The organism is Actinosynnema sp. NPDC059335, from assembly GCF_042752395.1.
Taxonomy (GTDB): Bacteria; Actinomycetota; Actinomycetes; order Mycobacteriales; family Pseudonocardiaceae; genus Actinosynnema.
In genome coordinates, this window is record NZ_JBHYXZ010000019.1 from 929 (window position 1) to 58,599 (window position 57,671).

Here is a 57,671-nt window from a genome sequence, read left to right on the forward strand (position 1 = left end):
CCCCGGGGGCCCGTACTCGGGTTGGGCCCCCCCCACCTTTATCCCCGCGGCGGGCCCCCCCCCGGTGCCGGCGCGGGGGGGGGGGGGCCCCCGCTGCGAGGGCTGGGCTACGGCGTCAGCCGCACGCCGCACCGTTCAGAGTGGGAGAAGTGAACGGTGGGGTACCGCCGCTGAAGCTCGCGTTGTAACCGATGGTCGCGGTACCACCGGTCGCGAGCGCGCCGTTCCAGGAAGCGTTGCCGACGCGGACGATGTCGCCGCTGTCGGTCCACGTCCCGTTCCAGCCCTGGGAAACGGTCACACCGGGCGCGGAGAACGTCAGGGTCCAGCCGTTGATCGCAGCGCCCCGGTTCTCGATGACGATCTCACCGGTGTAACCGCCCGACCACTGGCTCACCACGCGGTGCGTCACCCGGCATGCGCCCCCTGGAGGCGATGTGGTGGTCGTGGTGGTCGTGGTCGTGGAGGTAGTGGTGGTGGTGCTCGTGGTCGTGGTCGTGGAGGTAGTGGTGGACGTCGGGCCGGCGGCGATGGCCAGGTCGTAGGCGCGCTGCGGCACGAACTGGCCCGCCGGTGCGATGCAGCCGTCGGCCTCGCCGGGCAGCTTCACCCAGAGGAACCCGGCGATGCGGGAGTCGCCCGTGTTGGTCGTGCTGGGCGTGCCGATGGCGCGCCCGGCCGGGTCGCACCACTCGGTGCCCAGCGGGCCGTTGCCGTTGCGGCTGGTGTCGATCACGGCGGTGAGCCTGCCGTCGCCCACGGCGTTGAGGATGTTCTTGGTGTAGGCCACCTCGTCGGACGTGCGGCGGTAGTTCGACACGTTCGAGGCGATGCCGTCGGCGCTGTTGGAGATGTCGGCGGCGCGCAGCCGGTTGGCGGCCTCCGACGGGGTCAGCCACGCCGAGTTGCCGATGTCGTAGTAGACCTTGGCCTGCCCGGAACCGGCCTTGAGCTTCTTGCCCGCGTAGGCCATCGACGCCCTGGTCTGGCTCTGCTGGTCGGCGCTCTGGCAGTTGCTCATGATCGGCAGCACGTCCGGTTCGAGCACGATCCACGCGGGCCGGCCCGCCAGCCCCGCCGCGACCTCGTCAACCCAGGCGCGGTAGGCCTCGTGGGACGGCGCGCCGCCGCCACTGGCGCCACCGCAGTCGCGGTTCGGGATGTTGTAGACCACCATGATCGGGATCTTCCCGGCCGCCGCCGCAGCGCCGACGTAGGAGCTGACCTCCGAACGCACCGTCGAGGTGTTGGTGGTGGTGAACCACCGCGCCGCCGGCACGGAGGCGATCCGGTCGCGGATCACCGCCGCACGGGAGTCGCCGGGGTTGGCGGCGACCCACCTGGCGCTGGAGGTGTTCGGATCGACGTAGAACGCGGAGTCGGCTGCCTGCGCCGTGGTGGCGCCGCCGCCGAGCACCAGGGCCACCGCACTGGCGACCAACGCGCTGGACAGGGCACCGGCCGTGGCCAGCCTGGCCCTGTGCCGCGGTTGCCGGGCGTCGTGGCCGGTAACGTGCGTGATGTGTGCTCGCATCGGAAGGTCCTCGCAGCGTCGGTGCTGAACGGGGGCTGACTCCACCTGGGAGCGCTCCCAGGTGGCAGGACTGTAGCCAGTCGGAAACGGTGAAGAAAAGAGGCCGTGATCGACCGGTGCCCCGCACCGGTTTATACGGTCCGTGAAGAAAACGCCGAATGAACCGCACCTGAGACCGGTCGCCTGCCGATGAACGCGGCGTTCGCCACTCACAGTCATATTTTCACCGCGCCATTGCGCCGTTCGAGTGAGTGAGACCCGGATCACGGCCCGTTCGAAGTTGATGTCGAAAAAGTTGTCGAATTAGGCCGTGTGATGGCGCTGGTGCTGCGCCGAAAAGCCCAAGTCTGGTGCTTTAAACCGGACATTCCTAGTCTGGGAACGCTCCCAGCCCTTCTCCCCGGACCCTGTCCCGACCCGGAGGCACCGCAATGACGCGCAGCCCCTCCCGACCCCTCGCGGTGGCGGTGACGACGGCCCTCCTGGCCTCCGTCGCCCTCGCCGCCACCGTGCTCGTGCCGCACCTGCGACCCGTGGCCGCCGCCCAGGTGGCGACCCAGGCCGACCCGCGGGTCGAGCAGTTGCTCGCCCGCATGTCGCTCGACGACAAGGTCGGCCAGATGACGCAGGTCGACCGCGGCGCCCTCGCCGCCACCTCCGACCTCGCCACCTACCGGATCGGCTCGGTGCTGTCCGGCGGCGGTTCCGCGCCGAGCCCGAACACGCCCCAGGCGTGGGCGGACATGTACGACGGCTTCCAGCGCGCGGCGATGTCCGCGCCGCTGGGGATCCCGCTGATCTACGGCGTGGACGCCGTGCACGGGCACAACAACGTGCGCGGCGCGACGATCTTCCCGCACAACATCGGCCTGGGCGCCACGCGCGACCCCGACCTGGTCAAGCGCATCGGCGAGGTCACCGCGACGGAGGTCGCGGGCACCGGCATCGACTGGAACTTCGCGCCGTGCCTGTGCGTGGCGCGCGACGACCGGTGGGGCCGCACCTACGAGTCGTTCGGCGAGGTCCCGGAGATCCCGACCGCGATGACGACCTACATCGACGGCCTCCAGGGCGCGACGCTCGGCGGCACGCCCGGCTCCGTGCTCGCCACCGCCAAGCACTTCATCGGCGACGGCGGCACCGAGGGCGGCGACGACCAGGGCGACGCCCGGATCAGCGAACAGGAGCTGCGCGCGGTGCACCTGCCGCCGTTCCGGGCCGCCGTCGACCGGGGCGTCGGTTCGGTGATGATCTCCTACAGCAGCTGGAACGGCGTCAAGGCGCACGGCCACCGCTACCTGATCACCGACCTGCTCAAGGGCGAACTGGGCTTCACCGGGTTCGTGGTCTCCGACTGGGCGGGCATCGACCAGCTCGACGGCGCGACCGGGTTCACCGGCGCGGAGGTCGCCGCGGCCGTCAACGCGGGCATCGACATGGTGATGGTCCCGACCGACTACCGGCGGTTCACGAGCCTGCTCAAGGCCGAGGTGCAGGCCGGCCGGGTCAGCACGGCCCGGATCGACGACGCCAACCGCCGCATCCTGACCAAGAAGTTCGAGCTGGGCCTGTTCGAGCGCCCGCTCACCGACCGCTCGCTCACCTCGACCGTCGGCTCGGCGGCGCACCGCGACCTGGCCCGCCAGGCGGTGCGGCAGTCGCAGGTGCTGCTGCGCAACGACGGCGTGCTGCCGCTGGCCAAGTCCGGCAAGTACTTCGTGGCGGGCAAGTCGGCCGACAACATCGGCTACCAGAGCGGCGGCTGGACGATCACCTGGCAGGGCGGCAGCGGCAACACCACCCCCGGCACCACGATCCTGCAGGGCATCCGCGACCTGGTCGGCTCGCGCGCCACGATCACCCACGACCGCTACGGCGCGGGGGTCGACGGCTCGTACACCGCGGCCATCGCGGTGGTGGGGGAGACCCCGTACGCGGAGGGCCAGGGCGACCGGCCGAACGGCCTCGGCCTGGACCGCGAGGACCTGGAGACGATCAACCGGCTGCGCTCGGCGGGCATCCCGGTGGTCGTCGTGCTGGTCTCCGGGCGCCCGCTGGACCTCGTCGGCCAGCAGGGGAGCTGGAACGCGCTGCTCGCCTCCTGGCTGCCCGGCACCGAGGGGCGCGGCGTCGCGGACGTGCTGTTCGGGGACTACAACCCGACCGGCAAGCTGCCCGTGACCTGGATGAGCAGCAGCTCGCAGCAGCCGATCAACGCCGGTGACGGCAAGCCCGCGCTCTACCCGCTGGGCCACGGGCTGAGCTACGCCCCGACCACGACCACCACGAGCACCACCACGACGACCGCCACCACGACCACGACGACGACCACCACCACGGCACCACCGCCCGGCGGCTGCACGGCCACCGCCCGCATCACCTCCTCCTGGCAGGGCGGGTTCCAGGCCGACGTCACCGTCACCAACACCGGCGCCGCGCGGTCGAACGGCTGGACGGTCACCTGGACGAGGGGCGTCGACCACACGATCAACTCGCTGTGGAACGGCAGGTTGACCCAGAGCGGCACCTCGGTGTCCGTGGACGACGTGGGCTGGAACGGCGCGCTCGCCCCCGGCGCTTCGGGGTCCTTCGGGTTCACCGCGTCCGGGACGGCGACCCTGCCCGAGCTGACCTGCCGGGTTCGGTAGCGGCGGCCCGCGGTGACCTTCTGGGAGCGCTCCCCCACGCTGCGTCATTCGGCGCAGCGCGGGCCGACATTCGGCCCACGACCTGAGGGCTGCCGAGCCGAATTTGTCAAGCCTTTGTGGCTGAACCCTCTTTTCACGGTGTTTCGATGCCGTTACAGTCCCCGACTGGGAGCGCTCCCAGAAACCTCCACCGCCCTGCCCCTCGGAGGCACCGCATGCGACGACGCATGTCCGGGGCACTGGCCGGCACGCTAGCCGTGCTGGTCAGCGCCGCGACGCTGACCCCGTTCCAACCGTCCGCGACGGCCGCGCCCGCGTTCAACTACGGCGAGGCCCTGCAGAAGTCGATCTGGTTCTACGACGCCCAGCGGTCCGGCGACCTCCCCGCGGACAACCGGGTCAACTGGCGCGGCGACTCGGCGCTGCGCGACGGCAGCGACGTCGGCCTCGACCTCTCGGGCGGTTTCTACGACGCGGGCGACCACGTCAAGTTCGGCCTGCCGTTCGCGGCCACGATGTCGATGCTCGCGTGGGGCGCGGTCGAGAACCGGGACGCCTACGAGGACTCGGGTCAGCTGCGGCACCTCATGGCGAACCTCAAGTGGGGCACGGACTGGATCATCAAGGCGCACCCGTCGCCGAACGTGGTCTACGGCCAGGTCGGCAAGGGCGACGACGACCACAAGTGGTGGGGCGCGGCCGAGGTCATGCAGATGGCCCGCCCGGCGTACAAAGTGGACGCCTCCTGCCCCGGCTCGGACCTCGCCGGCGAGTACGCCGCGGCGATGGCCGCGTCGTCCATGGTGTTCAAGCAGACCGACCCGACGTACGCGGCGACCCTGCTGACGCACGCCAAGCAGCTCTACAGCTTCGCCGACACCTACCGCGGCAAGTACAGCTCCTGCATCACCGACGCGGCCAACTTCTACAACTCCTGGAGCGGCTACCAGGACGAGCTGGTGTGGGGCGCGGCCTGGCTGTACCGGGCCACCGGCGACGCGAGCTACCTGACCAAGGCCAAGGCGGAGTACTCGAAGCTGTCCACCGAGCCGCAGACGACCACCCGGTCCTACCGGTGGACGATCGCCTGGGACGACAAGTCCTACGGCGCGTACGTGCTGCTGGCCAAGCTGACCGGCGAGGCCGAGTACATCGCCGACGCCAACCGCTGGCTCGACTACTGGACCACCGGCTACAACGGCAACCGGGTGCGGTACTCGCCGGGCGGTCAGGCGCACCTCGACACCTGGGGCTCGCTGCGGTACGCCGCCAACACCGCGTTCGTCGCCCTGGTCTACGGCGACTGGCTGCGCGAGCGCGACGCCGCGAGGGCCGCCACCTACCACGACTTCGGCGTGCGGCAGATCAACTACGCGCTCGGCGACAACCCGCGCAACTCAAGCTACGTCGTCGGCTTCGGCGCGAACCCGCCGCGCAACCCGCACCACCGCACCGCGCACGGCGCGTGGGCCGACACCATGCAGGAGCCCGCGACCAGCCGGCACGTCCTGTACGGCGCGCTGGTCGGCGGTCCCGGCACCAACAACGACGCGTACAAGGACGACCGCACCGACTTCGTCGCCAACGAGGTCGCGCTGGACTACAACGCGGCCTTCACCGGCGCGCTCGCCCGGCTCTACAAGGAGTACGGCGGCACGCCGCTGGCCAACTTCCCGGTCGCCGAGGCCACCGACGGCCCCGAGCTGACCGTGCAGGCGTCGGTCAACCAGAGCGCGCCCGGCTTCACCGAGATCAAGGCGTTCGTCATCAACAAGACCGCGTGGCCCGCCCGGATGTTCAACGGCTCGCTGCGCTACTACTTCACCCTCGACGGCGCCACCACGCCCGACCAGATCACCGTCACCACGAACTACAACCAGTGCGGCACGCCGACCGCGCCCAAGCAGCACAGCGGCTCGGTGTACTACGTGGACGTGCCGTGCCCCGGCGTCTACCCCGGCGGCCAGTCGGCGCACAAGCACGAGGTGCAGTTCCGCATCACCAGCGCGGGCAGCTGGGACCCGTCCAACGACTGGTCCTACGCGGGCCTGGGCACGGGCAACACGGTGGCGCTGACCGACCGCGTGGTGCTCGCCCAGGACGGCAAGGTCCTGTGGGGCAACGAGCCCGGCCCGGCGGTCGTGGACCGCGAGGCGCCGACCGTCCCGCAGGCGCTGCGGGTGGTCACCGGCTCGAACAACACCTACACCCTGAGCTGGACCGCCTCCACCGACAACGTCGGGGTGACCGGCTACGACGTGCTGCGGGCGGACGGCACGGTCGTAGGTGCCACGGCCACCCCGACGTTCCCCCTCTCCGGCCTCGCGCCCGGCGTGCACTCGTTCTCGGTGCGGGCCAGGGACGCGGCGGGCAACGTGTCCGCGGCGAGCACGCCGGTCACCATCACGGTCGCCGACAACGGCGACCGCCAGGCGCCGACCGTCCCGGGTGGACTGACCGCCTCCGCGATCTCCAGCACGGGCGCGACGCTCACCTGGACCGCCGCCACCGACAACGTGGGCGTGACGGGCTACGACGTGCTACGGGCGGACGGCACGGTCGCGGCGACCACGACCGGCGTGAGCCACCAGCTGACCGGCCTCGCCGCCGACACCTCCTACACGTTCGCCGTGCGGGCCAGGGACGCCGCCGGCAACACCTCCGCGGCGAGCACCGCGGTGACGTTCCGGACCAGGACCGGCGGGGTGACCGGCACGCTGGCCGTGCAGCAGCGCGGCAACGGCGGCGCGACCGCCAACCAGATCGGCGCCACGCTCGCCGTGGTCAACCGCGGCACGGCGGCGGTCGACCGGTCCACCGTGACCCTGCGGTACTGGTTCACCGGCGAGTCCGCGAACGCCAACTACCAGGTGTTCTGCGACTGGGCGGTGGTCGGCTGCGCCAACGTCCGCGCCACCGTGGTGAAGCTGCCCAGCGCGCGCACCGGCGCGGACGCCTACCTCGAGGTGTCCTTCGCCTCGGGCACGCTCGCCGCGGGCGCGAGCACCGGCGACATCCAGCTCCGGGTGGCCAAGTCCGACTGGTCGTCCTTCAACCAGGCCGACGACCACAGCTACCGGGTCAGCTCGACCCTCACCGACTTCGACCGGGTGACCGCCTACACCGGCGGCGCCCTCGCCTGGGGCGTGGAGCCCTAGCACCCCGAGACTCGGCACGGGGCGTTCTGCGCGCCCAGGCGTCCCGTGCCGACCCCACTCCCCGCCACGCCCTTTCAAGCTCGCGGGTCAATGGCTGATCCGTGCAGGAGGAGGACGCATGAGGTACCGCACCAGAGCGGGACGGTTGCGCACCGGTCCGCTCGCGCTGATAGCCGCGGCGGCGACCGCCGCGGGTGTTATGCCGTTCGTCGCGCCGGTGGCGAACGCGGCCGTGGCGTGCACGGTCAACTACCAGGTCACGAGCCAGTGGCAGGGTGGCTTCGGCGCCAACGTGTCGATCCGCAACGAGGGTGACGCGGTCAACAACTGGCGCCTCACGTGGACCTTCCCGGACGGCCAGCGCGTGCAGCAGGGCTGGAACGGCACGTTCAGCCAGAGCGGCAGCGCGGTGACCGTGGCGGCCCCGAGCTGGTCGCCCAACCTGGGCACCGGCGCGACCGTCACGCCCGGCTTCAACGGCTCGTGGAGCGGCCAGAACCGGCCGCCGACGGACTTCGCGCTCAACGGCACCCGCTGCACGGGCCCGAACGTCAACGTCAACCCGACGGTGTCGCTGACCTCGCCGACGCCCGCGCAGACGTTCCAGTCCGGCCAGGCGATCCCGCTGGCGGCCACCGCGACCGACAGCGACGGCACCGTCGCCAAGGTCGAGTTCCTGGCCGACGGCGTCGTCGTCGCGACCGACACCTCGGCCCCGTACACGGGTTCGTGGACCGGCGCGACCGTGGGTGAGCACGCGATCGTGGCCCGCGCCACGGACGACAAGGGCGGCATCGGCAACTCCAGCATCGCGAGCATCAGGGTCATCGCGGGCCAGGCGATCCAGGCCAGCCCGGCGTCGCTGACCGTGCGGCAGGGCGCCACCGCCACCTTCGGCGTCTCGCTGGCCACCGCGCCGACCTCGAACGTGACGGTCAGCGTGGCCCGCTCGGCCGGCAGCACCGACCTCACGGCCGCTCCGACGACGCTGACGTTCACCCCGACCAACTGGTCGACCAAGCAGAACGTCACGGTCACCTCGGCGGCCAACGGCGGCACGCTCGCCACGGCCACCTTCACCGCGAGCGCCACCGGCGCGGCGTCGGCGTCGGTCGAGGTCCGCGAGACCAGCGCCGACACCTCGCCGTTCGAGCAGGAGTTCCTGGACCTCTACGCCAAGATCAACGACCCGGCGAGCGGCTACTTCCGCACCTTCTCCGACGGGCTGAAGGTGCCGTACCACTCGATCGAGACGCTGATGGTCGAGGCGCCGGACCACGGTCACCAGACCACGTCCGAGGCGTTCAGCTACTACCTGTGGCTCGAGGCCAGCTACGGCAAGATCGTGGGCGACTGGGCGCCGTTCAAGAAGGCCTGGGCGTCGATGGAGAAGTACATCATCCCGGCCCGGGCGGACCAGCCGACCAACGACAAGTACGACGCGTCCAAGCCCGCGACGTACGCCCCCGAGCACCCGCGGATGGACCAGTACCCGTCGCAGCTCGACTCGAACGTGCCGGTCGGCCGTGACCCGATCGCGGCCGAGCTGAAGTCCGCGTACGGCACCAGCGACATCTACGGCATGCACTGGCTGCTCGACGTCGACAACACCTACGGCTTCGGCCGGTGCGGCGACGAGTCCGACGCGGCGCCCGCGTACATCAACACCTACCAGCGCGGTTCGTCCGAGTCGGTGTGGGAGACCATCCCGCAGCCGTCCTGCGACACGTTCGCGCACGGTGGCCCCAACGGCTTCCTCGACCTGTTCACCAAGGACGCCAGCTACGCCAAGCAGTGGAAGTACACCAACGCCCCGGACGCCGACGCGCGTGCGGTGCAGGTGGCCATGCTGGCGAACGAGTGGGCGACCGAGCAGGGCAAGGCGAGCGAGATCTCGTCGGAGCTGGAGAAGGCCGCCAAGATGGGCGACTACCTCCGCTACGCCATGTTCGACAAGTACTTCAAGAAGATCGGCAACTGCACCAGCCCCAACTGCGCGGCCGGTACCGGCAAGGACAGCGCGCACTACCTGATGTCCTGGTACTACGCGTGGGGTGGCGCGACCGACACGTCGGCCGGCTGGGCGTGGCGCATCGGTGACGGCGCGTCGCACCAGGGCTACCAGAACCCGCTGGCGGCCTACGCGCTGGCGAACGTGCCGGCCCTGAAGCCGAAGTCCGCGACCGGCCAGCAGGACTGGGCCACGTCGATGACCCGGCAGCTCGAGCTGCTCCAGTGGCTGCAGTCCGCCGACGGCGCCATCGCCGGTGGCGTGACGAACAGCTGGGAGGGCCAGTACGCCGCGCCGCCGTCGGGCACGCCGACCTTCTACGGCATGTTCTACGACGCCCACCCGGTGTGGCGCGACCCGCCGTCGAACCGCTGGTTCGGCTTCCAGGCGTGGCAGATGGAGCGCACCGCCGCCCTGTACGAGAAGACGGGCAACGCGGCGGCCAAGAAGATCCTCGACAAGTGGGTCCCCTGGGCCATCGCGAACACCACGGTCGGCGCCAACGGCCAGTTCCAGATCCCCTCGGACCTGGAGTGGACCGGCGCGCCGGACACCTGGAACGCCTCGAACCCGGGTTCCAACGCGAACCTGCGCGTCCGCGTGCTCAACTTCAGCCAGGACGTCGGCATCGCCGCGTCCTACGCCAAGACCCTCCTCAACTACGCGGCCAAGTCGGGCAACGCCCAGGCGAAGACCGTCGGCGAGGGCCTCTTGACGGCGCTGCTGGCGCACAAGGACGACAAGGGCATCGCGGTGCCGGAGGAGCGCAAGGACTACAACCGCTTCGACGACGTCTACAACACGTCGACGCGTGAGGGTCCGTACGTGCCTTCGGGCTGGTCGGGCACCATGCCCAACGGCGACCAGATCAAGCCCGGCGTGTCCTTCGTGGACATCCGCTCGATGTTCAAGCAGGACAAGGACTGGCCGAAGGTCCAGGCGTACCTGGACGGCGGCCCCGCGCCGACCTTCACCTACCACCGGTTCTGGGCGCAGGCTGAGATCGCCACGGCGTTCCAGCTGCACGTGGAGCTGTTCGGGTAGACCCGCGAAGGTCGCCGGCACCCCCCTCACGACGTGGTGAGGGGGGTGTTCGGCGTGTCGTGCAACGTCTCAAATGTCGAATGCGTTCGACGCCCCAACGCCGATGAAACAACCGTGAAACTTCGGTGTTGACTCGGGTGAGAGAGCTGTGCCACATTTCTGGCACCCCACCTGCTGGCCCCCCGGTCGGCGACGATTTCGCAGCGATCGAAACGATTCGATTCAGTGAGCTGCAGGTTCGAACAATTCGACGACCGCGAGAGGTGTGCCGTGGCCCCGTTGCCGTTCCGCGACCCGGGTCTGCCGGTCGAGGACAGGGTGACCGACCTGCTCGGCAGGTTGACCGACGAGGAGAAGGTCGCGCTGCTGCACCAGCACCAGCCGGCCGTGCCGAGACTGGGCCTGGCCGGGTTCCACACCGGCATGGAGGCGTTGCACGGCGTCGCGTGGCTCGGGCCCGCCACGGTGTTCCCGCAGGCGATCGGCCTGGCGTCCTCGTGGGACACCGGCCTGGTGCGGCGGGTCGGCGAGGCGACGGGCGTGGAGGCGCGCGGTTTCCACCACCGCGACCCGGTGAAGCACGGCCTCAACGTGTGGGCGCCGGTGGTGAACCCGTTGCGGGACCCGCGTTGGGGCCGCAACGAGGAGGGCTACTCGGAGGACCCGACGCTCACCGCGGCGATGGGCACGGCGTACGCGAGCGGCCTGCGCGGCGACCACCCCCGCTTCCTGCGGACCGCGCCGACGCTGAAGCACTTCCTGGGCTACAACAACGAGGACGACCGCTGCGTCACGTCGTCGGACCTGCGGCCGCGGGTGCTGCACGAGTACGAGCTGCCGTGCTTCCGCGGTCCGGTCGAGGCGGGCGCGGCGGTGGCCGTGATGCCGTCGTACAACCTGGTGAACGGCCGGCCGGCGCACCTGAGCCCGTTGCTGGAGCAGGAGGTGCAGACGTGGTCGCCGGACGGGGTCGCGGTGGTCAGCGACGCCTACGCGCCGTCCAACGTGGCCGGGTTGCAGGCGTACCTGCCCACCCAGGCCGAGGCCCACGCCGCGCTGCTCCACGCGGGCCTGCACAGCTTCACCGACCAGGACGACGACCCGACGCTGCTGATCGAGAGCGTGACCACGGCGATCAAGGACGGCCTGCTGGACCAGGAGGTGGTGGACCGGGCCGTCGGCCGGGTGCTGGCGCTGCGGTTCCGGCTCGGCGAGTTCGACCCGCCGGAGGACAACCCGTACGCGGCCATCACCTCCGACGTGATCGGCACGCACGGCGAGCTGGCGCTGGAAGCCGCACGGCAGGCCGTCGTGCTGCTGCGCAACGAGTCGGCGCTGCCGCTGACCGCGGGCGCCGCGCTGGCCGTGATCGGCACGCACGCCGACACCCTGTTCGAGGACTGGTACAGCGGCACGCTGCCGTACCAGGTGACCGTCCGCCGTGGACTGGAGGAGTTCGCCCCCGTCACCTTCGTGGAGGGCGTCGACCGGATCGCGCTGCGCGCGGCGGACGGCCGCTACCTCGGGGTGCGCGGCGGCGTCGTGGGGCTGGGCGAGCGGGCGTTGTTCGACCGCTTCGACTGGGGCGACGGCGTGTGGACGCTGCGCGACGTGGGCTCGCGGCGCTTCCTGGGCGTGGCCGAGGACGGCTCGCTGGTCGCCACGGCCGCCATGCCGGGCGGCTGGGACGTGCGCGAGCTGTTCGAGCCCCGGCTGACCGACGCGGGCGTGGTGCTGCGCAACAAGGTGCAGGAGACCGACACCGGGCCGTTCGAGGTGGAGCGGGTCGTGGACGGCCTCGCGGCCGCGGCCGAGGCGGCGGCCCGGGCGGACGTCGCCGTGCTGGTGCTGGGCAACGACCCGCACGTCAACGGCCGGGAGACGCAGGACCGCACCACGCTGCGCCTGCCCTCGCTGGACCTGGTGCGGGCGGTCCGCGAGGCCAACCCGAACACGGTGCTGGTGCTGGTGAGCAGCTACCCGTACGCGCTGGACGGCGAGGAGGAGCACCTGCCCGCGATCGTGTGGACCGCGCACGGCGGGCAGGAGCAGGGCCGCGCGGTGGCGGAGGCGTTGTTCGGCGCGTACTCCCCGTCGGGCAAGCTGACCCAGACCTGGTACCGCGGCGACGACGACCTGCCGGACATCTTCGACTACGACATCATCCGCGCGGGCAGCACGTACCTGTACTTCACCGGCGAACCGCTGTTCCCGTTCGGCCACGGCCTGTCCTACACCACGTTCGAGTACTCGGCGCTGGAGTGGGCCGACGGGGTGGCGCGGCTGTCGGTCACCAACACCGGCGCGGTGGCGGGCGCGGAGGTGGTGCAGCTCTACTCGTCCGCGCTCGACTCGCGGGTGCGCCAGCCGGTGCGCAGGCTCCAATCGTTCGACCGGGTCCACCTCGCGCCCGGCGAGACCACGGTGGTGGAGCTGCGCGCGGACCGGCTGTGGCACTGGGACGTGATCACCCGGCGCCGCGTGGTGGAGGCGGGGCGGTACGAGCTGTGCGCCGGCTCGTCGTCGCGCGACATCCGGGCGCGGCTGGTGGTGGACGTGCCGGGGGAGCGCATCGGACCGCGCACCGGCGCGCTGCCCGCCCTGGACTTCGACGACTGCGACGGCGTGCGGCTGGTGGACGACGAGGTCGTGTTCACCCGGGCCGGCGCCTGGATCGCGTTCCACGACGTGACGCCGGGGTCGCGGTCCGCGCCGCCGGGCACCCGGCTCTCGGTCGACGGCACGTCCGTCGTGCTCACCGCCGAGACCGCCGGCGTCCGGGTGCGGGAGGTGGGCTGAGGTGGTCACCATCGCCGACGTCGCCCGGCACGCCGGGGTCGCCCCCAGCACCGTGTCGTACGTGCTCACCGGCCGCCGCTCGATCTCCTCGGCCACCAAGGCCCGGGTCGAGGCGAGCGTGCGGGCCCTGGGCTACCACCCGCACGCGGGAGCCCGCTCGCTGGCCAGCAACCGCGCCAACGTGCTGGCGCTGGTGCTGCCGATGCGCGAGGGCATGCACATGCCCGTGCTGATGCAGTTCGTCGTCGCGGTCGCCAACGCGGCCCGCCGGCACGACCACGACGTGCTGCTGGTGACCGCCGACCAGGGCGCGGCGGGCCTGCGCCGGGTCGCGGGCAGCGCGCAGGTCGACGGGCTGCTCGTGATGGACGTGGAGATGCACGACGAGCGCGTGCCCGTGCTGCGCGAGCTGGACCGCCCGTCGGTGCTGATCGGCTTCCCCGCCGACGCGGCCGGGCTGACGTGCGTGGACCTGGACTTCGCCGAGGCGGGCTCGCGGTGCGTGGACCACCTGGCCGACCTCGGGCACACCTACGTGGCGCTGGTCGGCGCGCCCCGCGCGGTCTACCAGCGCGACACCGGTTTCGCGCACCGCACGATGGCCGGGTTCAGCGCGGCGGCCATGCGGCGCGGCGTGTCGTCCACGACCCTGCCCACCGAGACCGACCACGAGTCGGTCCGGGTGGCGATCACCGGCCTGCTGGAGCGCCACCCCGCGGTGACCGGCCTGGTGGTGCACAACGAGGCCGCGCTGCCGTCCGTGGTCGAGGTGCTGCGGTCGCTGGGCCGCAAGGTGCCCGACGACGTCGCGGTGGTCGCGATCTGCCCCGACGACCAGGCCGAGCGGCTCATGCCGCCGCTGACCTCGGTCGCCGTGCCGGCCGAGCAGTTGGGCCACCACGCGGTCGCGCTGCTGATGGCGAAGCTCGACCGGTCCCCGACACCTCCGCTGACGCTGCTGCCGCCCCGGCTGACCGAACGGGCCAGCACCACCCGCTGAGCACCGCGCCCGTCCGCGCCGGCGCGGACCCACGCGTCGTTTCGAAGCGCTTCGACGTACCCGAGGAGGAACACCGATGGGTTCGCGGGAGATGACCGGTGGCCTCGACCGGCGGGACGTCCGCGCCGGGGCGGGCGCGGCGCCGCTCGACCACATCCCCCTCTTCGTGCGCGAGGGCGCACAACTTCCCTGATCCGACACAAAGGGGCGTTTCTCCGATGATTCTCAACCGCAGGGGCTTCCTGACCTTCACGGCGGCAGCCGGCGGCACACTGCTGGTGGGGTGCGGCGGTCCGGCCACGCAGCACACCGGCTCCGCGCTCGGCGAGGACGCGCTGGCCAAGGTGCTGCCGTCCTACCACCCGGTGGAGTACGCGAAGCCGGACCTGCCCGGCGTGAACGGCTCGCTGGCGGGCTACCTGAAGTTCCCGACCAACCTGGTGGACGCGGTCAAGGACAAGGTGCTCAACGGCGGCGAGGTCACCGCGATGACGCCGGCGTTCTGGCCGCTGCCGCCCGGCCTGGGGGAGAACTCCTACTGGGACGCGGTCAACCAGCGCATCGGCGGCACGGTCAAGTTCGAGCAGGTGCAGGGCCAGGACTACCAGGCCAAGCTCGGCGCGATGGTGGCGGCCAAGCAGGTGCCCGAGATCACCGTGATGCCGACGTTCACCATCCCGCCGCGGTTCAGCGAGGGCGTCGGCCAGGTGTTCGCCGACCTCACCGACATCCTCAGCGGCGACAAGATCAAGGACTACCCGCTGCTCGCGAACATCCCCTCCGAGTCGTGGCACGCCTGCGTCTACGGCGGCCGGCTCTACGGCGTGCCGTTCCAGGGCGAGATGTTCCCCGAGACCATCATGTACCGGCGCGACATCATCGAGTCGCTCGGCGGGCAGGCGCCCAAGAACATCGACGAGTTCTTCCAGCTCTGCAAGAAGATCAACGACCCGGGCGCGAACCGGTGGGCCGTCGGCGACGTCTTCCGGTCCATGGTCCGGGTCTTCGGCGACCCCGGCGACTGGCACCGCGACCCGTCCGGCAAGGTGGTCAACAAGCTGGAGACGGACGCGTACAAGGAAGCCGTCAAGTTCACCCGCTCGCTGTTCGAGGCGGGGTTCGTGCACCCGAACATCGTGGCCGGCAGCAACACCGGCGTCAACGAGCTGTTCGAGGGCGGCCAGATGCTGATCCACCTGGCGGGCATGGGCTTCTGGGGCGAGGCGGTCCGGCGCCAGCGGCCGGCCAACCCGCAGTTCGGCCTGGAGGCCATGCCGCTGTTCGCGCACGACGGCGGCAAGCCCCGCTACGTCGTGACCGCGCCGACCGCGATGGTCACGCTGTTCCGCAAGGACCTCTCGCCCGACCGGATCAAGGAGTTGCTGCGGCTCGCGAACTTCGTCGCCGCGCCGGTCGGCACCACCGAGCACTTCCTGATCAACTACGGCGTCGAGGGCAAGCACAGCACCCGCGACGCCAACGGCGCGCCCGGCCTGAACGAGCTGGGCCGCAAGGAGGTCACGCTCACCTACGGCTTCATGTCGCGGGCGCCGGAGGCCATCATCGACGCCCAGTACCCCGACTTCGTCAAGGCCAAGCACGCCTGGTTCGTGGACGCCTACGAGCACCAGGTGCGGCCGCCCACGTTCGGCCTGCGCATCGAGGAGCCCGCGGAGTTCTCCAAGCTGCCCAAGGAGTTCGAGGACCGGACGGCCGACATCCTGCGCGGTCGCCGGCCGGTGTCCGACGTCGACAAGCTCGCCGAGGACTGGCGCAAGGCGGGCGGCGACGAGCTGCGCGAGTTCTACGACAAGGCCCTCTCCGATGCCGGGCGCTGACCTGCTGGAACGACCGTCCGCCCGGACCCGCACGCCGGCAGCCGCCGGCCGGCGTGCGGGGTGGCGGCGCAGGCTGAAGCGGGACTGGGTGCTGCTGGTCATGGTGGCGCCCGCCATCGGCCTGCTCACCGTGTTCCACTACGTGCCGCTGCTGGGCAACGTGGTGGCGTTCCAGGACTACTCGCCCTACGTCGGCATGCTCTACAGCCCGTACGTGGGCTTCTCGAACTTCGTCCGGATCATGGAGGACCCGGAGTTCTGGTCCGCCACGGTCAACACCCTGATCATCACGGCGTTCCAGCTGGTGTTCTACTTCCCGATCCCGATCGGCCTGGCGCTGCTGGTGCACAGCCTGCTGAGCCCGCGGCTGCGGATGTTCGTGCAGAGCGTGGTCTACCTGCCGCACTTCTTCTCGTGGGTGCTGGTGGTCACGCTGTTCCAGCAGATGCTGGGCGGCGCGGGCGTGCTCAACCAGGTGCTGCGCGCCAACGGCGCGCCGACGTTCGACGTCATGACCAACCCGGACCTGTTCATCGGGCTGGTGACCGCGCAGGCGGTGTGGAAGGACGCGGGCTGGGGCGCGATCGTGTTCCTCGCGGCCCTGGCCACCGTGGACACGAGCCTGTACGAGGCGGCGGCGGTGGACGGCGCGGGCCGCTGGCGGCGGCTGTGGCACGTGACGCTGCCCGCGCTGATCCCGGTGATCGTGCTGCTGCTGATCCTGCGCCTGGGCGAGGCGCTGACCGTCGGCTTCGAGCAGTTCCTGCTGCAACGCGACGCGGTCGGCCAGGAGGCGGCGGAGGTGCTGGACACCTACGTCTACTTCACCGGCGTGGTGAACGCCGACTACTCCTACGCCGCCGCGGCGGGCCTGATCAAGGGCGTGATCGGGCTGCTGCTGGTGCTGGCGGCGAACCGGGTGGCGCACATGGTGGGGGAGCAGGGGGTGTACTCGCGATGACGACGGCTCTCGCGCGCAGGTCGGCCTCGGCGCGGCGGCGGCCCGTCTGGGACGAGCCGCCGACGCGGATCGGCCAGGCGGCCAAGGGCGTGCTGGTGGGCGTGGTCCTGCTGGCCGTGCTGTTCCCGCTGTGGGTGGTGGTGGTCACCAGCCTGTCGCCGGCCAGGGCGATCACCGAGGCGGGCGGCCTGGTGATCGTGCCGGACGGGTTCAGCCTCGGCGCCTACGCCGAACTGCTGTCCGGCGGCGTGGTGACCAGGTCGGTGCTCGTCAGCACCGGCGTCACGGTCGTCGGCACGCTGTTCAGCACGGTGGTGACCCTGCTGGCGGCCTACGGGCTGTCGCGGCCCGGGTCGTTCGCGCACCGGCCGCTGCTGTTCATGGTGCTGCTGACGTTCCTGTTCGGGCCGGGCCTGATCCCGACCTACCTGCTGGTGAACTCGCTCGGGTTGCTGGACACCTACGCCGCGCTGGTGCTGCCCGGCGCGGTGGCGGCGTTCAACCTGGTCGTGCTGCGGTCGTTCTTCATGAACCTGCCGCAGGAGGTCATCGACAGCGCCCGCATCGACGGCGCGAGCGAGTTCGGCGTGCTGACCCGGATCGTGCTGCCGCTGTCGAAGGGCGTCACGGCGGTCATCGCGCTGTTCTACGGGGTGGGGTACTGGAACGCGTTCTTCAACGCCTTCCTGTACCTGAACTCCAACGACAAGTGGCCGTTGCAGCTCGTGCTGCGCACGTACGTGCTGCAGGGCCAGTCGATCCCGGGCGCGAGCGCGGTGGATTCCACGCTGACCGGCACGGGCGGGGTCGTGGCGACGCTCGCGATCAAGATGGCGGTGATCGTGCTCGCCGTGGTGCCGGTGCTGGTGGTCTACCCGTTCGTGCAGAAGCACTTCACCAAGGGAGTGATCGTGGGGGCGATCAAGGGATGACGGGCCTGCGCTACGGCGGCGACTACAACCCGGAGCAGTGGCCGGAGGAGGTGTGGGCCGAGGACGTCGAGCTGATGCGCCGCGCGGGCGTGAACACCGTGACCGTCGGCGTGTTCTCCTGGGCCCGCATCGAGCCGGTCCCGGGGGAGCGGGACTTCGGCTGGCTGGACCGCGTGCTGGACCTGCTGCACGGAGGCGGCATCGAGGTGTTCCTGGCCACGCCGACCGCTTCGCCGCCGCCGTGGCTCGGGCACCGGCACCCGGAGACCCTGCCGGTGGACTTCGACGGCCACCGGCTGGCCTACGGCTCGCGCAACCAGTTCTGCCCGTCCTCGCCGGTGTACCGGGAGCACGCGCTGGCATTGGTCTCCGACCTGGCGCGGCGGTACGCCGACCACCCGGCGCTGGCGATGTGGCACGTGGGCAACGAACTGGGGCCGGTGTGCCACTGCGACGTGACCGCGCGGCACTTCCGGGAGTGGCTGGGCGCGCGGTACGGCTCGCTGGACGCGTTGAACGCGGCCTGGCACACCACGTTCTGGAGCCAGCGCTACGGCGACTGGGCGGAGGTGATCCCGCCGCGCCGCGCGCCGTACCTGATCAACCCCGCGCAGCGGCTCGACTTCGCCCGGTTCTGCTCGGACGTGCTGGTGGAGTCGTTCCGGGCCGAGCGGGACGTGCTGCGGGCGGTCACGCCCGACGTGCCGGTGACGACGAACTTCATCGGCCTGCAGGCCCCCTTGGACTACTGGGAGCTGGCCCGGCACGAGGACGTCGTGTCGCACGACTGGTACGCCGACCCGTTCGACCCGACCGGGCACGTGATGAGCGCGTTGGGCTTCGACCTGATGCGGTCGCTGGCGCGCGGGCCGTGGGTGCTGATGGAGCAGGCGGCGAGCGCGGTGAACTGGCGGCGGCGCAACCCGCCCAAGCCCGCCGGGCAGCTCCGCGCGCAGTCCGTGCAGGCGGTGGCGCGGGGGGCGGACGCGGTGTGCTTCTTCCAGTGGCGGGCCTCGCGGGCCGGCGCGGAGAAGTTCCACTCGGGCATGGTGCCGCACGCGGGACCGGACAGCCGGGTGTTCCGCGAGGTGGTGGCGCTGGGGGCGGACCTGGCGGCGTTGGCGCCGGTGGCGGGCGCCGGGGTGACCGCGTCGGTGGCCGTGGTGCTCGACTGGGAGAGCTGGTGGGCGGCACAGCTCGACGGGCACCCGTCCGCGGACTTCGACGTGCTGCGGCGGGTGCGGGACTTCTACGAGCCGCTGTTCGACCTCGGCGTGACGGTGGACTTCGCGCACCCGGAGGCGGACCTGTCGGCGTACCGGCTGGTCGTGGTGCCGAACCTGTACCTGGTGCGCGACCCGAAGCCGCTGCGGTCGTTCGTGGCGGGCGGCGGCACGCTGGTCATGGGGTTCTTCTCCGGCGTGGTGGACGAGCACGACGAGGTCCGGCTCGGCGGCTACCCCGCGCCGTTCCGGGACGTGCTGGGGCTCCGGGTCGAGGAGGTCGTGCCGCTCGGGCCGGACGAGGTGCTGGCGTGCACGTCGGCGTCGCTGGGGGAGTTCACGGCCGACTTCTGGTACGACGACCTGCGGGCCGAGGGGGCGGAGGTCGTCGCGTCGCTGGTCGACGGGGTGCCGGTGGTGCTGCGCAACGCGTTCGGCGACGGGGTGGCGTGGTATGTGGGCACCCGGCCGTCCGCCGACGCGATGGGGCGGCTGCTGGCCCGCGTGGTCGCGGAGGCCGGTGTCGAACCGGTGCTCGGACCGCCGCGCGGGGTGGAGGCGGTGCGCCGGGGCGACGTGCTGTTCCTGGTCAACCACGGGACGTCGGAGGTGCGGCTGGACGTGCCGGGGTCGCACGTCGACCTGCTGACCGGCGCGACCGTCGCCGGCTCCGTGGCGCTGGGGAAGTTCGGGGTCGCCGCCCTCGCGCCGCTAGCCTCGGGAGGATGAGCGACAACCACGTCGTGGTCATCACCACCACGGACAGCGAGGCCGCCGCCGCCACCCTGGCGAAGGCGATCGTCGAGGCCCGCCTGGCGGCGTGCGTGCAGATCAGCGGCCCGATCCGCAGCGTGTACCGCTGGCAGGGCGAGGTCGCCGACGAGCCCGAGCACCAGCTCTGGATCAAGACCGCCTACGACCGGGTGGACGAGCTGACCGAGTTCGTCAAGGCGCACCACACCTACGACGTGCCCGAGGTGCTGGCCCTCCCCGTCCTGGGCGGCAACCCCGACTACCTGACCTGGCTGACCACCGAAACCCGCCCCTAACCCCCGCCCCTTCGCACCCCCGTGAGTCGTACCTCCAGACCCCGCGTGTCCTACGTCCAGAACGCGTGTGTCCTACGTTCGGGACCCCTGAATTCAACGCTCAGGTCACCGGCCGACCGTCCTGAGTGTTGAACTCAGGGGGCGCGAACGTACGACTCTCGAGACTTGAACGTACGACTCACGCGTTCTGAACGTACGACTCTCGCGTTCTGGAGGTAGGACTCACGCGTTCTGGAGGTAGGACACGCGTGACGCGAACGTAGGACACGCGCGGGGGTCAGAGGGACAGGCGCTGGCGGAGCAGGGTGGCCAGGTGGACGGGGGCGGCGGACGAGCCGTGGCGGATCTGGGTGCGGCAGCTGAACCCGTCGGCCACGACGGCCGTGCCGGGGTCGGCGGACCGCACGGCCGGGAGCAACGCCTGCTCGCCCACCGCCATCGACACGTCGTAGTGCCCCCGCTCGAAGCCGAAGTTGCCCGCCAACCCGCAGCACCCCTCCAGCACCGTCGCGCTCACCCCCGCCTTGGCCAGCACGTCCCGGTCGGCGTCCGTCCCCAGCTCCGCGTACTGGTGGCAGTGCGGCTGCACGACCGCCCGCCCACCGCCCGCCACCGGCTCCAGCAACGGCGACACGTGCTCGGCGAACGTCCGCACCGACGCGGCCAGCCGCACGACGTCCGGGTCGTCGCCCGCCACCTCCACCGCGTCCGAGCGCAGGAACGCCGCACAGCTCGGCTCCAACCCCACCACCGGCACGCCGTCCCGCGTCCACGGCCGCAGCAGCCGCGCGGTCCGCCGCACGACCCGCCGCGCCACGCCGAGCTGCCCGGTCGAGAACCACGTCAACCCGCAGCACACCGCGCCCTTCGGCACCTCCACCGCCTGCCCGACGTGCCCCAGCACGGCCGCCGCGTCGAACCCGATCCCCGGCTCGAAGTGGTTGGTGAACGTGTCCGGGAACAGCAGCACCCGCTCACCACCGCCGCCACCGCCGGCGAACCGGGACTGGAACGACCGCACCGGCGTCGGCAACGGCCGCTCCGGCGCCACCCCGCCGAACCGCGCGAACCGCGCGCTCACCCGGTTCACCAACCGCAGTCGCAACCACAACGGCAGCCACCCCATCGAGTAGTGCGCCGCCGGCCGCACCCGCCCCCGGTAGTGGTGGTGCAGGAACTCCGCCTTGTACGTGGCCATGTCCACGTCCACCGGGCAGTCCCGCTTGCACCCCTTGCAGCCCAGGCACAGGTCCAGCGCCTCCCGCACCTCCTCCGACCGCCACCCGCCGCGCACGACCTGCCCGTTCAGCATCTCGAACAGCAGTCGCGCCCGACCGCGCGTGGAGTGCTTCTCCTCCCGCGTCACCCGGTAGCTCGGGCACATCACCCCACCGGACGTGTTCAGGCACTTGCCCACGCCCACGCACCGCCGCGTCGCCGCCGCCAGGTCGCCGCCGTCGGCGTGCAGCGCGAGCTTCGCCCTGGTCGGGATCACCGGCGGCGCGACCAGCACGCGCAGGTCGGCGTCCAGCTTCGCGGGCGCCACGATCCGGCCCGGGTTCATCAGGTTGCCCGGGTCGAACGCCGCCTTGAACCGCCCGAACGCCTCGATCGCGGCCGGCGGGTACATCCGGGGCAGCAGCTCCGACCGCGCCTGGCCGTCGCCGTGCTCGCCCGACAACGACCCGCCGTGCGCCACCACCAGGTCCGCCGCGTCCTCCAGGAACGACCGGTGCCCCCGCCGGAAGTCGAAGTCGATGCGCACGTGCAGGCAGCCCTCGCCGTAGTGCCCGTAGGTGACGCCGCGCCGGCCGTGCCCCGCCAGCAACGCGTCGAACTCGCGCAGGTACGCGCCGAGCCGCTCCGGCGGCACGGCCGCGTCCTCCCACCCCGACCACGCCTCGCCGCCGTCGGCCATCCGGGTCGCGAGCCCCGCGCCGTCCTCCCTCAGCCGCCACAGCGCGCGCTGCCGCCCCGGGTCCGTCACCACCACCGAGTGCGGCGCGAGCGCGGCGGCCCGGTGCGCGACCGAGTCCTCCACCGCCTCCACGTACAGCCAGCTCCGGCCGGGCGGCAGCAGCCCCCGCGAGTCGCCCGCCGCGCGCACCAGCTCGACGTTCAGCCCTTCGATCGTGAGCACGTCCAGCTCGCGCAGCGCCGGCGCGAGGTCCGCGGCGTCGTACGGGCCGTCGAAGCCGAGCACCGCCAGCACCCGGCGCGGCGGGGCGGGCACCAGCTCCACCGTCGCGCCCAGCACGGTCGCGCACGTGCCCTCCGAGCCGACCAACGCCCGGGTCAGGTCCGGCAACGCGTCCAGCCGGTACCCCGACACCCGCCGGTCCAGCGCCGGGAACCACGACGGGTCCACCTCCGGCAGGTCCAGCGGCGGGGGAGTGCGGGTGTCGAACCGGCGGCCGTCGGCCAGCAGCACGTCGAGCGCCCGCACGTTGTCGCTGGTCTTGCCCCACGCGACCGAGTGCGCGCCGCACGCGTCGTTGCCGATCATGCCGCCGAGCGTGCAGCGGGAGTGCGTGGACGGGTCGGGCCCGAACACCAGCCCGTGCGGCCGGGCGGCGTCGTTGAGCCGGTCCAGCACCACCCCGGGCTGCACCACGGCGACCCGCTCCACCGGGTCCACCGAGATCACCCGGTCGAGGTACCGCGAGAAGTCGATCACCAGGCCGGACCCGGCCGAGTTCCCCGCGATCGAGGTGCCCGCGCCGCGGTGGGTGATCGGCACGCCGTGCTCGACCGCCACCCCGACCGCGGCCACCACCCCGTCCACCGACCTCGGGCGCACCACGACCGCGGGCACGTGGCGGTAGTTGGACGCGTCGACGGAGTACAGCGCGCGGTCGCCGGGGTGGGCGAGCACGTCGCCGTCCACCGCGGTCCGGAGGTGTTCGACGAAACCGGTCACGGCCCGATTGTGATCCACCTCCGGCCGATGATGGCGTACTCCGGGGTACGGGATAGCCTCGCCCGCATCAACCAGCAGCGATGGGAGCAAGCGTGTCGAGGTCCGTTCTGGTCACCGGCGGCAACCGGGGCATCGGTCTGGCGATCGCTCAGGCGTTCGCCGCGCAGGGCGACAAGGTCGCGGTGACGCACCGCGGGTCCGGCGCGCCCGAGGGCCTGCTCGGCGTCAAGTGCGACGTGACCAGTTCCGCCGAGGTGGACGCGGCGTTCGCCGAGGTCGAGGAGGCGCACGGGCCGGTGGAGGTGCTCGTGGCCAACGCCGGCATCACCGACGACACCCTGCTGCTGCGGATGACCGACGAGCAGTTCACCCGCGTCCTGGACGCCAACCTGACCGGCGCGTTCCGGGTCGCCCAGCGCGCGTCCAAGGGCATGCTGCGCAAGCGCTACGGTCGGATCGTGTTCATCTCCTCCGTGGTCGGCCTCACCGGCGGCGCGGGCCAGGTCAACTACGCCGCGAGCAAGGCGGGCCTGGTGGGCGTGGCCCGGTCGATCGCCCGCGAACTCGGCTCGCGCAACATCACCGCCAACGTCGTCGCGCCCGGGTTCATCACCACGGACATGACCGACGCGCTGCCCGAGGAGCGCCGGAAGCAGATCCTGGGCCAGGTGCCGTCGGGCCGCTACGGCACGACCGACGAGATCGCCGCCGCCGTCACCTTCCTGGCCTCCGACGCCGCCGCCTACATCACCGGCGCGGTGCTGCCGGTCGACGGCGGCCTCGGCATGGGCCACTGAGCCACTGCCACTACCAAGCACAACTTCTCGGAGGACGGGTTTCAGTGACGGGACTGCTCGAAGGCAAGCGGCTGCTGGTCACCGGCGTGATCACGGACGCGTCGATCGCCTTCCACGTGGCCAAGGTCGCGCAGGAGCAGGGCGCCCAGGTCGTGCTCACCGGCTTCGGCCGGATGAGCCTCGTGGACCGGATCGCCAAGCGCCTGCCGCAGCCGGCGCCGCTGGTCGAGCTCGACGTGCAGAACCAGGAGCACCTGGACACGCTGGCCGACCGGGTGCGCGAGCACGTGGACGGCCTCGACGGCGTGGTGCACGCGATCGGCTACGCGCCGCCGTCGTGCCTGGGCGCGCCGTTCATGGACGCGCCGTGGGAGGACGTCTCCACGGCCATGCACGTCTCGGCGTACTCCTACAAGGCCCTGGTGCAGGCCACCCTGCCGCTGATGGGCCGCGGCGCGTCGGTCGTCGGCCTGGACTTCGACGCCCGCCAGGCGTGGCCCGCCTACAACTGGATGGGCCCCGCGAAGGCGGCGTTCGAGGCGATCAACCGCTACCTGGCCCGCGACCTCGGCCCGCAGGGCATCCGGGTCAACCTGGTCTCGGCGGGCCCCGTGCGCACCATGGCGGCCAAGTCGATCCCCGGCTTCCCGCAGCTGGAGGCCCTGTGGGCGGAGAAGGCGCCGCTGGGCTGGGACGTGGCCGACCCGGAGCCGGTCGCCAAGTCGGTGTGCGGGCTGCTGTCGGACTGGTTCCCGGCCACGACCGGGTCGATGGTGTTCGTCGACGGCGGCGTGCACTTCCTGGGCCTGTAGCGCGCGACCCGGGTCGGCGTGCGGTCGGTCACGCCGACCCGGTTGTGCGGCCACCGGTCGTCGGCGCGAGGATGTCCGGGTGAGTTACGACGCGCTGCTCTGGCTGTCCTTCGGCGGACCGGAAGGACCGGAGGACGTCCGCCCCTTCCTCGAGAACGTGACCCGCGGCCGCGGGGTGCCGCCCGAGCGGTTGGACGAGGTCGAGCGGCACTACCTGCACTTCGGCGGCGTGTCGCCGATCAACGCGCTCAACCGCGCCGCCATCGAGGCCGTGCGCGGGCTGGTCGACCTGCCGATCTACTTCGGCAACCGCAACTGGCACCCGATGGTCGAGGACACGCTGGCCGAGATGAAGGCCGCCGGCGTCGAGCGCGCGCTCGTCTTCCCGACCAGCGCCTACGGCGGCTACTCCGCGTGCCGCCAGTACGACGAGGACATCCTGCGGGCCCGCGCGGCGGTCGAGGACGCGCCGGAGCTGGTCAAGCTGCGCCAGTTCTTCGACCACCCGCTGTTCGTGGAGTCGTTCGCCGAGGCCGTCCGCGCCGCCGCGGCCGGGCTGCCCGGCGACGACTACCGCCTCGTGTTCACCGCCCACTCGGTGCCGGTGTCGGCCGACCGCGCCGCCGGACCGCCGGAGGACGGCGGCCACCTCTACTCCCGGCAGGTCGCGGAGGCGTCCCGGCTGGTCGCGGAGGCCGTGGGCGTGTCCGACCACGACGTGGTGTGGCAGTCGCGGTCCGGGCCGCCGCAGATCCCGTGGCTCGAACCGGACATCGTGGACCACCTCGACACCCTCTACGACAAGGGTGTGCGCAACGTGGTCGTGTGCCCGATCGGGTTCGTCAGCGATCACCTGGAAGTGGTGTGGGACCTCGACACGGAGGCCCGCGAACGCGCCCAGGAGCTGGGCATGGGGTTCGCCCGCGCGGCCACGCCCAACAACGACCCCCGGTTCGCCCGGCTCGTCGCGGAACTCGTCGCCGAGCACGTGTCCGGCGCGCCCGCGCGCAAGCTGTCGGACTTCCCGGCGCTGGGCTGCACGCGGGACGGCGCGTTCTGCGCCACCCGCTGCTGCGAGCCGGCGAAACGGCCGGGAGCCGCCGGATGAGCGTGGACTTCAGCTGGTCGCCCCGGCCCGCGGACTGGCGTGACGCGCTGCGCATCGCCGTGCCGCTGTACCGGTGGGCGCCGTGGTTCGCCGCGGTGCTCGCCGCGCTGGGGGTGGTCGTGCTGGTGATGGGCATGACCTGGGCGGGTGTGTTCGGGCTCGGGCTCGCTGTGATCATCATCGCACTCGTGCCGGTGGGCACCGCGGTGAACTTCCACAACCACCCGCTGGCCGCCAAGGCCGTGACCGGCACGGCGGACGCGCACTCGCTGCGCATGTCCGTCGGCGAGGCCGCGCGCAGCGAGCTGAGCTGGTCGGAGCTGCCGGGCTGGGTGGAGACGGCGCGCGGTTTCGTGCTCAGGACCGGCACGACCGCGCTGTACGCCGTGCCGCACCGCGCGTTCGCCGACCGCGACGCCGTCGACCGGTTCCGCGCGTTGCTGGTCGAACACGTCGGCCCGGCGACCTGAGTTCCGGGGCGGCCCGCGTACCCTCGGCAGGCGTGTCTGGTGCGAGTGCGACGCTGGTCGTCTGGACGTCTGCCTGGCTGCACGGTGCGGCCGCGGCCGACGACGTCCTGGACGCCCTGGGGTTCTGGGCCGAGCTGCACGAAGTGGTGGCCGACGACGACGGGACCGCGACCGCGCTCGACCTGCCCGGCCCCGACGAGGCCCCGGTGGGACCGGCGCTGCTGCTGGCGTCGCTGCGCCGCGCGAACGCGACCACGGCCCGGATGGTGATCCCGGTCCCCGGTGACGTGCGCGGGCTGGGCGGCAGCGGGCCGCTGGGCAAGTCCGCGCTGCGCGCCGGGCAGGCCGCCGTGCTGCCCGAGGTGGGCGTGGGCCTGGTGCCGAAGCTGGTGGCCGACGGCGTGATGCGGTGGACCGTCTTCGACCTGCCGAACGCCACGCCCGGCGAGCACGTGCCGATCGGCGAGGCCGAGCACGGGCTGGCGTCGGCGATGCGCGAGGCGGCCACCGCGCTCGTGACGCTCGACGTGGCGCGGCACCGCCCGAACGTGCGCGCCGAGATCGCCGAGCTGTCCGCCGAGCAGACGAAGGTGGCCTGGCCCGCCGGCATGCCGCCGCGCGCGCTGCGGGTGCTCCAGCGGGCCGCCGAGGTGGCCGCGATCCTCACCGTGGCGGCGTCCGACGCGCCCGGCGGGGCCGTCTCGGCGACCGCGACGCGGGCTCGGGACGAGGCGCTGCGGCCGCTGTCCGAGGCCGTCCGGCGGGCGCGGCTCGCGGCCGTGGACGAAGCCGTCCGGGTGCTTTCGGATCAGGGGGCCGGCCGCCATTAGGCGGCACCCGCCGTCGAATGTTCGACAGCGATTCGGCGGTGGTCGAAATGCTGTTGCGGGACCACGGATTCGCGGCCAGTCGAACATTCGACGCGGAACTACTCCGGCCACGGTGCCGGCAATCGGCTGAACAGGTGACACGGCTGACAGCCGTTTGCCCTCCGAATCGATTCCGGCCGAAGCGGAAGTAACAATCCCATTGGTGTTCGATGCGCTGAACCCGCAGGTCAGAGACCTTGTGGATGGCTTCGCGCACGGGTATAGACGCCGATTATGTCCAGGTCAACCCCTCGTCAACACGAGGTGTCGTGCGTTACGGTACGTCTGGGAGCGCTCCCAGCCACCCCGTTTCGGTCTCGCGTCGAATCCCGATTCGGCGGCTTCGCTGGGAGCGCTCCCAGATGGCGGGTTGCTCGCAAGGAGGCGATGCATGAGTCTGCGCACGTTCGTACGTTCCCGGAAACTCACCGGGGCGTTGGCGGTGACCTCGGTCTCGGCTTTGGCCGTGGCCGGGGTGGTGGCTTCCGGAGCCACCGCCAACGCTGCCCCGGGGTGCCGGGTGTCGTACCAGATCAGTAGCCAGTGGCAAGGCGGATTCGGCGCCAACGTCACGGTCACCAACCTGGGTGACGCCATCTCCGGCGGTTGGACGCTGGAGTGGGACTTCGCCGCCGGCCAGCAGGTCCAGCAGGGTTGGAACGGCACGTTCTCCCAGTCCGGGGCGCGCGTGACGGTCCGCAACCCCTCCTGGGCCCCGAGCCTCGGCACCGGCGCCTCGGTCACCCCCGGGTTCAACGGCTCGTGGAACGGGTCCAACCCGGCTCCCACGCAGTTCCGCCTGAACGGGACGGTGTGCACGGGGAGCATCAACACGACCACGTCGACGACGACGACCACCACCACGACGTCGACCACGACCAGCACCACGACGACCACCACGACGACGGGCACCAACCCCGGCGGTCCGCGGGTGGACAACCCGTACGTGGGCGCGGGCGTGTACGTGAACCCGCAGTGGTCGGCCCGCGCCGCTGCCGAGCCGGGTGGCTCGCGCATCGCGAACCAGCCCACCGCGGTGTGGCTGGACCGGACCAGCGCGATCGACGGCAACGGCTCGCCGACCACCGGCAGCATGGGCCTGGCCGCCCACCTCGACGAGGCCGAGAAGCAGCGCGCCGCGCGTGCGGACGGCCAGCTGGTCTTCCAGTTCGTCGTGTACAACCTGCCCGGTCGTGACTGCGCCGCGCTGGCCTCCGCCGGCGAGCTCGGCCCGACCGAGATCGGTCGCTACAAGACCGAGTACATCGACAAGATCACGAGCATCGTCAGCAACCCGAAGTACTCGAAGCTGCGCATCGTCGCGGTCATCGAGATCGACTCGCTGCCGAACCTCGTCACCAACGTGAGCCCGCGCGCCACGGCCGTGCCGGCCTGCGACACGATGAAGGCGAACGGCAACTACGTCGAGGGTGTCTCGTACGCCGTCGGCAAGCTGGGTGACATCCCGAACGTCTACAACTACCTCGACTCCGGCCACCACGGCTGGATCGGGTGGGGCGACACGGTTCCCGAGTACGACAACTTCTACGCCTCGGCGAAGATGATGGCCTCGATCCTGGGCAAGAACGGCGTCACCAAGGACAAGGTCCACGGTTTCGCCACCAACACGGCGAACTACTCCGCGCTGGAGGAGCCGTACTGGACGGTCGACGACGTCGTCAACGGTCGCCCGGTGAAGGAGCAGGCGAAGTGGGTCGACTGGAACGACTTCAACGGTGAGCTGGGCTTCGCCACGGCGATGCGCGCCGAGCTCGTCAAGCAGGGCTTCGACAGCAACATCGGCATGCTGATCGACACCTCGCGCAACGGTTGGGGCGGCCCGAACCGGCCCACCGCGAAGTCGACCTCCACGAACCCGGACACCTACGTGAACGAGTCGCGCATCGACCGCCGCTACCAGAAGGGCAACTGGTGCAACCAGGCCGGCGCCGGTCTGGGCGAGCGTCCGAAGGCGGCCCCGAAGGCGGGTATCGACGCCTACGTCTGGATCAAGCCGCCGGGTGAGTCCGACGGTGCGTCCACCGAGATCCCGAACGACGAGGGCAAGCGCCTCGACCGGATGTGCGACCCGACCTACGGTGGCAACGTCCGCAACGGCAACAACCCCTCGGGCGCGCTGCCGGACGCCCCGCTGTCGGGCCACTGGTTCTCGGCCCAGTTCCAGGAGCTCATGCGCAACGCCTACCCGGCGCTGTGACCATCGGCTGACCGGCACGACAACTGAATAATCTCTGCACAACCCGTAGGCGGTGTCCCCCGTGGACGCCGCCTACGGGCTTTCGGCGGGCGGTTACCGTGTCCCCGGTGGACATCGAGGAGATCACCGCGCGGTTGGCCCTGAGGTTCGGCCCCTCGGTCGCGCGGTGGTGCGCTGAGCTGCCCTCGCGGGTGTCGGAGGCGGCCACGCGCTGGGGCGTGACGCCGGTCGGGATGACGCCGCAGGGCGCTTCGTCGGTGGTGGTGGCGTGCGAGCGCCCGGACGGGACGCCGCTGGTGCTCAAGCTGAGCCCGGACGAGGACTTCCTGGCCCGCCAGTCGGCCGTGCTGCGGCTGTTCGCCCCGTCCGGCCGGGTGCCCGCCGTGCTCGCCGAGGCCGCGGGCGCGGTGCTGATGGAGGCGATCCGGCCCGGCACGATGGCCGAGGAGCTGCCGACCCCGCCGTCGGCCCGCGAGTGGGCGGGCCTGGCGGCCGCGCTGCACATCGCGCCCGACCCGGGCGACGGGTGGCCGGACCTGCGCGACCGGTGCGAGGAGTTCTTCGCCCGGATCGGCCGCCGGCTGGCCGACCCGGCCGTGGCCGCGCACGTCACCGGGCCGATGTGGGCGCGGGCCGCGCAGCGGTGCCGCACCCTGCTCGCCACCCAGCCCCGCGTCCTGCTGCACGGAGACCTGCACCTGGGCAACGTGCTCGACGGCGGCCCGGACCGCGGTCTCGTGGCGATCGACCCGAGGCCGTGCGTCGGCGACCCGTGCTTCGACGTAGTGGACTACGTCCTGGACGCGGCGGGACGCGAAGGGGTGGCCGCACGCGCGGGCCTGGTGGCCGAGGCCGCCGAGCTGGACCCCGACCGCCTGCACGAGTGGTGCCGCGCCCTGGCCCCGGTCATCGCCGTTTCCCGCCTGGACGACGAGGCCGCCCGCGCCGAGCTGCTGGTCCTGGCCGGCTGACGCCGCCGGTCCCGGAGGTGGAGCCGCTCCACATCGACCGGAGGCCGATGGGTGCGTAACTTCGGAGGGGTGACCTCCGACCTCCCTACCACCGCAGGCGCCCTCCGCGCGGCCGGTTACCTCCCGCGCGGCGTCAAGACCGAGATCCGGGAGAACCTGCTCGCGGCCCTGCGCGAGGGCCGCGACCCGTGGCCCGGCATCGTCGGCTTCGACCGCACCGTGCTGCCGCAGCTCGAGCGCGCCCTGCTCGCGGGCCACGACGTGGTGCTCCTGGGCGAACGCGGCCAGGGCAAGACCCGGCTGCTGCGCACCCTCGTGGGCCTGCTGGACGAGTGGACCCCGGTGATCGAGGGCGCCGAGCTGAACGAGCACCCGCTCGACCCCATCACCCCCGAATCCCGTCGCCGCGCCCGCGAGCTGGGCGACGACCTGCCCGTGACCTGGAAGCACCGCGACGAGCGGTTCGCCGAGAAGCTCGCCACCCCGGACACCAGCGTCGGCGACCTGGTCGGCGACGTCGACCCGGTCAAGGTCGCGCAGGGCCGCAGCCTGGGCGACCCCGAGACCATCCACTACGGCCTGCTGCCCCGCTCCCACCGCGGCATCATCGCCGTCAACGAGCTGCCCGACCTGGCCGAACGCATCCAGGTGGCGCTGCTCAACGTGATGGAGGAACGCGACATCCAGATCCGCGGCTACACGCTGCGGCTCCCGCTGGACGTCCTCCTCGTCGCCACCGCCAACCCCGAGGACTACACCAACCGCGGCCGCATCATCACCCCGCTCAAGGACCGGTTCGGCGCGGAGATCCGCACGCACTACCCGCTGGAGATCGGCGCGGAGATCGACCTGGTCCGCCAGGAGGCGAACCTGGTCGCCGAGGTCGGCGACCACCTGCTGGAGGTCATCGCCCGGTTCGTGCGGCACCTGCGCGAGTCGTCGTCGATCGACCAGCGCTCCGGCGTGTCGGCCCGGTTCGCGGTCGCGGCGGCCGAGACGGTGGCCGCGAGCGCCCTGCGGCGCGGCGCGCTGATCGGCGAGAACCCGCCCGTCGCCCGCCCGGTCGACCTGGAGTCCGTGCCCGAGGTGCTGCGCGGCAAGCTCGAGTTCGAGGCGGGCGAGGAGGGCCGCGAGCAGGAGGTGCTGGTGCACCTGCTGCGCCGGGCGATCGCGGACACCGCGCGGTCCACGTTCGCGGGCGTCGACCTGCGCCCGCTGGCCCGGCTGGTGTCCGAGGGCCACCCGGTGGCCACCGGCGAGCGGGTGCACCCCGGCGACCTGCTGGCCGCGCTGCCGGAGCTGCCCGTGCTGCACGACGTGGCGCAGCGGGTCGGCGCGGGTCCCAAGGACCCGGCCGGGCGGATCGCCTCGGCCGTCGAGCTGGCGCTGGAGTCGCTCTACCTCACCCGTCAGCTCTCCAAGGACAGCGACGACGACCGGTCGGTGTACGGATGAGCGGCTACCGGTACGGCCGGTACGTCGACGGGCCCGACCCGCTGGCGCCGCCGACCGACCTGCGCGCGGCCATGGACGAGCTGGGCCGCGAGGTCATGGAGGGCGCGTCGCCCGCCGCCGCGCTGCGCGAGCTGCTGCGCCGCGGCCTGCCGGGCACCCGCGGCCTGGACGACCTGACCGCGCGGCTGTGGCAGAAGCGCGCCGCGCTGACCAGGCGGCACCGGCTGGACGGCACGCTCCAGGAGGTCCAGCGGCTGCTGGAGGAGGCGTTGCGGGCCGAGCGCGCCGCGCTGTTCCCCGACCCGGACGACGACGCCCGGTTCCGCGAGGCCCGGCTGGACGCGCTGCCGCAGTCGACCGCGGCCGCGGTGAACGAGCTGGCCGAGTACGACTGGCGGTCGCCGCAGGCCCGCGAGTCGTACGACAAGATCCGCGACCTGCTCGGCCGCGAGCTGATGGACCAGCGGTTCCAGGGCATGAAGCAGGCCATGGAGAACGTCCGCCCGCAGGACGTGCGGCGCATCCAGGCCATGCTGGACGACCTGAACGGGCTGCTCGCCGCCCACGCCGCGGGCGAGGACACGACCGAGCGGTTCGAGCGGTTCATGCGCGAGCACGGCGAGTTCTTCCCGGAGAACCCGCGGTCGGTGGACGAGCTGGTGGACGCGCTGGCCGCCCGGTCGGCCGCCGCCCAGCGCATGATGAACTCGATGTCCGAGGACCAGCGGCGCGAGCTGGCGGAGCTGTCGCAGCAGGCGTTCGGCGACTCCGGCATCGGCTCGCAGCTCTCCCGGCTGGACTCGCTGCTCCAGGGCCTGCGGCCGGGCGAGGACTGGACGGGGTCGGCGCGGTTCCGGGGCAACAACCCGCTGGGCCTGGGCGAGGGCGCGCAGGCGATGGCGGACCTGGCCGAGCTGGACGCGCTGGCCGAGCAGCTGTCCCAGTCCTACCCCGGCGCGCGGCTGGAGGACATCGACCTGGAGGCGCTGGTCCGGCAGCTCGGCGACGAGGCGGGCGTGGACGCGCGCCGGCTGGCCGAGCTGGAACGCGAGCTGCGGTCGCAGAACCTGCTGGAACGCGCGCCGGACGGCTCGCTGCGGTTGACGCCGAAGGCGCTGCGGCAGCTCGGCGAGACCGCGTTGCGCGGCGTGCTCGACCGCGCGCGCGAGCAGGGCCGGCGGGACAGCACGTCGGCGGGCGCGTCCGGTGAGCTGGTCGGGTCGACGCGGCCGTGGCGGTTCGGCGACACCGAGCCGTGGAACGTGCCGCGCACGGTGGCGAACGCCGTGCTGCGGTCGGCGGGCGGCCCGGTCCGGCTGGACGTGGTGGACGTCGAGGTCAGCGAGACCGAGCAGCGGTCGCGGGCGGCCGTGGCGCTGTGCGTGGACACGTCCTGGTCGATGGTGCAGGACGGCCGGTGGGTGCCGATGAAGCGCACCGCGCTGGCGCTGCACCACCTGGTGCGGACCAGGTTCCGCACCGACGCGCTGGAGCTGATCACGTTCGGCCGGCACGCGGAGACCGTCGACATCGGGCAGCTCACCGCGTTGGAGGGGGTGTGGGAGCAGGGCACGAACCTGCACCACGCGCTGCTGCTCGCGGGCCGCCACCTGCGCAGGCACCCCGACGCGCAGCCCGTGGTCCTGGTGGTCACCGACGGCGAGCCGACCGCGCACCTGGAGGCGACCGGCGACGCGGAGTTCCACTACCCGCCGCTGCCGCGGACCATCGGCAAGACCCTGGTCGAGGTGGACGCCCTGGCCCGGCTCGGCGCGTCGGTCACGGTGTTCCGGCTGGGCGATGACCCGAGGCTGACCAGGTTCGTGGACACGGTGGCCCGCCGGTCGGGCGGCCGCGTGGTCGCGCCGGGCGAGGACGGCCTGGGCGCGGCCGTGGTCAGCGACTACCTGCGGTCGCGCAAGCGCCGGTGAGCGCGGGGCCCACCCCTGGTGGGCCCCGCACCGCCGCTCAGTCCTCGCGGTCCTCCCTGACCTCGTCCTTGGTCTCGCGCTCGCGCTCGGTGGGGGCCAGCACCTTCTCCGTGGCCGTGTCCGCGCCGACGTCGTGCTTGCCCGACCGGGTGAGGGAGAAGTGGGACTCGTCGCGCATCCGCTCGACCATGTGCGGGTAGTGCAGCTCGAACGCGGGCCGTTCGGACCTGATCCGCGGCAGCTCGGTGAAGTTGTGCCGCGGCGGCGGGCAGGACGTCGCCCATTCGAGTGAGTTGCCGAAGCCCCAGGGGTCGTCGCGCTCGGCCGGGTCGCCGAACCGGTAGCTGCGCAGCACGTTCCACACGAACGGCAGCACGGACGCGCCCAGCACGAACGCGCTGATCGTGGAGATCGTGTTCAGCAGCGTGAACCCGTCGTCGGGCAGGTAGTCGGCGTACCGGCGGGGCATGCCCTCGTTCCCCAGCCAGTGCTGGATCAGGAACGTGCCGTGGAAGCCCAGGAACGTGGTCCAGAAGTGCAGCTTGCCCAGCGGCTCGTTCAGCATCCGCCCGGTCATCTTCGGGAACCAGAAGTACAGGCCCGCGTAGGTGGCGAACACGATCGTGCCGAACAGCACGTAGTGGAAGTGCGCCACCACGAAGTACGTGTCGGTGACGTGGAAGTCCAGCGGCGGCGAGGCCAGGATGATGCCGGTGAGGCCGCCGAGCAGGAACGTCGCCATGAACCCGACGCTGAACAGCATCGGGGTCTCCATCGTGACCGCGCCCTTCCACATGGTGCCGATCCAGTTGAAGAACTTGATGCCGGTCGGCACCGCGATCAGGAACGTCATCAGCGAGAAGAACGGCAGCAGCACCGCGCCGGTGGCGAACATGTGGTGCGCCCACACCGCCGTCGACAGCGCCGCGATGGCGAACGTGGCGAAGACCAGTCCTTTGTAGCCGAACAGCGGCTTGCGGCTGAACACCGGGAAGATCTCGCTCACGATGCCGAAGAACGGCAGCGCCACGATGTAGACCTCGGGGTGGCCGAAGAACCAGAACAGGTGCTGCCACAGGATCACGCCGCCGTTGGCCGGGTCGAACACGTGCGCGCCGAGGTGCCGGTCGGCGGCCAGGCCCATCAGGGCCGCGGTGAGGATCGGGAACGCGATGAGGATCAGCAGGCTCGTGACGAAGATGTTCCAGGTGAAGATCGGCATCCGGAACATGGTCATGCCGGGCGCGCGCAGGCAGCACACCGTGGTCACCATGTTCACGCCGCCGAGGATCGTGCCGAGGCCGGACACCGCCAGGCCCATGATCCACAGGTCCGGCCCGACGCCCGGCGCGTGCGCGGCGCTGCTCAGCGGCGTGTAGGCGGTCCAGCCGAAGTCCGCCGCGCCGCCGGGGGTGAGGAACCCGGCCATCACGGTCAGGCCGCCGAACAGGAACAGCCAGTACGACAGCGCGTTGAGCCGGGGGAACGCCACGTCCGGCGCGCCGATCTGCAACGGCAGGATGTAGTTGGCGAAGCCGAACAGGATCGGTGTCGCGTACAGCAGCAGCATGATCGTGCCGTGCATGGTGAACAGCTGGTTGTACTGCTCGGTGGACAGGAACTGCAGGCCCGGCCGGGCCAGCTCGCCCCGGATGAGCAGCGCCATCACGCCGCCGACCATGAAGAACAGGAACGAGGTGCTCAGGTAGAGCAGCCCGATCTGCTTCGGGTCGGTGGTCCGGAACAGGCCCAGGAGCACCGCTCCCTTGGACCGTCGGCGGGCCGCACCGGGGTGCGCGATCACGGGTACCGGCTTGAGCGCGGTCATGCCGCCTCCCTCGTCCCGACGACGTGAGCCAGGGCACAATGCTCCTCCGGTAGGCCGAACGGGGCAAACGCTCAGCCGGGCTCCGCCGCCTTGACCTGCTGTTCCACCGCATTTGTCGCCCGTTCGAGGAACCGGAGCAGCTCGACCGGGAAGGGCAGCACCAAGGTCGAGTTCTTCTCCGCCGCCACCTCCACGATGGTCTGGAGCAGGCGCAGCTGGAGCGCGGACGGCGTCGCGGCCATGGTCGCGGCGGCCTCGGACAGCTTCTTCGACGCCTGCAGCTCGCCGTCGGCGGTGATGATCCGGGCCCGCCGCTCCCGCTCCGCCTCGGCCTGCCGCGACATGGACCGCTTCATGCTCTCCGGGAGCGCCACGTCCTTGATCTCCACCCGGTCGATCTCGACGCCCCACGACAGCGCCGGGTTGTCGATCATCAGCTCCAGGCCCTGGTTGAGGCGTTCCCGGTTGGACAGCAGGTCGTCCAGCTCGCTCTTGCCGATGATCGACCGCAGCGAGGTCTGCGCGACCTGGAGCATGGCGAACCGGTAGTCCTCGACCGTGACCACGGCCCGCACCGGGTCGACCACCTTGAAGTACACGACGGCGTCCACGCGCACGGTCACGTTGTCGCGGGTGATGCCGTCCTGCGCCGGGATGGGCTGGGTGACGATCTGGAGGTTCACCTTCCGCAGCCGGTCGACGCCCGGCACGACCAGCGCCAACCCCGGCCCGCGCGGCTTGGCGAGGACCCGGCCGAAGCGGAACACCAGGCCCTGCTCGTACTGCTTGACGACACGCGCGCTGCCCGCGAGCCCGAGCGCGGCCACGCCCAGCGCGACGATGAGGATGTCGAGCACCATCGCGACCATCTCCCACGTACCAGGACGAGCGTACGCCGCGCCTCCCGCGAGGCGGACGTTTCGGCCCTGGTGGGGCGCGCGAGTTAGGGTCGGTGACATGCAGACCTGGTCCTCCACCCCTGTCCCGCGGGTAGCGGGCGAGCCGCGCCCGCTGCGGCTGTTCGACACCGCCGCCGGCGAGGTCCGTCCGACCGCTCCCGGCGACACCGCCGGGCTGTACGTCTGCGGCATCACCCCGTACGACGCCACCCATCTGGGCCACGCGGCCACCTACCTGGCGTTCGACCTGGTCCACCGGGTGTGGCTGGACAACGGCCACGACGTGCACTACGTGCAGAACGTCACCGACATCGACGACCCGCTGCTGGAGCGGGCCGAGCGGGACCAGGACGACTGGGTGGTCCTCGGCATGCGGGAGACCGCGTTGTTCCGCGAGGACATGGTGGCGCTGCGGGTGCTGCCGCCGCGCGACTACGTGGGCGCGGTGGACGCGATCCCCGAGGTGGTCGAGGTGATCGCCAAGCTGCTCGCCAACGGCGCCGCGTACCGGGTGGACGACCCGGAGTTCCCGGACGTGTACTTCGACCACACCGCGACCGGGCGGTTCGGCTACGAGTCCCACTACGACCTGGGGACGATGACCCGGTTCTTCGCCGAACGCGGCGGCGACCCGGACCGGCCCGGCAAGCGCGACCCGCTCGACGCCCTGCTGTGGCGCGCGGCCCGGCCGGGCGAGCCGTCGTGGCCGTCGGAGCTGGGCGAGGGCAGGCCCGGCTGGCACATCGAGTGCAGCGCCATCGCGCTGAACCGGCTGGGCACGTCGTTCGACGTGCAGGGCGGCGGGTCGGACCTGATCTTCCCGCACCACGAGTTCTCCGCCGCGCACGCCGAGGCGCTGACCGGCCAGCACCCGTTCGCCCGGCACTACGTGCACGCGGGCATGATCGGCCTGGACGGCGAGAAGATGTCCAAGTCGCGCGGCAACCTGGTGTTCGTGTCCAAGCTGCGGGCGGAGAAGGTCGACCCGAACGCGGTGCGGCTGGCGCTGTTCGCGGGCCACTACCGCACCGACCGGCCGTGGAGCGCGGAGCTGCTGTCCGAGGCCGAGGCCCGGCTGGCGCGGTGGCGGCAGGCCGCGGCGCTGCCGTCGGGGCCGGGCGCGGCGGCCGTGGTCGCCCGGCTGCGCGACCACCTGAGCGACGACCTGGACACGCCCAAGGCGCTGGCGGCGCTGGACGCGTGGGCGGCGGAGGCGTTGTCGACCGGCGGCTCGGACCACACCGGCCCGACCCTGTTCCGGGCGGCGGTCGACTCGCTGCTGGGCGTGGAGCTGTAAGGCGGCGGCCGTGGGAGCGGGGCCGCCCCCTCGCGGGTGGGGACGGCCCCGCCGGTCACGTCACGCTCAGACGTCGAGCGTCCAGCTGTTCAGGTAGCCCGTGTCCAGGTACGCCTGGTCGCGGACGCGCAGCTTCCAGGTGCCCGCGGCCGCCTCGGAGGAGGCGTCCACGGTGAAGGTGCGGTTGATGTTGTCGGTGCCGCCGCCGCTGCGGTTGTGCAGGTTGTAGACCGAGCCGTCCGGCGCGACCAGGTCGACGATCAGGTCACCGATGTAGGTGTGCACGATGTCCACCTGCACGGTCGTGGTGGCCGAGGCGTTGCCCGCGCAGGTCAGCGTGATCGAGCTGCTGACGTCGGAGTTGTCGCCGATCGTCACGTCGGTGCCGTTGGTGACCGGGTCGCAGCCGCCGCCGGTCGACGTGATCGCCCACGAGAACGTGGTGCTGCCGGTCCGCGACGCCGAGTCCGTCGCGGTCGCCGTCACCGAGTACGTGCCCACGGTGGTCGGCGTGCCGCTGATCAGGCCCGACGTGCTGATCGACAGGCCCGGCGGCAGGCCGGTGGCCGAGAACGAGTACGGCGCGGTGCCGCCGGAGGCGGTCAGCTGCAGGCTTGCCGGGGAGCCCACGACGGTCGACTGGTTGCCGGGGTTGGTCACCGCCGGACCGCCGGGGACCGTCGTGCCGGTGAACAGCAGCTTGTTCGCCGAGCCCGAGCCCGGGTTGGACACCTTGTCCGAGGTGGCGGCGGCGACGATCGCCGCGTTCACGGTCGGCGGGGTCGCGGTCGGGTTGGCCGCCAGGTACAGCGCGGCGGCGCCCGCGACGTGCGGCGACGCCATCGACGTGCCGCTGATGGTGTTGGTGGAGGTGTCGTTGGTCATCCACGCCGAGGTGATGTTCTGGCCCGGCGCGAAGAGGTCGGTGCAGGTGCCGTAGTTCGAGAACGAGGCACGCGCGTCGGTGTTGGTCGACGCGTTCACGCTCAACGCCTCGGCGACGCGCGCCGGCGAGTAGTTGCAGGCGTTGGCGTTCGAGTTGCCGGACGCGACCGCGTAGGTGATGCCCGAGGCGATCGAGTTGCGCACCGCGGTGTCCAGGGCGGTGTCGACGCCGCCGCCCAGCGACATGTTGGCCACGGCGGGCTTGACCGCGTTCTGGGTGACCCAGTTGACGCCGTTCACCACGCCGGCGGTGGTGCCGGACCCGGCGCAGTTGAGCACCTTGACCGCGATCAGCTGCACGCCCTTGGCGACGCCGTGCGCCGTGCCGCCGACCGTGCCGGCGACGTGGGTGCCGTGGCCGTTGCAGTCGGTGTTGTTGCTGTCGACCGTGTTGGTGCCCCAGGTGGCCCGGCCGCCGAAGTCCTGGTGGGTGGTCCGGATGCCGGTGTCGATGATGTACGCCCGCACGTTGCTCGCGGTCGTCGCGTAGTTGTAGGCGCTGTCCAGCGGCAGGTCGCGCTGGTCGATGCGGTCCAGGCCCCACGACGGCGGGTTCGGCTGGACGGCCTCGACCTTGATCGGCAGGTCGGCCTGCACGAACGCCACCCGCGGGTCGGCGGCCAGGCGCCGGGCCTGGGCCGCGGACATCGTGGCGTGGAAGCCGTTGAGCGCGTGCTGCCAGGCCACCCGGACCTGACCGCCGTACTTGCCGACCAGCGAGGACGCGGTCGACGCGGACGCCGACCTCGGCGACGCCGAGTCGTTGAGGGCCACGATGTAGGAGCCGGGGACGGCGTCGGCGCGGTCCGCGCCGAGCACGGCGCCCTCGGCCGCCGCCACGCCGACGTTCGAGAAGGCCAGCGCGGTGGCCGACACGGCGGCCAGGCCGAGCGCGGCCAGTCTTCTGGTGGTTCGGGCGTCTCCCATGAGCAGGGTTCTCCCTTTTCGGGCAGGGCTGCGCGGCCGGGCCGGCGGGTGAGCCGGTCGGCCGAGCGGTGCAGGGATGGGGACGTTCGCGCGAACGGTGTGTGGCGACCTGGTCACTTGCATGGTCGGGAGAAAACCGACCGCCCAGTAGCGCCGTTAGTCGTAACTACGTCGAATCGGGACCGATCAGGTCCGATCGGCGGGTCCGCCCTGGCCCAGGTGCTCGTCCCGGTACGCCCGCCAGCGGGCGAGCAGGTCGGGCAGCGCGGAGTGGACGAACTGGAAGAACATCAGCATCTCGGCGATGCGCCCGCCGGCGGGCGTGTCGGACCCCAGCACGCCGATGCCCTCCTTGAGCGGGGCCTCCCAGCGGCGGAACATCTCGTCGCGGCGGAACAACGCCTCGTACCAGACGTCGTCGAACAGCCGGTAGAGATCACGGCGCGTGCCGATCTCACGTTCGCGGGTCACCAGGTTCACCTGGCTGAGGTAACGTATCGCGCCGGAGATCGCGGCCGGTGACACCCGCAACAGCTCGGCCAGCTCCGCGGAGGTCATCCCGCCGGAGTCCGTGCAGAGCAGGGCGACGAACACCCGTGACGGCATCCGGGGCAGGCCGGACTCCGTGAACACCGAGGAGAAGCGCTCGATGAAGCGCAACACCGCCTGATCGTCCCGCTCGCCCACGTGAGTCACCGCCGGATCATCCCTTCAAGTACCGCTGATCGGGTGGCAGTTTATACGCTTCCTTAACTTCACGAGTTTGTGAAAATACTGTAGCTTCCCTGCCATGACTGCTGCGATATCCGTGTCGGGCCTGGTCAAGGCGTTCGGCCCGACGCGAGCACTGGACGGGTTGGACCTGACCGTCCGCGAGGGGGAGGTGCACGGCTTCCTCGGCCCGAACGGGGCGGGCAAGTCCACCACCATCCGGGTCCTGCTGGGTCTGCTGCGCGCCGACGCGGGCTCCGCGTCGCTGCTCGGCGGCGACCCGTGGCGCGACACCGCCGAGCTGCACCGCAGGCTGGCCTACGTGCCGGGGGACGTGAGCCTGTGGCCGAACCTCACCGGCGGCGAGGTGATCGACCTGCTGGGCCGGCTGCGCGGCGGGCTGAACGAGAAGCGCCGCGCCGAGCTGCTGGAGCGCTTCGAGCTGGACCCGCGCAAGAAGGGCCGCACCTACTCCAAGGGCAACCGGCAGAAGGTCGCCCTGGTCGCGGCGCTCGCCTCCGACGTGGAGCTGCTGATCCTGGACGAGCCGACCTCCGGGCTGGACCCGCTGATGGAGGCCGTGTTCCAGGACGCGGTCAACGAGCTGCGCGGCGAGCGGACCGTGCTGCTGTCGAGCCACATCCTGGCCGAGGTCGAGGCGCTGTGCGACCGGGTCAGCATCATCCGCAACGGTCGCACCGTGGAGAGCGGCACGCTGGCCGACCTGCGCCACCTGACCCGCACCAGCGTCGCCGCCGAGCTGGTCGACGCCCCCGAGGGGCTGGCCGACCTGCCCGGTGTGCACGACCTGGTGGTCGAGGGGCGGCGGGTGCGGTTCGAGGTCGACACCGACCACCTGGACACCGCCCTGCGCGCGTTGGTCCGCGGCGGCGTGCGCACGCTGACCAGTCAGCCGCCGACGCTGGAGGAGCTGTTTCTGCGCCACTACGAGGACGTGGCGGAGGGGGCGATGTCGTCGTGACCGGGCTCGGGGCGCTGGTGCGCCTGGCCCTGCGCCGCGACCGGCTGCTGCTGGCCGTGTGGGTGGTGGGCCTGGTCGGCATCACGCTGTCCACCGCGTCGACCGTGGGCGAGCTGTACGGCACGGTCGAGTCCCGGCAGCAGCTCGGCGCGACGGCCGGCAGCAACCCGGCGTTCCTGGCCATGCTCGGCCCGCTGTACGACGCGTCCACGACCGGCGGCGTGGTGGCCTGGCGGTGGGGCGTGTTCGGCGGGCTGCTGGTCGGCCTGATGGCGATGTTCCTGGTCACCCGGCACACCAGGGCGGAGGAGGAGGCCGGACGGCTGGAGCTGATCGGCTCGACCGTCGTCGCCCGGCACGCGCCCCTGGCCGCCGCCGTGGTGGTGGCCCTGCTGGCCGCCGCGGTGATCGGCCTGCTCGTCGCGCTCGGGCTGGTCGGCCTGGGCGAGCCGGTGGGCGGGTCGTTCGCGCTGGGCCTCGCGTTCGCGTCCGTCGGGTGGGTGTTCACCGGGGTCGGCGCGGTCGCCGCGCAGGTCTCGGAGAGCACCCGCACCGCCAATTCGATCGCGGGCGCCGCGCTCGGCCTCGCCTACCTGCTGCGGGCCGTCGGCGACGCGGCGGGCGACGAGGGGCCGACCTGGTTGACCTGGCTGTCCCCGCTGGGCTGGCTGGAGCTGACCCGGGCGTTCGCGGGCGACCGGTTCTGGGTCCTGCTGCTGCCGGTGGCTCTGCTCGGGGTGCTGCTCGCGGTCGCGTCGGTGCTGGTGACCAGGCGGGACCACGGCGGTGGGCTGCTGCCGGCCCGTCTCGGCCCGGCCCGCGCGCCCGCCTCGCTGGGCAGCGCGTTCGGCCTGGCCTGGCGGTTGCAGCGCGGCACGCTGATCGGCTGGACGCTGAGCCTGTTCGTGCTCGGCGCCGTCTACGGGTCGGTCGCGCGGGGCGTCGAGCAGATGCTGGAGGCGAACCCGGCGCTGGAGCGGATCATCGCGCAGATGGGCGGCACGGGCGCGATCGTGGACGTCTACCTTGCCTCGATCATCGGCATCATCGCCCTGTTCAGCGCCATCTACGTGGTGCAGTCGACGTTGCGGCTGCGCGGCGAGGAGTCCGCGTTCCGGGCCGAGCCGGTGCTGGCCACCCCGGTCAGCCGGTTCGCGTGGGTCGGCAGCCACGTGCTGTTCGCGACCGTCGGCACGGCCGTCGTGCTGGCCGCCGCCGGCGCCGGCGCTGGCCTGGTGCACGGCGCGCGGGTCGGCGACGTCGGCGGCCAGGTCGCGCGGCTGGTCGGCGCGGCGTTGGCGCACGTCCCGGCGGTCTGGGTGGTCGCGGGCCTCGCGTTCGCCCTGTTCGCGCTGGCGCCGAAGCTGTCGTCGGCGAGCTGGGCGGTGATCGTGGTGTTCCTGGTGCTGGGGCAGCTCGGTCCGCTGCTGCGGCTCGACCAGTGGGCGATGGACCTCTCGCCGTTCACCCACATCCCGAAGGTGCCGGGCGCGGAGCTGACCGCGACGCCCCTGGTGTGGCTGACGGTGGTGGCCGCCGCGCTGGTGGCGGTGGGTTTCGCCGGGTTCCGGCGGCGGGACGTCGGCCGGTGATCTGAAAGAGCACTTTCGAAAGGACGCTTTCAGGTCTACCGTCGGGGCCATGGACCTCCCACGGCCCCGACGCGTCGCCGATGCCGACGCGCTGAAGGCGTTGGCGCACCCCCTGCGCGTGTCGTTGCTGAACCACCTGCTGGCCGTCGGCCCCCGCACCGCGAGCGAGTGCGCCGAGGCGGTCGGGTCGACGGCCTCCAACTGCAGCTGGCACCTGCGGCAACTGGCCAAGTCCGGGTTCGTCGAGCGGGCCGACGCGGGCGACGGGCGGGAACGGCCGTGGCGGGCCACCTCCGTCGGCTACGACGTCGGCGCGTTCGCCGACGACCCCGAGGTCCGCACCCGGCAGGACGCGCTGCTCGCGCTGGCCCTGAACGAGGACGACCGGCTCGTCCGGCGGTTCCTGGACCGGCAGCGCGAACTGCCGCGCGAGTGGCTGGACGCGTCCGCGCTGCACGGCTACACGCTCGCCGTGACCGCCGAGGAGCTGAAGGACCTGCTCGGCCGGATCGACGACGTCCTGCGCCCGTACCTGGTCCCGGTGCGGCAGGACGTGCCCGAGGGCGCGCTGCCCACCCACGTCGGCATCAGGGCCTTCCCCCGGTGAGCCGGCCCGGGCCGTTGCGCGGGCCCGCGTTCCGCCGGCTGTGGATCGCGGGGTTCGTCTCCGAGATCGGCGACTGGGTGCTGCTGGTCGCGCTGCCGGTGCACGTGTACCAGCGCACCGGCTCCACGGCCGCCACCGCCACGACGTTCGTGGTGGCCCTGCTGCCGAGCCTCGCGCTGTCCCCGGTGGCCGGGGTGCTGGCCGACCGCTTCGACCGGCGGAAGCTGATGCTGGTAGTCAGCCTCGCCCAGGCGGTCACCCTGCTGCCGCTGCTCACCGGCGACCTCGTGCTGGTCAACGTGGTCACGGCGGTGCAGGCCGGGCTGGCGGCGCTGTTCGAGCCCGCCAAGAACGCCCTGCTGCCGACCCTCGTGCCGCGCGAGCAGGTGCCGGCCGCCAACGGGCTGGTGGCGCTGAACGCCAACCTGGCCCGGCTGGTCGGCGCGTCGCTGGGCGGTCTCTTGCTCGGCTACACCGGGCTGACGGGTGTGGTGCTCGCCGACGTGGCGTCGTTCCTGCTGGCCGCGGCCCTCCTGGCGACGCTGCGCACGAGCGACCAGCGGCGCGGAGCCGGCGCACCCGCGTGGCGCGCCTGGCTGGACGGGCTGCGCGAGCTGCGCGGCCCGCTGCGGCCGATGGTCGCCGTGGTCGGCCTCATGGCCACCGGCCAGGGCCTCTTCGTCGTGCTGTTCGTGGTCTTCGTGACCGAACGCCTCGGCGGGGGAGCGGCCGAGGTGGGGCTGCTGCGCGGGGTGCAGGCCGTCGGCGGCCTGCTCGGCGGCCTGCTGATCGGCGTCCTGGCCCGCCGGCTCACCCCCGACCGGCTGCTGGGCGCGTCGCTGCTCGGGTTCGCCGCGATCGCCGCCCTCGGCTGGAACGGACCGCACCTGACCACGGCGCTGGTGTTCTACCTGGCCGTGTTCGCCGTGGTGGGCGTGCCCGGCGTCGTCGCGGGGGCCGGGATGATGTCCGTGCTGCAACTGCACACGTCCGACGACGTGCGCGGCCGGGTCATGGCGACCTTCGGCAGCCTCTACGACGGCGGCCAGGCGCTCGGCATGGTGCTGGCGGGCGCGCTCATGCCCGTGTTCGGCCTGTCCGCCCTGCTCAACGCCCAGGCCGCGCTCTACCTCGCGGCCGGCGTGCTGGCCCCGGCCGTCCTCCGCGGCCGAAGAGCAGCGCCGGCGGCGCGGCCGTGACCAGCGCGGCGGGCACCAGGAACGCGCCGACCGGGTCCGCGTGGTACAGCGGCACGATCGCCGCCGGCGACACCGCCCCACCCAGGAACCGCAACGACTGCACCACCGACACCGCCCCACCGCGATTCGCGCCGTCCCCCGACAGCGCCAGGGCGTTCAACCCGACGATCACCGCCTGACTGCACGCACCCGCCACCGCCCACAACGCCGCCACCGCCACCACCGACGGCAACAACCCGACACCCGCGAGCAGCACCCCGCCGACCGCCGCGCCGGCCACCGCGCACCACCGCGCCCCGAACCGGTCGATCGACCACCCGGTGAGCCGAGCCGTGCAGATCGCGACCAGACCGAACCCGGTCAACACCAACCCCCGCCCACCCGCACCCATCCCGAACGCGTCACCCAGCCGCAACGCCACCAGGAACGACAACCCGCCCAGACAACCCCAGGCCACGAACCCGGTCGCGGCCAACCGCACCGTCCGCCCCCGCCACGCGCTGCGCAACCGCGGCCGCTCACCCCCGCGCGGCGGGTCCGCGGGCAACCCGGCCGCCGCCAACCCCGCCGCCACCACCGCCGCCCCGACGAACGCCCACCGCCACGACACCTCCGCCGCCAACCCGCTCAACAACGGCGCCGACGTCTGCCCCGCCGCCTGCATGGACGCGAAGAACCCCAACGCCCGCCCGAGCCGCTCCTTCGGCACCACCGCCGCGATCGTCGCCAACAACAGGGGAGTGGTGAACGCGTTCGCCGCCCCCTGCACCGCCCGCCCACCCATGAGCACGGGAAACGACCACGACACCGCGCACAGCACCGACGCCACCACGTACACCGCGTACGCCACCCGAACCGTGCGACGGGCTCCCCACCCCTCCCCCCACGTGCCGGAGAACAACATCAACAACGCGAACGGCACGAGGTACCCGCTCACCGTCGCCGCCGCCGTGCCACCGGAAACCCCGAAGTCCCCACCGACCTCGGGCAACACCGAAGCCGTCATGGCCCCACCGAAAGGCCCGAGGAACCCACCCGCGTACAACGCCGCCACCCGAACACGGCCCCGGACCCCACTCACGGCCCCGGACCCTAACCGCCCACCACCACGACAACCGCCGCCAAGCCCCCCGTGCAAGTGCTCTTCTTCCCCGAAGGAGGGGGCCGTGTCATCCCGCCGACCTGGCTCTGCCCAACCACACGTGTCAAGGGGGCACTCCCGGCCCTACCGCACCCGAGGCTGGAACGGCCCCCTTGACAGGTTGGACGTGGAATTGCGGTTGGCGCGGTACTCGCGTCCGCACGCGGTTCCCACCCCCGGTTCCGCTCAAGACGGAAGCGTCGGCGCGGCGGGTGGTGTTGGATCGCGACACGGCCGTTCTGTTGGCCGGCCTGATTGGGAACCGGCCGAAGACGGCCCGGTGTTCGCCAACCCGATTACCGGCGGGTGGTGGTCCCGCCAGCAGGTGAGCAAGGCTTTTGCTCGCGCCCGGGATCACGCGACGGCGGCCGGGATGGTCAAGCGGTCCCGGATTCACGAGCTGCGCCACACCCACGCCGCGTGGCTGCTCACCGACGGGGTTCCGCTGCCGGCGGTGTCGTGCCCGTGAACCTGGTGACGTACCGGCCGGGGTCGGCACTACTTGGCGGGCCCGGCGGGGTCCGCTAGTTCCAACTGGGTTGCCACTCGATCCCGGTTGGCCGTGCGCCCCCGGTGTTCATGTACTCGTGCGCGGCGCGGCGTGCTTCGGTCAGCGGGATTTCGGCGTTTGCCGGGAATTCGGTGTCTGAGCCGGTGAAGTAGTACAGGGGTGGTTGCTCGGCGGTGTCGGGTCCCTTGCTGATACAGGCGTCGGGGGCGTCGGGCCCGGAGTAGTAGAGGACTCCACGGCCGGTGCGGGCGTCCAACCCGACGTCAAGGATCGCGTGGCCGGGATCGCCGTGGATGAGCAGTTGGACCGTGATGGGTGCGTTCCAGCCCACGACGGTGTCGAACACGGCGTCCAACTCGGCCGGGGTGTGGACGACGGTGGGCCCGGTGGCTTTCCTGTCGTACCAAGCTTCTAGCGCCACCACGGGCGGGCACCTCCTGTGTATCGCTTGCTGATGGGTTCGCCTTGTTCGGTCGTGCCGTACACGGTGAGCGTCGATCCTTCCGGGAGCAGGATCGGCACGAGGGTGTCACACCCGAACGGGCCGACGCACGGCTCATTGTTGATTACGACCGTGGCGTGTCGGATTCCCTCCCGGCTCATGCGCGTGGCGAGTTTGATTTCCACATCCCCGGTCTTGGCGGATTTTCGCGGCATCCCCATGTCACGTAGTCGGGCATCGGCCGCGTCGGCATCGTCGTCCCGGCCGCTGACAATCGGTTGGGCCGTGCCGTCCGGGCCGATCCAGTAACCGCGCGTCTTCTGCCCGGCTCCGGGCACTACGGGCGGGGGTAGTTCGCGGCGTAGTTCCCCGACCCGTTCGGGTGGGACCGCGGGCCCTTCGGGTTCGGCCCGGTTGGTCGGTGGTGGTGGTGTGGACGGCTGTTGTTCGGGCGGCCGTTGCGGTGGCTGTGCCGGCCGTGGAGCGTCCGGGGCCGGTGGCACGGTGTCCGCACCCGTGAGCGCGGTCAACGCGGCCTGTGCGCGGTCCATGCCCGCCCCGAGGATCTTCCACAGGTCTTTCACCCCGTTGATCACCTGTTGGAAGCCGGCCAGCGCCTGTTCGGTGGCCGACTCCAGCCCGACGGCCCCGCGCAGGTGTGCCGCCAACAGGTCGTGCGCCTCTTCAGCCAAGTCCTGAGCCCGTCCGACTGCGTCGCGGCACTGTGACGCCTTATCGCACGCCTGGGACAGGCTCTGAGCCACTTCCCCGATCGAGGCCACCCGGTCCCCTCTCCCCGCGCGTCAGCGTGGCAGAGGGGTCCGACAGTGACCGTGTCGCCACACTCCGTGTCCGACCCGCCAGAGTGGGGGAACGTGGGCAAGCCGCGGCATCGCCCAGTTGCTCGCTCGCGCTGGCCGGGGCGAGGTGAGCACGCCACTTGCCCACGTCGCGTACCACCTTGGACACGTCGGCGGGATGACACGGACACCGGCCCCACCATCCGACCGCAGTCAACGACGATGGCCCGTCATCCTGCCGATCTGCCCGTCCGGCGAGGACTCTTCTTGCTTTTCGGGTCACATCCCGGTCGGCCCACGCCCGGGCCCACGCCCCCGCCGCCGCAGGTACCGCTCGAACTCGGCCGCGATCGCGTCACCACTGGCCTCGGTGATCTGCAACTCCGCGTCCCCGCGCTCCTCCAACGCCCGCACGTAGTTGCGCACGTCCTCGTCCTCGTCGGCCATCTCGCTGACCGTGCGCTCCCACTCCTCCGCCTGCTCGGGCAGCGCGCCGAGCGGCACCTCGACGTCCAGCACCTCCTCCACCCGGTGCAGCAGCGCCAACGTCGCCTTCGGCGAGGGCGGCTGGGACACGTAGTGGGGCACGGCCGCCCAGAAGGAGATCGCGGGCACGCCCGCCTGCACGCACAGGTCCTGGAACACGCCCACGATCCCGGTCGGCCCCTCGTACCGGGACCGCTCCAACCCGTACTTGGCGGCCGCCGCCTCGTCGTAGGCGGTGCCCGTCACGGGCACGGGACGGGTGTGCGGGGTGTCCATCAGCAGCGCGCCCAGCGTGACCACCGTCGTCACGCCCAGCCGCTCGATGTGCCCGAGCAGCTCGCCGGCGAACTTCCGCCAGCGCATGTTCGGCTCGATCCCGTGCACCAGCACCACGTCGGTGGAGGAGCCGGGTGGACGGCACACCGACAACCGCGTCGTCGGGAATTCCACCCGTCGGGTGACACCGTCCACCATCCGGACTGTGGGTCGAGTCACCTGGAAGTCGTAGTAGTCGTCCGGATCGACCTCCGCCAACGGCCTCGCGTCCCACGTGAGTTGCAGGTGTTCGATCGCCGTGCTGGCGGCGTCGCCTGCATCGTTCCACCCCTCGAACGCGCACACCATGATCGGGTTGGTGAGCGGTTCGCTGGGGTCGTAGGGGGTCTGGTCGGCCTGGTCCGGATCGGTCACGGCGCCAGACTACGACCACCGGCGCACACCCGACGCCGTAGGCTTGGCGCATGTCGGATCGTGTCACGCCCCCGTTCCGGGGCGCGCTCGCCGACCACCTCCTCGTCGCGGGGGCCGTGACGGGCGTGACGCCGAGGTCCGCCCGCCGTCCGTCGGACGACTTCGCAGCTCACCGGGACCGCGACGGGATCGCGCCCGGAGCCCGGCCGGACGTCGCCGGTGCCCTCGCGCCCGGAGCGGAGCCCTCCGGACGGGCCGGGCGCGGCGTCGAGGAGCGGATCTTGGAACTGTCACGTCGGGGTGCCGAACTCACCCGTTCGCGGCACACCACCCCTGAGGCACCGAACGGCGAAAGGCGCACATGACGGTCGAGGCTGTGCTCTGGGACATGGACGGCACGCTGCTGGACTCGGAGAAGCTGTGGGACATCCCGCTCTACGAGTTCGTGGAGAAGTTGGGCGGCACGCTGTCGCTGGAGACCAGGCAGGCGATGGTCGGGTCGAGCGTGCCGCGCACGATGGCGATGCTGTTCGCCGAGGTTGGCGAGCCGAACCCGACGCCGGAGGACGTGGCCGACGGCGCGGCGTGGATCATGCGCCGCACCGAGGAGGTGTTCCGCGCCGGGCTGCCGTGGCGGCCGGGCGCGCAGGAGGCGTTGCGCGCGGTCCGCGACTCGGGGGTGCCGATGGCCCTGGTCACCTCGACCGAGCGCCAGTTGACCGAGGTCGCGCTGGACACCATCGGGCGGGACCTGTTCGACGTCACCGTGTGCGGCGACGAGGTGGACCGCCGCAACAAGCCGCTGCCCGACCCGTACCTGAAGGCCGCGCGCCTGCTCGGCGCGAACCCGACGCGCTGCGTCGCGATCGAGGACTCGCCGACCGGCGTGGCCTCCGCCGCGGCCGCCGGGTGCACGGTCCTGGTGGTGCCGTGCGACGTGCCGGTGGAGCCGGGCGAGCGCCGCGTGTTCCGCGACTCCCTGGTGGGCGTCACCCTAGCGACGCTCGCCCCGCTCCTGAACGGCTGAGACCCCGGCCCGACCGCAGCCGACCCGGCCACAGCCGACCCGACCGCCGCTAGACCGCCGACACCGGCCGAACCCGCCGCACGGCCGGGTCGACCAGCAGCCCGAACACCACCCCGAGCCCCAGCCACAACGTGGCCGTCTCGGCGAGCGACGCGAGCCGGAACTCCCACAGCACGGCACCCGGCACGTCGGCCGGCACCGCGTCCGGCGTGCCCGGGAACGCCACCAGCAGCACGACCACGGCCGCGACCACCGCCAACGCCACCACCGTGCCGCGAACCGGCGGGCTCAACCGGTGAAGCCGTGACGCGAGCCGGCTCGCCCCGGCCGCGACCAGCAGCCCGGCCGCGATCAACCCCAGGTAGAGCACGGTGCGGTACTCCACCGTGTCGGCGTCGCCGACACCGGGCGGGTTGGCCGGGTACTTCACCGCGGGCAGCACCGCGGCCGCGCCGAACGCCGCCGCGGACAGCGTCACCGCCCGCACGAACGGCGTCCGGCCCGCGAACCACCGCCGCGACCCCGCGTACGCCGTGGCGAACAACGCCCCGACCGCGACGCCGACGAGCACCGCGGCCAGCACGCCGCCGACGACCTGCGTGCCCCGGCTGAACACCTCGCCGTGCCCGTGCCCGCCCGACGCCGCGGGCCGCGCCTCCTCGACGGCCAGCGCCGCCCGGATCGGCGCCTCGACCACGAGCACGCCGACCAGGCCCGCGAGCAGCCCGGACACCGCGCCCGCGCCCACACCGCGGGCCAACAACCCCTGGTAGGTGGGTGTCCTCACGCCGGCGCCTAGTGGCACGGGACGCCGAGCGCGTGCCGGCCGTCGTGGAAGAACTCGTGCACGGTCTCGGCGGCGTGGCCGAGCGCGATGCCGTTCTCCTGCAGCACCAGCCAGGTCACGGCCAGCGCGACCAGCGCGACGGCGTAGGCCCATTTGGGGACCGGTGGGGAGAGGGGGTGCGCGGGGCTCGTCATGACGGCCTCCTCCATACCTCGTGGAAGGTCAACAACAACTCGTGCCGCAGCCGGTCTCCTGACTCCCGGATCGACGCCGTCCCCGCGTCTTCCCAGCCGCTGCGCGCGGCCAGTGACGTGCTCGGCGGGTTGGCTCCCCGGTCACAGTGGCGAGGACCGCGCCGGATTCCCACCGGCTTCCCGTCCACTGCGGCGCCCGAACGGTAGAGGCCGATCACCGGCGGGCACAACCGACCAGACGAGTTGTCGTGCGCGTCATCCCCGCCGCGGCGGCAACGGGCAGTCGCCGCACGTGCCGCCGCCGTCGAGCCGGTAGTACAGGCAGCAGCTCCGCCGCCGGAACGCGATCTCGCCGGGGAACGGGATGAAGTCGCCGGTGCCCTTGAGCGGCGGTTCGGCGAACAGCTCGTCGGCCAACGCCGCGCAGTCGACGCCGCCGCGGTGCACCGTGCGCAACGCGCCCGCCGCGGACGACCCCGCGTTGCCCCACAGCAGACCGCGGGCCACCCGGGTGGTCGCGTGCAGCGCCTCCACCACGGGCCCCAGCGACTCGGCGAGGCCGACGCCGGGCAGCGGGTCCTTCAGCCGGACCTGGAGCCCGTCCGGGCCGTAACGCCACCACAGGTTCGCGGGTCGGACGTCCGGCGCGACACCGCCGACCGCGCGGGCGGCCACGACCGGGCTGAGCAGCCGCGCCGTGTAGCCGAGGAAGAACAGCGACCCGGCGACCCGCCGCTCCCCGGTGCGGTAGCGGGCGGCGATCCGGTCGAGGGCGTCGGGCAGGGCGGGGCCGCGGTCCGCCAGCGCCTCGCCGTCGTGCCAGCCGTCGTCGGGCCGGCCGACGTCGAGGGCGAAGAACGGGCTGAGGCCGCGGACCTGCCGCAGGGTGGCCAGGACTCGGGCGAACTCGGACACGCGCCCCAGTCTGCCGCCACCGCGCCACCTGCGTCCGCAAGCCCCCGTCCGCCGCCCTCGTCCGTCAGGGGATGTAGAACGTCATCAGGTCGCCCCGCACCGGCGGGAACAGCGCGTGCATCAGCTCGGCGTTCGGCCCCGGGTACACATCCGGCTCCCGCGCCGTCAGGCCGCGCAGACCGTGCGGACCGAACAGCAGCGACGCCAACCGGTCCGGCGCCACCCCCGCGCCGCCCGCCGCGCCCGGCGCCTGCATCCGACCGCCCGGCACGACCGGCCCGACCTCGCCCGCCCGGAACGGCAGCCGCACGTGCGAGCCGTAGAACGAGACGATCGCCTCACCCTCCCGGTCCGCGAAACCTCCCCGCGCCAACCGCCGCCCGAACACCGGCCGCAGGTGCTCCAGCAACGCGACCGGGTCACCGATCCGCACGTAGTACGAGTTGGCCTCCTCCGGCGGCGGCCCGAGGAACGGCGCCAGCGCCGCGCCCGCCACCGACCACGGCCGGTCGGTCATCTCGGTGGCCCCCGTCGCGGCGAGCAGCGCGTGCGCCGCCGCCTCGTCCACGGCGGCCACCTCGCACAGCCGCACGCCCTCCTCCGGCGGCGTGGTGCGGCCGGTCGCGACCGGCACGCCGTCCCGCTCCACCAGCCACTGCGCGCTGCCGTCGCGGGCCACCAGCCACCGCCACAGCGCGGGGGAGTGCGGCATCCGCAGGTCGGCCCGCGCCTGCTCGGCGTCCTGGAGGCGCGCCATCGCCGGGATGTCGGCCACGGTCGCCTCGCGCACCACGTGCCCGCCGACGTCGGGGCGTCGCACGACCGGCCGGGTGGCCGGGATCGGGATGGCGTAGGTGTAGCCGAACCGCCGGTAGAAGTAGGGGATGCCGAGCATCACGTGCACCAGGTGACCGCGCGCGGCCGAGCGCTCGTGCGCCCACGCCATCAGCGCCCGCACCAGCCCCCGGCCCTCGTAGTCGCGGTGGGTGGCGACCAGCTCGACCTGCCCCGCCGGGATCTCCACGCCGTCGAGCACCAGCGTCTCGTCCAGCAGGGTCGCGGTCGACACGACCTCGTCGCCGTCCACCACGACCGCGCACGCGTCCCAGCCCGCGTCCGGGTCCTCGACCACCAGGCGGTGGTCCACGGCGTCGGCCGGCTCGCCGCGCTCGGCCAGCAGCGCGCCGATCCGGTCGAGGTCTTCGGGGCGCGCGGTCCGCAGCACCAGCCCATCGGTCACCACGCCAGTGTCGTGAGGCGACCGGAGACCGCGCCAGCGGTTTTTCGGTGGCGTCGGCGGCCACGCCACCGCACAATCCGCGCATGCCCTGGCTCCCCGCTGACTTCGCCCACCCGACCCGCGTGCCGCTCGACGCCGAGCACCACCTGCGGCCCATCCGCGAGTCCGATGTGGACATCGACTACCCGGCCGTGATGGGCTCGCGGGAGCGGCTGTGGTCGCGGTACGGCGAGAAGTGGGGCTGGCCGCCCGCCGACATGACCCACGAGCAGGACCGGGTGGACCTCGCCCGCCACGAACGCGAGCAGGACGCGCACGAGTCGTTCAACTACGCCCTGTTCGACGCCGCCGAGACCGCGCTGCTCGGCTGCGTCTACATCGACCCCGTGGCCGAGCACGAGCCCGCCGACGCGCGGATCTCCTGGTGGGTCGTGGACGGGCACGTGGGCACCGACCTGGAACGTGCGCTCGACGCGTTCGTGCCGAAGTGGATCGCGGAGGTGTGGCCCTTCACCAGTCCCGAGTACGGGATCTAGAGTCCGTGCGGTGACCTCGTCGGCCAAGTGGACCATCGTCGCCGTCTGCCTCACCGTCCTCGCCGTGCTGGTGCCGTGGTCGCACTACGGCGGCATCGACGTCGAGCTGCCCCGCCTGCCGCTCTGGTGGGCCTACGTGGGCGCGGCGTCGGCGATGCACGCGACCGCGATGGCGCCGCCGCGTGCCGCGCTGCCGGTGGCGGCGGCGTTCGCCGTGGTCGCGCTGGTGGCGGCGGTGGTCGTCGCGACCGGCTACGACGCCTCGTCCCACATCTTCGACCACGTCATCCCGGCCGTCCGGCCGCGTCCCGGGCTGGGCGCGGTGTTCGCCGTGGCGGCGGTGGCCGCGCAGGCGGCCGGGCTGCGCGCCCGTGCCCGCGCGGCGCGGTCCGTCCCGGCCTGACCGGGGTCCTGGCTGCCTGCGGCCGTTCGGGGGATGGGAGGATCAGACCCCGTGAAGACCTTCGACGAGCTGTTCGCCGAGCTGAGCGAACGCGCACGCACCCGCCCTGAGGGCTCCGCCACCGCCGCGGCTCTGGAGGCCGGGGTGCATGCGCAGGGCAAGAAGGTGCTGGAGGAGGCCGGCGAGGTCTGGATCGCCGCGGAGCACGAGTCCGACGAACGCCTGGCCGAAGAGGTCTCCCAACTGCTGTACCGCGTGCAGGTGCTGATGCTCGGCCGCGGCCTGACCCTCGAAGACGTCTACAAGCACCTGTGATCCTGGAAGTCGCCGCGCTCGACGTCCGCCCCGGGCTGGAGGCGGACTTCGAGCGGGCGTTCGCCGAGGCGCGCGGGCTCGTGGCGCGCTCGCCCGGGTTCGTCTCGCTCGACCTGCGGCGCTCGGTCGAACGACCGTCCCGGTACCTGCTGCTGGTGGGGTGGGAACGGCTGGAGGACCACACGGTCGGCTTCCGGCAGGGACCGCTGTACCCGCGCTGGAAGGCGTTGCTGCACCACTTCTACGACCCGTTCCCGACCGTCGAGCACTACCGCGAGCCCTGACCGCCCAGCAGCGCGACCACCTGGTCGTCGGTGACCTGGTCGAACCGCTCGTAGAACCGGCCGACCGCGCGGAAGTCGGCCCGCGCGTGCGGGCACACGACCAGGTCGGCGTCCTCGGCCAGGGCGCGCACCGCGTCCGCCGCGCCCACCGGCACCGCCAGCACCAGGCGGCCGGGCCGCTGCCCGCGGGCTTCCCGCAGGGCGGCGCGGGCGGTGACGCCGGTGGCCAGCCCGTCGTCCACCACCAGCACGTCCCGGCCCTCCAGCCGCACCGGCCCGTCGCGGTACCGCGCGAGCCGCCGCCGGGCCTCCTGCCGTTCGGCCGCGCACGTCTCGGCCAGGTCGTCGGCGGTGAGGCGGAGCAGGCGCAGCGCGTCCTCGTCGAAGATCGGCGCGCCGTCGGCGGTGACCGCGCCGACGCCGTACTCGGGGTGGCCGGTCGCGCCGATCTTGCGGGCCACGGCCACGCCCAGCTCGCCGCCCAGCGCCGAGGCCACCTCGACCGCCACCGGCACGCCGCCGCGGGCCAGGCCGAGCACCAGGGGGTCGGTCCACGTCCGGTCGGCCAGCGCGCGGGCGAGCACCCGGCCGGCGTCGGAGCGGTCCGCGAACCTCACACCCCCATGGTGCGCGCGTCGCGGGCGGCCGGCGACCGCCGGGCTAGCGCTCCCGCACGAACAGCGACTGCGCGCCGCGCCCCACCTCGCCGCGCTCGTCGTGCAGCACGCTGCTCGCCACGCCGACGCCGGACGGTCCGATCACGGTCCGCGCGTCCAGGGCGAACCACTCGCCGACCGGCTCCCGGTGCAGGTGCACGGTCAGGTCGGTGTTGATCGCGTACCAGGTGCGCAGGTCGAGCCGGCTCGACACGCCGCTCGCCGAGTCCGCCGCGGTGAACAGGCGCTGCGTCGCGCTCGGCTCCTCGCCGGCCACCACGCGCACCCGCGGCCGGGCCCACACCACCGCGTCGCCGGGCGTGAAGACCCCGCCGCGGACCGAGCGCCACTCCATCGCCCCCAGGTAGCCGCCCCGCCAGTGCTCCGGGATCGCCATCGGCCCGCACTCCGCCGGCGGGGTCGGCGGCCCCTGGTCGCCGGCCGCGACCGACGCCGTGTCGCCGACCACCATCCGCCAGGCGTGGGCCCGCAGCACCGGCCGGCCGGCGTGCGCGAGTTCCGCGGCCAGCAGCTCCACCGAACGGCCCGGCCGCAGCACCGACGCCGTCACGGTCAGCTCCGCCACCGGCACCGGGCCCAGCACCTCGAACGCGACCCGCGACAGCGCCGTCCCGGGACGCGGCGCGCACCGCTCCAGCGCCCGCACCAGCAGCGCGGACGGCGGCCCGAGGTGCTGGCTGTCCTCGCTCCACGGCCCCGAGGTGTGCCGGGTGGAGGCGAACCGGTCGTCGGCCAGCCGCTCGTAGAACGCGTCCATCGGTCGGCCCCCGTCAGTCGGCCCGGTCCAGCGCGGTCTCCACCCCGGCGTCCGGCTCCGGCCAACCCGGGTACGGCGGCGGCGTGCCGTCGAACGCCGGGCACAGCGCCTTGTGGTCGCAGTAGTCGCACAGCCTGCCCGGGTTCGGCCGGAAGTCGCCCGACTTCGCCGCGCGCAGGATCGCGTCCCAGATCGCCTCCAGCGTGCGCTCGAACCGGGTCAGCTCGGCCTCGTCCGGCTGGTAGGCGAGCGCCTGCCGGTCGGCCAGGTACATCAGCCGGAGCTGGCGCGGCACCACGCCCCGCAGCCGCCACAGCACCAGCGCGTAGAACTTCATCTGGAACAGCGCCTTGGCCTCGCCGACCTCGCGCGGCGCGGCGCCCGTCTTGTAGTCGACCACCCGGATCTCGCCGGTCGGCGCCACGTCCACCCGGTCGATGTACCCGCGCAGCAGCACCCCGGAGGGCAGCTCCCACTCCACCAGCAGCTCGCGCGCGTCGGCGTCGAACCGGCGCGGGTCCTCCAGCCCGAAGTAGCCGTCCAGCAGCTCCTCCGCCGAGGCGAGCCACCGCTCCTGCTCCGGGTCGCCCTCGGCGAACAGCTCGGCGAACTCGGGCCGCTCCGCCCGCACCCGCTCCCACGCCGGCCCCAGCAGCGCCCGCGCCGTCTCCGGCAGCCGCTCGGCCGCGGGCAGCCCGAACAGGTCCTCCAGCACCGCGTGCACCACCGTGCCGCGCACCTGCGCCCTCGTCGGCTTCTCCGGCAGCCGGTCGACGGCGCGGAAGCGGTAGAGCAGCGGGCACTGCTTGAAGTCGCCCGCGCGGGAGGGCGACAGCGCCGGCCTGCGGACCGGGCGCTCGGTGATCGTGGGCACTGCCATGGTCGAGAACCATAGGCCAAGCCCCCGACAAGATCGGGTTCCGGCGGGGGCGCCCGGTGCGCTCGTCGGGGTGTGCGCGGGTGTGCCGGTCGGTCTCGCCGTGCAGGTCACGGCGCCGGTGGCGGCGTCCCGGACCGCGAGCCGACGGCGGCCCGGCCGACCGGGACGCCGCGCCCGGCGCTGATCCAACACAGTGCCGATACACCCGGCACCCTAGGCTCGGGACGTGGCGACGACGGGGAGTTGGCGGCGGCAGGTCGGCCGGGACGGCGGGCTGCCGCTGTTCCGCGCGGCCGGGATCCCGGTGCTGCTCGCGCCCTCGTGGTGGCTCGGCTCGGCGGCCATCGTGGTGCTGTACGCGCCGCTGGTCGGCCGCATCGCGCCCGGCGCGGGCGGGCTCACCGGCGTGCTGCTGGCCGCCACGTTCGCGATCTTCCTCGGCCTCTCGGTGCTGGCGCACGAACTCGGCCACAGCCTGGTCGCCCTGCGCCTGGGCCTGCCGGTGCGCCGGCTGCGGCTGTTCCTGCTCGGCGGCGTGTCCGAGGTGATGCGCACCCCGACCCGCCCCGGCCACGAGGGCGCCATCGCCGCCGCGGGCCCGATCGTCTCCATCGTGCTGGCCGGCCTGTTCGCGCTGGCCGCCGCCGCCATCCCGCGGCCGGACGCGGTCTGGCTGCTGATCGCGCAGACCGCGTTCGCCAACGCCGCCGTCGCGGTGTTCAACCTGCTCCCCGGCCTGCCGCTGGACGGCGGCCGGATCCTGCGCGCGGGCGTGTGGGCCGTCACGGGCCGCCGCGCGGCGGGCACCAGGGCCGCCGTGATCGGCGGCGGCGTCGTGGCGGCGCTGCTGG

Annotated in this window: 48 protein-coding genes, 1 pseudogene and 1 riboswitch (1 of these 50 cut by a window edge); of the genes and pseudogenes, 32 read left to right on the forward strand and 17 right to left on the reverse strand. The window is 72.5% G+C overall.

Annotation, left to right across the window (positions count from 1 at the left end; translation table 11 throughout):
- Positions 1 to 115 precede the first annotated feature (115 nt).
- A complete protein-coding gene (locus ACFXGA_RS08770; protein ID WP_378085694.1) occupies positions 116 to 1,534 on the reverse strand; it encodes a glycoside hydrolase family 6 protein in 1,419 nt (472 codons plus the stop codon).
- Between the two features lie 431 nt (positions 1,535 to 1,965).
- Here ACFXGA_RS08770 and ACFXGA_RS08775 point away from each other — a divergent pair.
- From ACFXGA_RS08775 to cutA, 11 genes and pseudogenes are all read left to right on the forward strand, one after another.
- A pseudogene (locus ACFXGA_RS08775) lies at positions 1,966 to 3,801 on the forward strand (glycoside hydrolase family 3 protein); the annotation flags it as partial.
- Positions 3,793 to 4,182 (forward strand): cellulose binding domain-containing protein, encoded by a 390-nt coding sequence (locus ACFXGA_RS08780; RefSeq protein WP_378085819.1) that lies wholly within the window; start codon positions 3,793 to 3,795, stop codon positions 4,180 to 4,182. The pseudogene ACFXGA_RS08775 and the gene ACFXGA_RS08780, both read left to right, overlap by 9 nt.
- Positions 4,183 to 4,397: 215 nt before the next feature.
- Positions 4,398 to 7,340 carry a glycoside hydrolase family 9 protein gene (locus ACFXGA_RS08785; protein WP_378085696.1) on the forward strand — a complete coding sequence of 981 codons (2,943 nt, stop codon included), beginning with the start codon at positions 4,398 to 4,400 and terminating at the stop codon, positions 7,338 to 7,340.
- Between the two features lie 118 nt (positions 7,341 to 7,458).
- The gene (locus ACFXGA_RS08790; protein WP_378085698.1) at positions 7,459 to 10,395 is read left to right on the forward strand and encodes a glycoside hydrolase family 48 protein; all 2,937 of its coding nucleotides are present in this window, start codon (positions 7,459 to 7,461) and stop codon (positions 10,393 to 10,395) included.
- 270 nt (positions 10,396 to 10,665) lie between these two features.
- Positions 10,666 to 13,194 carry a beta-glucosidase gene (locus ACFXGA_RS08795; protein ID WP_378085700.1) on the forward strand — a complete coding sequence of 843 codons (2,529 nt, stop codon included), beginning with the start codon at positions 10,666 to 10,668 and terminating at the stop codon, positions 13,192 to 13,194.
- Position 13,195: 1 nt separating this feature from the next.
- Complete coding sequence (locus ACFXGA_RS08800; RefSeq protein WP_378085702.1) at positions 13,196 to 14,194, forward strand: LacI family DNA-binding transcriptional regulator; 999 nt, start codon at positions 13,196 to 13,198, stop codon at positions 14,192 to 14,194.
- Positions 14,195 to 14,412: 218 nt separating this feature from the next.
- Complete coding sequence (locus ACFXGA_RS08805) at positions 14,413 to 16,032, forward strand: extracellular solute-binding protein (RefSeq protein WP_378085704.1); 1,620 nt, start codon at positions 14,413 to 14,415, stop codon at positions 16,030 to 16,032.
- The gene (locus ACFXGA_RS08810) at positions 16,019 to 16,993 is read left to right on the forward strand and encodes an ABC transporter permease (RefSeq protein WP_378085706.1); all 975 of its coding nucleotides are present in this window, start codon (positions 16,019 to 16,021) and stop codon (positions 16,991 to 16,993) included. The genes ACFXGA_RS08805 and ACFXGA_RS08810 overlap by 14 nt, the downstream gene beginning before the upstream one ends.
- Positions 16,990 to 17,925 (forward strand): carbohydrate ABC transporter permease, encoded by a 936-nt coding sequence (locus ACFXGA_RS08815; protein WP_378085708.1) that lies wholly within the window; start codon positions 16,990 to 16,992, stop codon positions 17,923 to 17,925. The genes ACFXGA_RS08810 and ACFXGA_RS08815 overlap by 4 nt, the downstream gene beginning before the upstream one ends.
- Positions 17,922 to 19,877, forward strand: a complete 1,956-nt coding sequence (locus tag ACFXGA_RS08820; RefSeq protein ID WP_378085710.1) for a beta-galactosidase — start codon at positions 17,922 to 17,924, stop codon at positions 19,875 to 19,877. The genes ACFXGA_RS08815 and ACFXGA_RS08820 overlap by 4 nt, the downstream gene beginning before the upstream one ends.
- On the forward strand, positions 19,874 to 20,197 hold the full coding sequence (gene cutA / locus ACFXGA_RS08825; RefSeq protein ID WP_378085712.1) for a divalent-cation tolerance protein CutA: 324 nt from the start codon (positions 19,874 to 19,876) through the stop codon (positions 20,195 to 20,197). The genes ACFXGA_RS08820 and cutA overlap by 4 nt, the downstream gene beginning before the upstream one ends.
- Before the next feature lie 277 nt (positions 20,198 to 20,474).
- Here cutA and ACFXGA_RS08830 read toward each other — a convergent pair whose 3' ends face one another.
- Positions 20,475 to 23,117: an FAD-binding and (Fe-S)-binding domain-containing protein gene (locus ACFXGA_RS08830; protein ID WP_378085714.1), complete on the reverse strand. Its 2,643-nt coding sequence runs from the start codon at positions 23,115 to 23,117 to the stop codon at positions 20,475 to 20,477.
- Between the two features lie 92 nt (positions 23,118 to 23,209).
- On the opposite strand from ACFXGA_RS08830, the gene fabG reads away from it, so the two are divergent.
- The 9 genes from fabG (at position 23,210) to ACFXGA_RS08875 (ending at position 33,748) form a co-directional block, all read left to right on the forward strand.
- Positions 23,210 to 23,914: a 3-oxoacyl-[acyl-carrier-protein] reductase gene (gene fabG, locus ACFXGA_RS08835; RefSeq protein WP_378085716.1), complete on the forward strand. Its 705-nt coding sequence runs from the start codon at positions 23,210 to 23,212 to the stop codon at positions 23,912 to 23,914.
- Positions 23,915 to 23,958: 44 nt separating this feature from the next.
- A complete protein-coding gene (gene fabI, locus ACFXGA_RS08840) occupies positions 23,959 to 24,726 on the forward strand; it encodes an enoyl-ACP reductase FabI (protein WP_378085718.1) in 768 nt (255 codons plus the stop codon).
- 79 nt (positions 24,727 to 24,805) lie between these two features.
- The gene (locus ACFXGA_RS08845; protein ID WP_378085720.1) at positions 24,806 to 25,834 is read left to right on the forward strand and encodes a ferrochelatase; all 1,029 of its coding nucleotides are present in this window, start codon (positions 24,806 to 24,808) and stop codon (positions 25,832 to 25,834) included.
- Positions 25,831 to 26,304, forward strand: a complete 474-nt coding sequence (locus ACFXGA_RS08850; protein WP_378085722.1) for a YcxB family protein — start codon at positions 25,831 to 25,833, stop codon at positions 26,302 to 26,304. The genes ACFXGA_RS08845 and ACFXGA_RS08850 overlap by 4 nt, the downstream gene beginning before the upstream one ends.
- Before the next feature lie 32 nt (positions 26,305 to 26,336).
- Entirely contained in the window at positions 26,337 to 27,134 is a 798-nt protein-coding gene (locus ACFXGA_RS08855; protein WP_378085724.1) for a hypothetical protein, read from the forward strand.
- Between the two features lie 559 nt (positions 27,135 to 27,693).
- Positions 27,694 to 29,391 (forward strand): glycoside hydrolase family 6 protein, encoded by a 1,698-nt coding sequence (locus tag ACFXGA_RS08860; protein ID WP_378085726.1) that lies wholly within the window; start codon positions 27,694 to 27,696, stop codon positions 29,389 to 29,391.
- Positions 29,392 to 29,498: 107 nt separating this feature from the next.
- Complete coding sequence (locus ACFXGA_RS08865; protein WP_378085728.1) at positions 29,499 to 30,362, forward strand: aminoglycoside phosphotransferase family protein; 864 nt, start codon at positions 29,499 to 29,501, stop codon at positions 30,360 to 30,362.
- 69 nt (positions 30,363 to 30,431) lie between these two features.
- Positions 30,432 to 31,817, forward strand: a complete 1,386-nt coding sequence (locus ACFXGA_RS08870; protein ID WP_378085730.1) for a sigma 54-interacting transcriptional regulator — start codon at positions 30,432 to 30,434, stop codon at positions 31,815 to 31,817.
- Positions 31,814 to 33,748 (forward strand): VWA domain-containing protein, encoded by a 1,935-nt coding sequence (locus ACFXGA_RS08875; RefSeq protein WP_378085732.1) that lies wholly within the window; start codon positions 31,814 to 31,816, stop codon positions 33,746 to 33,748. The genes ACFXGA_RS08870 and ACFXGA_RS08875 overlap by 4 nt, the downstream gene beginning before the upstream one ends.
- Positions 33,749 to 33,785: 37 nt before the next feature.
- On the opposite strand, the gene ctaD is transcribed toward ACFXGA_RS08875, so the two are convergent.
- Both ctaD and ACFXGA_RS08885 read right to left on the reverse strand, forming a co-directional pair.
- Positions 33,786 to 35,576, reverse strand: a complete 1,791-nt coding sequence (ctaD, locus tag ACFXGA_RS08880) for a cytochrome c oxidase subunit I (protein WP_378085734.1) — start codon at positions 35,574 to 35,576, stop codon at positions 33,786 to 33,788.
- Positions 35,577 to 35,647: 71 nt separating this feature from the next.
- On the reverse strand, positions 35,648 to 36,436 hold the full coding sequence (locus ACFXGA_RS08885) for an SPFH domain-containing protein (protein ID WP_378085736.1): 789 nt from the start codon (positions 36,434 to 36,436) through the stop codon (positions 35,648 to 35,650).
- A gap of 97 nt (positions 36,437 to 36,533) precedes the next feature.
- Between ACFXGA_RS08885 and mshC the strand changes: the two genes are divergently transcribed.
- Positions 36,534 to 37,772 carry a cysteine--1-D-myo-inosityl 2-amino-2-deoxy-alpha-D-glucopyranoside ligase gene (gene mshC, locus ACFXGA_RS08890; protein ID WP_378085738.1) on the forward strand — a complete coding sequence of 413 codons (1,239 nt, stop codon included), beginning with the start codon at positions 36,534 to 36,536 and terminating at the stop codon, positions 37,770 to 37,772.
- A gap of 66 nt (positions 37,773 to 37,838) precedes the next feature.
- Here mshC and ACFXGA_RS08895 read toward each other — a convergent pair whose 3' ends face one another.
- Entirely contained in the window at positions 37,839 to 39,644 is a 1,806-nt protein-coding gene (locus ACFXGA_RS08895) for a S8 family serine peptidase (protein ID WP_378085740.1), read from the reverse strand.
- A gap of 186 nt (positions 39,645 to 39,830) precedes the next feature.
- A complete protein-coding gene (locus ACFXGA_RS08900) occupies positions 39,831 to 40,340 on the reverse strand; it encodes a GbsR/MarR family transcriptional regulator (protein WP_378085742.1) in 510 nt (169 codons plus the stop codon).
- Positions 40,341 to 40,434: 94 nt separating this feature from the next.
- Here ACFXGA_RS08900 and ACFXGA_RS08905 point away from each other — a divergent pair, with 94 nt between their 5' ends.
- Genes ACFXGA_RS08905 through ACFXGA_RS08920 form a run of 4 tightly spaced genes read left to right on the forward strand, consistent with a single transcriptional unit; the run spans position 40,435 to position 44,735 of the window.
- Complete coding sequence (locus ACFXGA_RS08905) at positions 40,435 to 41,337, forward strand: ATP-binding cassette domain-containing protein (protein WP_378085744.1); 903 nt, start codon at positions 40,435 to 40,437, stop codon at positions 41,335 to 41,337.
- Positions 41,334 to 42,929, forward strand: coding sequence for an ABC transporter permease (locus ACFXGA_RS08910; protein WP_378085746.1), 1,596 nt, complete (start codon positions 41,334 to 41,336; stop codon positions 42,927 to 42,929). The genes ACFXGA_RS08905 and ACFXGA_RS08910 overlap by 4 nt, the downstream gene beginning before the upstream one ends.
- Positions 42,930 to 42,978: 49 nt before the next feature.
- Complete coding sequence (locus ACFXGA_RS08915; protein ID WP_378085748.1) at positions 42,979 to 43,536, forward strand: ArsR/SmtB family transcription factor; 558 nt, start codon at positions 42,979 to 42,981, stop codon at positions 43,534 to 43,536.
- The gene (locus tag ACFXGA_RS08920; RefSeq protein WP_378085750.1) at positions 43,533 to 44,735 is read left to right on the forward strand and encodes an MFS transporter; all 1,203 of its coding nucleotides are present in this window, start codon (positions 43,533 to 43,535) and stop codon (positions 44,733 to 44,735) included. The genes ACFXGA_RS08915 and ACFXGA_RS08920 overlap by 4 nt, the downstream gene beginning before the upstream one ends.
- On the opposite strand, the gene ACFXGA_RS08925 is transcribed toward ACFXGA_RS08920, so the two are convergent.
- Positions 44,644 to 45,816: an MFS transporter gene (locus tag ACFXGA_RS08925; RefSeq protein WP_378085752.1), complete on the reverse strand. Its 1,173-nt coding sequence runs from the start codon at positions 45,814 to 45,816 to the stop codon at positions 44,644 to 44,646. The two genes, ACFXGA_RS08920 and ACFXGA_RS08925, sit on opposite strands and share 92 nt — an antisense overlap.
- A gap of 340 nt (positions 45,817 to 46,156) precedes the next feature.
- Here ACFXGA_RS08925 and ACFXGA_RS08930 point away from each other — a divergent pair, with 340 nt between their 5' ends.
- The gene (locus ACFXGA_RS08930; protein WP_378085754.1) at positions 46,157 to 46,345 is read left to right on the forward strand and encodes a tyrosine-type recombinase/integrase; all 189 of its coding nucleotides are present in this window, start codon (positions 46,157 to 46,159) and stop codon (positions 46,343 to 46,345) included.
- A gap of 55 nt (positions 46,346 to 46,400) precedes the next feature.
- Here the strand turns inward: ACFXGA_RS08930 and ACFXGA_RS08935 are convergent, their stop codons facing one another.
- From ACFXGA_RS08935 to ACFXGA_RS08945, 3 genes are all read right to left on the reverse strand, one after another.
- Entirely contained in the window at positions 46,401 to 46,811 is a 411-nt protein-coding gene (locus ACFXGA_RS08935; protein WP_378085756.1) for an Imm1 family immunity protein, read from the reverse strand.
- Positions 46,799 to 47,521: a DddA-like double-stranded DNA deaminase toxin gene (locus ACFXGA_RS08940; RefSeq protein ID WP_378085758.1), complete on the reverse strand. Its 723-nt coding sequence runs from the start codon at positions 47,519 to 47,521 to the stop codon at positions 46,799 to 46,801. The genes ACFXGA_RS08935 and ACFXGA_RS08940 overlap by 13 nt, the downstream gene beginning before the upstream one ends.
- Before the next feature lie 387 nt (positions 47,522 to 47,908).
- Positions 47,909 to 48,805 carry a PAC2 family protein gene (locus ACFXGA_RS08945; RefSeq protein ID WP_378085760.1) on the reverse strand — a complete coding sequence of 299 codons (897 nt, stop codon included), beginning with the start codon at positions 48,803 to 48,805 and terminating at the stop codon, positions 47,909 to 47,911.
- A 361-nt stretch (positions 48,806 to 49,166) separates the two neighbouring features.
- On the opposite strand from ACFXGA_RS08945, the gene ACFXGA_RS08950 reads away from it, so the two are divergent.
- Positions 49,167 to 49,832 (forward strand): HAD family hydrolase, encoded by a 666-nt coding sequence (locus ACFXGA_RS08950; RefSeq protein ID WP_378085762.1) that lies wholly within the window; start codon positions 49,167 to 49,169, stop codon positions 49,830 to 49,832.
- A 49-nt stretch (positions 49,833 to 49,881) separates the two neighbouring features.
- On the opposite strand, the gene ACFXGA_RS08955 is transcribed toward ACFXGA_RS08950, so the two are convergent.
- The 4 genes from ACFXGA_RS08955 to ACFXGA_RS08970 all read right to left on the reverse strand — a co-directional run bounded on the left by ACFXGA_RS08955 (position 49,882) and on the right by ACFXGA_RS08970 (position 52,968).
- Positions 49,882 to 50,619 (reverse strand): CbtA family protein, encoded by a 738-nt coding sequence (locus ACFXGA_RS08955; RefSeq protein WP_378085764.1) that lies wholly within the window; start codon positions 50,617 to 50,619, stop codon positions 49,882 to 49,884.
- An 8-nt stretch (positions 50,620 to 50,627) separates the two neighbouring features.
- Positions 50,628 to 50,813, reverse strand: coding sequence for a CbtB-domain containing protein (locus ACFXGA_RS08960; protein WP_378085766.1), 186 nt, complete (start codon positions 50,811 to 50,813; stop codon positions 50,628 to 50,630).
- 30 nt (positions 50,814 to 50,843) lie between these two features.
- Positions 50,844 to 51,020, reverse strand: a riboswitch (cobalamin riboswitch).
- A gap of 48 nt (positions 51,021 to 51,068) precedes the next feature.
- Positions 51,069 to 51,728, reverse strand: coding sequence for a (2Fe-2S)-binding protein (locus ACFXGA_RS08965; RefSeq protein ID WP_378085768.1), 660 nt, complete (start codon positions 51,726 to 51,728; stop codon positions 51,069 to 51,071).
- A gap of 64 nt (positions 51,729 to 51,792) precedes the next feature.
- Entirely contained in the window at positions 51,793 to 52,968 is a 1,176-nt protein-coding gene (locus ACFXGA_RS08970) for a GNAT family N-acetyltransferase (protein ID WP_378085770.1), read from the reverse strand.
- 83 nt (positions 52,969 to 53,051) lie between these two features.
- On the opposite strand from ACFXGA_RS08970, the gene ACFXGA_RS08975 reads away from it, so the two are divergent.
- From ACFXGA_RS08975 to ACFXGA_RS08990, 4 genes are read left to right on the forward strand one after another with little or no spacing between them, the layout of a single operon-like run.
- Positions 53,052 to 53,504 carry an N-acetyltransferase gene (locus ACFXGA_RS08975; protein ID WP_378085772.1) on the forward strand — a complete coding sequence of 151 codons (453 nt, stop codon included), beginning with the start codon at positions 53,052 to 53,054 and terminating at the stop codon, positions 53,502 to 53,504.
- A gap of 10 nt (positions 53,505 to 53,514) precedes the next feature.
- Entirely contained in the window at positions 53,515 to 53,907 is a 393-nt protein-coding gene (locus tag ACFXGA_RS08980) for a hypothetical protein (RefSeq protein WP_378085774.1), read from the forward strand.
- A 51-nt stretch (positions 53,908 to 53,958) separates the two neighbouring features.
- Positions 53,959 to 54,222, forward strand: a complete 264-nt coding sequence (locus ACFXGA_RS08985) for a phosphoribosyl-ATP diphosphatase (RefSeq protein WP_033434999.1) — start codon at positions 53,959 to 53,961, stop codon at positions 54,220 to 54,222.
- Complete coding sequence (locus ACFXGA_RS08990; protein WP_378085776.1) at positions 54,219 to 54,506, forward strand: antibiotic biosynthesis monooxygenase family protein; 288 nt, start codon at positions 54,219 to 54,221, stop codon at positions 54,504 to 54,506. The genes ACFXGA_RS08985 and ACFXGA_RS08990 overlap by 4 nt, the downstream gene beginning before the upstream one ends.
- On the opposite strand, the gene ACFXGA_RS08995 is transcribed toward ACFXGA_RS08990, so the two are convergent.
- The 3 genes from ACFXGA_RS08995 to ACFXGA_RS09005 are packed head-to-tail and all read right to left on the reverse strand — an operon-like array spanning position 54,491 to position 56,820.
- Positions 54,491 to 55,123, reverse strand: a complete 633-nt coding sequence (locus ACFXGA_RS08995) for a phosphoribosyltransferase (RefSeq protein ID WP_378085778.1) — start codon at positions 55,121 to 55,123, stop codon at positions 54,491 to 54,493. The two genes, ACFXGA_RS08990 and ACFXGA_RS08995, sit on opposite strands and share 16 nt — an antisense overlap.
- 43 nt (positions 55,124 to 55,166) lie before the next feature.
- Complete coding sequence (locus ACFXGA_RS09000) at positions 55,167 to 55,940, reverse strand: thioesterase family protein (protein ID WP_378085780.1); 774 nt, start codon at positions 55,938 to 55,940, stop codon at positions 55,167 to 55,169.
- Positions 55,941 to 55,953: 13 nt separating this feature from the next.
- On the reverse strand, positions 55,954 to 56,820 hold the full coding sequence (locus ACFXGA_RS09005) for a RecB family exonuclease (RefSeq protein ID WP_378085782.1): 867 nt from the start codon (positions 56,818 to 56,820) through the stop codon (positions 55,954 to 55,956).
- 226 nt (positions 56,821 to 57,046) lie between these two features.
- Between ACFXGA_RS09005 and ACFXGA_RS09010 the strand changes: the two genes are divergently transcribed.
- Positions 57,047 to 57,671, forward strand: the 5' portion of a protein-coding gene (locus tag ACFXGA_RS09010) for a site-2 protease family protein (RefSeq protein WP_378085784.1). It continues 506 nt past the right edge of the window; only the first 625 of its 1,131 coding nucleotides appear in the window; its start codon is at positions 57,047 to 57,049; the stop codon falls past the right edge of the window.

Bases quoted from the DNA above. Each gene is read 5' to 3' on its own strand.
- ACFXGA_RS08770 (WP_378085694.1), bottom strand. From the start codon at position 1,534: ATGCGAGCACACATCACGCACGTTACCGGCCACGACGCCCGGCAACCG.
- ACFXGA_RS08785 (WP_378085696.1), top strand. From the start codon at position 4,398: ATGCGACGACGCATGTCCGGGGCACTGGCCGGCACGCTAGCCGTGCTG.
- ACFXGA_RS08790 (WP_378085698.1), top strand. From the start codon at position 7,459: ATGAGGTACCGCACCAGAGCGGGACGGTTGCGCACCGGTCCGCTCGCG.
- ACFXGA_RS08805 (WP_378085704.1), top strand. From the start codon at position 14,413: ATGATTCTCAACCGCAGGGGCTTCCTGACCTTCACGGCGGCAGCCGGC.
- ACFXGA_RS08810 (WP_378085706.1), top strand. From the start codon at position 16,019: ATGCCGGGCGCTGACCTGCTGGAACGACCGTCCGCCCGGACCCGCACG.
- ACFXGA_RS08815 (WP_378085708.1), top strand. From the start codon at position 16,990: ATGACGACGGCTCTCGCGCGCAGGTCGGCCTCGGCGCGGCGGCGGCCC.
- ACFXGA_RS08820 (WP_378085710.1), top strand. From the start codon at position 17,922: ATGACGGGCCTGCGCTACGGCGGCGACTACAACCCGGAGCAGTGGCCG.
- cutA (WP_378085712.1), top strand. From the start codon at position 19,874: ATGAGCGACAACCACGTCGTGGTCATCACCACCACGGACAGCGAGGCC.
- ACFXGA_RS08850 (WP_378085722.1), top strand. From the start codon at position 25,831: ATGAGCGTGGACTTCAGCTGGTCGCCCCGGCCCGCGGACTGGCGTGAC.
- ACFXGA_RS08875 (WP_378085732.1), top strand. From the start codon at position 31,814: ATGAGCGGCTACCGGTACGGCCGGTACGTCGACGGGCCCGACCCGCTG.
- ctaD (WP_378085734.1), bottom strand. From the start codon at position 35,576: ATGACCGCGCTCAAGCCGGTACCCGTGATCGCGCACCCCGGTGCGGCC.
- ACFXGA_RS08885 (WP_378085736.1), bottom strand. From the start codon at position 36,436: ATGGTGCTCGACATCCTCATCGTCGCGCTGGGCGTGGCCGCGCTCGGG.
- mshC (WP_378085738.1), top strand. From the start codon at position 36,534: ATGCAGACCTGGTCCTCCACCCCTGTCCCGCGGGTAGCGGGCGAGCCG.
- ACFXGA_RS08895 (WP_378085740.1), bottom strand. From the start codon at position 39,644: ATGGGAGACGCCCGAACCACCAGAAGACTGGCCGCGCTCGGCCTGGCC.
- ACFXGA_RS08905 (WP_378085744.1), top strand. From the start codon at position 40,435: ATGACTGCTGCGATATCCGTGTCGGGCCTGGTCAAGGCGTTCGGCCCG.
- ACFXGA_RS08915 (WP_378085748.1), top strand. From the start codon at position 42,979: ATGGACCTCCCACGGCCCCGACGCGTCGCCGATGCCGACGCGCTGAAG.
- ACFXGA_RS08950 (WP_378085762.1), top strand. From the start codon at position 49,167: ATGACGGTCGAGGCTGTGCTCTGGGACATGGACGGCACGCTGCTGGAC.
- ACFXGA_RS08960 (WP_378085766.1), bottom strand. From the start codon at position 50,813: ATGACGAGCCCCGCGCACCCCCTCTCCCCACCGGTCCCCAAATGGGCC.
- ACFXGA_RS08975 (WP_378085772.1), top strand. From the start codon at position 53,052: ATGCCCTGGCTCCCCGCTGACTTCGCCCACCCGACCCGCGTGCCGCTC.
- ACFXGA_RS09000 (WP_378085780.1), bottom strand. From the start codon at position 55,940: ATGGACGCGTTCTACGAGCGGCTGGCCGACGACCGGTTCGCCTCCACC.
- ACFXGA_RS09005 (WP_378085782.1), bottom strand. From the start codon at position 56,820: ATGGCAGTGCCCACGATCACCGAGCGCCCGGTCCGCAGGCCGGCGCTG.